This window comes from Paenibacillus pectinilyticus (genome assembly GCF_001700435.1).
GTDB classification, from domain to species: domain Bacteria; phylum Bacillota; class Bacilli; order Paenibacillales; family NBRC-103111; genus Paenibacillus_E; species Paenibacillus_E pectinilyticus.
Map to the genome: position 1 here is coordinate 288,358 of NZ_LYPC01000011.1, position 57,671 is coordinate 346,028.

Sequence of the window (57,671 nt, forward strand, 5' to 3'; positions counted from 1 at the left end):
GTTATTAATGAAATTCAGGATAAACACCGTAACCAATGTCGGCATCGTGAGCGGAATAATAATGCGCCCTAGAATACCGTAGGTGCTCAGTCCATCCATAACACCCGCCTCTTCCAACTCTAACGGGACGGATTTCAAGAAGGCACTTATGACGAACACCGACAGCGGAATACCGAATGCCGTATACGGAACAATCAAAGCTAGATGCGTGTTGTACAGCCCGAAATCCTGAATCATTTTGTACAGCGGGATGAGTAAGGAGGCCGGTGGAATGAGTAAGGATAAGAGCAGCAAGCCATACACAATTTTGTTCAAAATCTTAAATCTCATGCGTGTAACTGCATATGCAATCGCGGTTGACAGCAGAATCGTGCTGCAGGTCGCAACGACCCCGACGAACAAGCTGTTCGCGAAGTTCCGCCAGATGGCCGAGTTCGCCAGTACATTGGTGTAGTTCGAGAAATCCAGCCGATGCGGCAGACCCCACGGGTCATCGAACAACTCTGTGTTATTTTTCATGGAGGAGACAATAACGAACCATAGCGGATATAAGATCGCGATCACATAAGCTAGGAGCACGATATGAGGTAACACACGGCGTTTGGGCTTCGTTTCCATTAATAAGATTCCTCCTTCGTTCGACCATTAAAGAAGTGAAGGATTAACGATATCAATGCGGTAAATAACGTGATCACAATCGCAATGGCGTTCGCATATCCAAAGTCGCTCAGACTATACGCTTGCTTGTACATGTAGGTCGCCATCAGCTCTGTGCTGCCGAATGGACCACCTTTGGTCATAATGAGCACGATGTCCAGTGCCTTCATTGCACCTGTAACGGATAGCAATAACGTGACACCGATAACGGGCCTTATCAGCGGAATCGTTAAGAGACGCGCTTTCTTCCAGCCGACCGCGCCATCAATTTCACCGGCCTCAAGGATTTCCTTCGGTATGGCAAAAATGGCTGCGAGTACGAGCACAATGTAAAATCCGGTCCATTGCCAGCCATTGGTGACCAGCACGGCGAAGATCGCCAGTGTTTGATCTCCTAGCCAGATGTGGGTCCATGAATCAAGTCCTGCTGCACGCAAGACCTGATTCAGTAACCCTGCTTCTGGCGCGAAGATGAATTTCCATATAATCGCGACAGAAGCCGTAGAGAGAATACTTGGCATAAACACTGTTAACTTATAGAACCCTAGAAACCGCTTCACGCCGCTGACCATAATAGCTACGAAGATAATGAGCGGAACTTGAATAAAGATAGAGAAAGCTACGAAATAAATATTATTCTTGAAGGCTACCCAAAATTTATCGTCAGACAGCGCCTTCGTGAAATTGTCGAAACCCACATAAACAGGATCATTAATCCCATTCCAGCTCGTGAAGGAATAATGCAGCGAATTAAATAAGGGCGTTAGGTAAAAAGTCAGATACAACAGGAGCGCTGGGACGACGAAGATAAAATAGGCTGTGAAATTACGATAGATTTTTGTCATCTTACATCTCCTGCACCAAATTTATTGCTATTTTATTTCCCCGAAGCATTGGCGCTCTCCTGCGTTTTTTGCATACGCTGCGCTGCTGCTTCTGGCTGAATTTTCCCACCAAGTAATTCTTGTACGGTCGTTTCAAGTGCTACTTTGACACTCGGTTGTACGAAAGCGTCGAATGCTGGGTAAGCACCTTTCGCAGAGCCTTGTTGTTCGCCGATCGTTTTAATCAAATCACTAGCGCCCTGAACGTCTTTAACACCCTTCATCGCCGGGATCTGATTCGTTTCTACTAGCGTACGTTTTTGATTCTCTAATGTATAGAAATTTTTCACAAAAGCTTTAACCGCAGTTAATTCATTTGGCTTGAGAGCAGCAGAGAATCCGTAACCATTGGACCAGCCGCCATTGATGAAGCCATCCCCAGCACCGCCAACATCCGGCATTCTGAAGAATCCAGTGGAATCTTTCACAACCGATGTATCGCCAACAATCGCATTTACTGCCCAACTACCATCGAATAGCATGGCAGCTTTACCTGTGTAGAAGGTTGCTTGCCCTTCAGCAAATGCCTTACCAAGCACATTTGGATCTATGTATTTCTTTTTAGCCAAATCGTCAATGCGTTTGAAGGTTTCAATGACAGCCGGATCTGTCCACTTCGTCGCGCCAGTTGTAAAGCCTTCTTGTAACGCTGGACCGCCAAGACCAACCATAAGGCTATTCACGAGCATGTTCGCTACCCAGCCATCTCCGCCACCTGAACCCATCGCGATTGGCGTAATCCCTTTGGCTTTAAGCTGCTCCATGGCACTCATCAAGTCATTCCACGTTTTCGGAACTTGCACGCCTGCTTGTTCGAATAATTTCTTGTTATAGAAGAAGCCTTCGATATAACCAGATTCAGGAAGACCATAGATTTTACCATCAACGGTAAACTCACGAAGATCGAAGAAGGAATCTTTAATGCCGGCTTCTGCCATAATGTCGTTCAGCGCTAGCAAACGTCCTGCTTTGGAGTAATTCACCGTATCTGCGCCGCCAAACAAGTTGAAAATCGCTGGTTGCGTCCCATTGGCCATCTCGGCTTTCAGCTTCACGTTCCGGTTAACCGTATCTTCTACGCCATCCAACGTGAATTTCAAGCCTGGCACGTCAGTCTCTGTCTTTTTCACGACTTCTTCTAATAGCTTCAACGATGGCTTCGTCGTGTCCCGAATATGAATATGGCGTACGGTCATCGTGAACGGATCGACTTTGGCCGCTGCCGCCGTTGGTACTGCAGATGCTGCCGTGGATGCCGCTGGACTTGCTGTCCCGCTCTCTGTACCTTTCTCTCCACAACCAACTAATGTTACCAGTGATGCCATTGCTGTAATCGACAATAATGTAGCTTTTTTCATGACTTACAACTCCCCATTCGTCAATTTATAAACCTATCAGTGGACGACGCATCACTCCACTGTGTTCTCAGCGTTTCTTCTCGCCAATATAACACATTGTTTCCCCACACTTTCAAATATACATTTTATTGTATATTTGTTTTTAATGAAAGCCCGCCTGAGTGGGAGGCAAGCTTGGGGCGTTTTTGGTGGCAGTTCTTCGCTGGTGTGTTGAATATATGTTTTTTTGTATTTTGAACTTAGGTACATAGTATCATTGATTTCGCCACTTGTAAATCGGTGTTTTGAAAATAAATGGTTGCGCTTTCCTCTTAGGATGCGTGCCGCGATAACAACATGCGAAGAAACGGAACGTCATTCCACTAATGCCCTCGAAAGCTGTGATGTCGGATGGATACGGAACGTGGTTCCACTATGAGTCCGAAATCAGCCTAAAAACCTTCAAAAGCATACAAATAGCGTCCTGACGTTCCGTAAATTTCGGGAAATGCTCAAATGCAGCTAAATAAGGGAACCACGTTCCGCATCTCGCGCCCGCTGCCTTGCGACTGGCCCTGCACGTGCCCCCGGCCACTTACTTCTATGATAGCTTGACAGCGTTCAGCCCCTGAATGTGGCGTGCTCGACCTAGCATCTACCGATTCCGTTGAGCTTGGGCCTGCATCTCGTTCTTATACCATCGCACCGTATGCCTAATCGCTTCTTCATGTGGGGTCGTCGTTTGTGGTCCAAAAACAGCGACAAACTTACTATGATCGAGGACGAAAGGATGCTCGAACTCGTAGAGCATCTCTTTGAGCTCCCTCAGCATCGGATGAAAAAGACCGATCATCGTTACCATCCCACGGGAGGTGGTGCGGATTTTGCTCGCGGAGCCCAGCTCGTCGAAAATCAACCCTAGCATTTCGCGCGTGGTGAGCGTCTTCGCGCTCGGTATGTGCCAAGCTTCGCCTAAAGCGCGGTCCTCTTGACCGAGGGTCACGAGCCCTTTGGCGAAGTCATCAATGTACGTGTAGGTATGCGGGACGTCCAAGCTGCCTAATAGATCTACCGGCTTGCCCTGCAAGGCGAAGCCAAAGACACGCTCGCCCAAGGAGGACTCCTTCACGCCTGGGCCGTAGAAGTCCGAGGCACGGCCGATCGCCACGCGGACCTTCCCGGATTGGTGCGCATGCAGCAAGGCTTCCGCCATCTGGGCGCGTGTGAGTCCCTTTTTACCCGTCGCACGGTGAGGCAAGTTCTCGGTTAATGGCTGATCCACTTGGCCGTACATGTACAGGTTATCGCCGTAGACCAGCTTCGCACCCGCAGCAGCAGCGCCCTCCATAATCCCCTGCGTTAGTGCTGGGAATTGGGTCGGCCAGTTCGTATAGCCTGGATGGGCACAATGGTAGACCACCGAGGCATCTTGGCACAACGCTATCGCTTCATCAAGCTGCGAGGCGTCCCCTCTCGCTACTTCTACCGCTGCCTCTTCGGACAGCCTGCCGCTGCGATTCACCATGCGAATCCGCTCCACCCCGCGCCGCTTCAATTCCCGCATAACCGCCATTCCTAATGGCCCCGTTCCAAAAATCACATGCACCTGTTTACTCATTCTTCATGCCCCCTCGTCTTCGATACCTTAACGATATTGTCTACCGTAGTGAGAGAGTCAAGAGACATTTCGAAAATAAGCGGCGGCCTATTTGGATATGGGGACTTGCAGTTCCACGACCACATTGTTGTAATCATGAAGATGATTTTCTCTGCCGAACAAATGCAGTTCGCGAACTGGACCAATTTGTGAATAGCCATTCACCCCAAGCCATGTGAAAAGCGCCAAAATGCCCTCCCCCACGCCCATGAAAGGGCCCTTGTAGACAAGGCTGGCCACCATCGGCTCTGCTGGGATTTCATAGACAGTGACAGGTCCATTGGGGCGTAGATTGGCTGCAGCATGGAAGCTGAAAGCTGCCTCGATGTCGAAATTTTCCTCAATGAACTCCGTCATATGATACAAAACGTACTCCTGCTGTAGACTGCTGGCTATGTCACTGCCTCCTAGCTCCGCTTCGAGTTCATCGAACATACGGCAGCGATAGACAGGCATATCCTGCAGCCGTGGAACAATACGGCGAAGTCCAGCTACGTAGAGTGCCGGCACCTGCTTGATCCCCACCTCATAGACTGGCTTCTCGCCAAGCCGTTCCAGCTGATGCAATCTGGACTCGATACGCGCCATTTGCTGCGCAGCCTCATCCATTTGATTGGCCAGCTCCGCTTTCTTCTTGTGCATCATGTGATTCATTTCATCCACCGTGAGTGTTTGATCGATCATGGTCGCGATCTCGTCCAGCGAAAATCCCGTCTCCTTCAACACCACAATATGATGAATACGAGTGAGCTGGTCATACGTGTAGTAGCGATAGCTTGTCGTGGTGTCGATATAAGCCGGCTTCAGTAAGCCGCGCTCATCATAATGACGAAGGGTGCGAATGGTTACCTGTGCGATTCTGGAAAAGAGCCCGATTCTAATAAAATTCGTCATTCGCTGCACACTCCCATTTGCGTGTTCCTGATATTCCCATTATACGGATTTCATCAGCAAAATGGTGTGCAAGTTGCACCTTGCTTCGGCCTTCAGGAATTACCATTTTAAGCTAATTCTCAGTGCTCCCTCAGTTTCCCTTCAATTTGGCATGTCATAATCGCCAGTGAGCTTTCTAACATTTATCAATTCGAAGCTTGAGAGGAGGCACGATCATGTCGATATCCGGTATTTCATCCACATCCAGCAGCAGCACCTATTCATACTCCTCCAGCTCGACCGAAACAGCTGCTCTTGAGAAGCAAAAAGCCAAGCTGCAAACGGAGTTAACGAAAGAGCAACAAAGCAAAGACGATCAAAAAACCAAAGATCGGGCTGTGCAGCTCATTCAGCAGCAGATCCAGCAGATTGATCAGCAAATCGCGCAAGCGAGCTCCAAAGCCAGTAGCAGCGGCAGCCAAGGTCAGCCTGATTCAAGCCCTAGGAACCCAAACAATGCTAGCAATTTGAACAGCGCTAAGAGTAGTAAAGGGAACGATAATCCTAACGGAACGTTGGATATTCGGATTTAACTCGTTACTAAAGAAAAAACACCCTCGGCTTGAGGGTGTCTTCTTGTGTTTACTCGAATGCTTACTAAAGTATCTATTCACCGGATGCGAGGATCGCTTTCTTTGCGGATTCTAGCGCTCCGATGACTTTATCGCACCACACATCAAACTCTGGATCTTCCCGCTGAAGCTCAGGGTTAGCCAAAATGTTAGCGACGGCACGCTTCATCCCTTGGTCAAAGCGCGTTGTTGCCACGAACTCCGGAACAAGCCGCTTCAGCTTCGCGTTGTCAAACACAACGGAATTCGCCTTATCCCCGAGCAAACCGCCACGGTAGTCCTGCGTGCTCACTGCGTCCAAGAACTCGGACGCCACATGCACCGCATGCAGCTTCACGCCAAGCGCATCCGCGATCGCGCCGTAAATCTGATTCCACGTCAGCGTCTCGTCCGAGGTGATGTGAACGGACTCCCCGATCGCATGGAGATTGCCCATGAGCCCGATGAACCCTTTGGCGAAATCGCTGTTATGCGTCATCGTCCACAGGGACGTACCATCGCCATGTATGATCACCGGCTTGTTCTCCAGCATGCGCTTCGCTACTTGCCAGCTTCCTTTACTGCCGTGCACGCCGAGCGGGATCGATCGCTCATCATACGTATGGCTCGGCCGAATAATTGTGATCGGGAAGCCTTGCTCCCTATATTGTTTGATCAAGTACTCTTCGCACGCGATCTTATTTCTGGAATATGCCCATAGTGGGTTGGATAATGGCGTTCCTTCTGTGATCCGGTAATCAGACAACGGCGTTTGATACGCGGAAGCAGAGCTAATGAAGATAAATTGTTTCGTTTTACCCTGAAAAAGGCGATAATCCCGCTCCAACTGGGACGGCTCGAACGCGATGAAATCCGCAACAACATCGAAGGATAAATCTTCGATCAGCTTGGCCACATAGGCTTCATCGTTAATATCCGCTTGAAGGATGCGTGCACCCTCGGGTAAATCCGTATTGCGTGTGCCACGATTTAAGAGATACAGTTCGCAGCCAGCGGCTAGTAACTGCCGGGTAATTGCCGAGCTGATCGTGCCTGTTCCGCCTATAAATAACGCTTTCATTTCATCGCCTCCGACTTCTCTATGTAGATTGAGCAACGTTACTCCTGTTTCGACAGGTAATCTCCTGTTAGCTGCTTGTACTTCTCATACCACTCACTCCACAACTCTTTACGCGAGGCTATCGTTCTTCCATCCATCAAAGCTTCAATCACATCGAGACATACATGCCACCCTGCCAAATCCCTTGGCGTATGCGCGGTGATTCGCTGTAACTGTTCCGTGAACAGGAGTCTGCATCCGCCATCGGGCTCAGCCGCTAACTCAAAACGGACCCGATCCTCTGCCCATGTGAACGCTAGGACTTCATGCGTCGAAAGCTCGAGAATGTCCATCGGAATAACCTTGCCATCTGGCATGTTAAACTTTATGATGCCGCCTTCTCGGAGTTCCTCCACTTCAAGCTCAGGAAACCATTGTACCAGCTTATCATTCTCTGTTAACCACGACCATACCTCTTCTACCGTATGTTGCCAATGACGTTCGAATCGAGCTGCGTAGCCATCTTGCGCGGGTTGAAAGTCAGCTAACATGGACGTCCTCCTCGGTCTTTTCCTATGATAAAACACAAACATTGACACTAGTTTCATCTTACCTGTTGCTGCTTGTTCAATCAAGAAATACAAGGACGCGGCAAATGTCCCTCTAGTCCAAACAGAGCAAAAAAGCCAGGGTTAGGGCCCCGGCCTTTCTGTTCTTACATTTATACTTTTTTCGCGGACCATAGAGACTCAATTTCTTCAAGTGATCTGCCCTTGGTTTCAGGCACAACACGCATGGTGAAGACGAACGTCACGAGGGATAGAATGCCGAAAATCCAGAAGGTCATCGCGGGACCAGCAGAGCTAAGCATCGGCGGGAAGGTCTGTGACACCACATAATCCGCGATCCATAAGGCCATAGAAGCGATAGCGGTCGCTTTGCCGCGAATACGATTCGGGAATATTTCGGACATCACCACCCAAACGACGGGTCCTAAAGATACCGCAAAGGAGGCTACGTAAAGCAGGATAAAGACGAGTACGAGATTCCCCGATGTGTGACCTGTATGGAATGCAATGCCAATTACAGCTAAACAGATGGTCATCGAAGCGGATCCGACCAACAGCAGCACCTTGCGACCTACTTTATCGATCAGCCATATCGCAAGAATCGTGAAGAGGAAGTTAATCAGACCAACTAGAATCGTCTGCGTCAGCGCGGCATTGGTGCCTGTGCCTGTTTGTTTGAAAATTTCAGGCGCATAGTACATGACCGCATTAATTCCTGTAACCTGCTGGAGAATAGCCAAGCCCACCCCAACGATTAAAGCTAGTCGCAGCGCTGGGCTGAACAGTTGACGGATCGAACCGTCCTCTTGTTTAAAAGATTCCTTAATCTCCAGCACTTCTTTCTTGGCCAATTCTTCGCCATGAATACGAAGCAGGATCGGTAAGGATTCAGCGGCTCTGCCCTGTTTGATCAGCCATCTTGGGCTTTCGGGTACGAAGAACAACAGAACTAGGAAAATAAGGCCAGGAACAGCACCGAACCCGAACATCCAGCGCCAGCCAGAAGCAATGTTCCATGCCTCATCAGCATGATTCGCAATGCTGGTATTGATGAAATAAACAAGGAAAATCCCTGTTACTGTAGCAAATTGGTTCAGCGCCACGAGACGACCGCGATATTTCGCAGGCGCGATTTCCGCGTTATAAAGCGGGCATAAGGTCGACGTAATCCCGATACCGAGTCCGCCGATGATACGGGCAATGATGTAGCCTGAGAAGGTATCAGGAATCGCTGATCCAATAGATCCAATTACGAAGAGCAGCGCGGCGGCGATAAGGACTTTTTTCCGACCAAAACGATCACTCAGTACGCCGGATGCCGCAGCACCCACGATACAGCCGATAATTAAGCTGGAAACGGCCCAGCCCACCTCCACTTCACTTAAAGAGAAGCGCTCCTTCATGAAACCAACCGCACCGGAGACAACTGCTGTATCGAAACCGAATAGAAGTCCGCCTAAAGCAGCAACGATCGATACGAGCGTAACGAATTTCATGCTAACTTGGCCGCTTGGATTGTTTATATGTGTACTCACCGTGATGTTCCTTTCTGACGTCTGCAGCATGTTCATGCGAGTCTATAATCTTACATTTGGTGTGAAGCGAGACTCATTATAGCATGGGCTAGAAGTCGGCTGGTGACCCTTTCCCTGCACTTATTTGTGGTTTACCAGCATTAAACCAATCCGCTTGGAGTTCCCCTCCCATACGCGTCTGCGACTAGCACAATCTTGTCCGAAAATAACAAAATAGTCCTTGCCTCCCGGCATGGACTATTCTTCCTTAAAGCCCCGTTCGGTATTCCGACGGCGTGACGCCTGTTACCTTTTTGAACACACGGCTGAAATAATTCGGATCCCTGTACCCCACCAGATAGCAGACCTCCTTCAGACTCAGCTGACCTTCGCCGATAAGTTCTTTGGCCCTCTCAATGCGAAGCCGCGTCACATAGTCGATAAAGGTTTCTCCGGTTTGTTGTTTGAATACTTTGCTAAAATAGTGCGGGTTCAAATGCACATGCTCGGCGACATCTTCGAGCGAAATGTCCTCCTGGAGTTTCTCTTCGATGTAGGTCACCGCACGGTCCAGTACGGTCCATGTCTGCTGCTCGCGCTCCTCGCGGATTCGCCTGATGGCTAGCTCCACATAAGTCCGATCTGCGGTATTGTCCGCGACACGTGACTCAGCGGGGCTCCGCTGCCCTTCCGCGGAGAGTCCTTTCAGCTCGTCAAAGGAGCGGAGATGGCCCCATCTTTTATCATACGTCGCGGCAAAAACAGCCTCAAAATAAGAGGTGCGGATGCCCTCGATCTCCTTGCGAACAGAGCCAATGCCTATGTTGACGTCGATTTCGCGAGCCTGGCGTAGATGCTCCACGAGCTTCGCACCAAGTGAGGCAGCTTCGTTGCCTAGGGCCTCGGCTTTCTGCTGAGCCTCGCCCAACAGAAAAATCGCTATGTGCCAATGCACCATCGAGCTGACCACGCATCCGATTCGGCTTTTGAGGTGACCTTTGGTGAACGTTTTCACTGTCTCATAAATCTTCTTCTTAGCTGCGCCTAACTCCTTATCCGGCACATGTCCCAGCTCTGGCAATGCCAGTACGACCGCGCACCCTTGCTCGATGGATAACTCCAAAATATCGGCTAGATAATCAGCATCCGTTTCATTCACGGGATCAGACATGAAGACCAGGGCCATTTCCGTCTCGGCTAAAGGCAGCAGTTGGAAGAACTTATCCCGCATCGCCAACTCTTCCTCCCGTTTCCGCCCCTCGGTCTCGATCTCTGCTACTAATCGTTGCAAAAGTTCGACGATTTGGTCCCGCTTCGCTGGTTTGACCAGATATTCCTTGACCCCTAACGAAAGCGCCTCTTTGGCGTACTCGAATTGCTCATAGGCGGTTACTAACACCATTTTCGTCTGCGGATGTCCCCCTTTAATTTCTCGCAAGGCTTCCAAACCTTGAATACCCGGCATGCGGATATCCATTAGGATGATGTGCGGTCGGTGTTCATCGGCCTTCTGAATTGCGACGCGGCCATTCTCCGCATGCATCACCTCGAACGTATTCGGCATCATGCGGTTCACGATCCATTCGATCCCTTCCCGCTCTAAAGCCTCATCATCGGCGATGAGTAGTCGGTACATCTCTTTCCTCCTTTCCTTCGGCGGGAAGACGAAGATATACTGTCGTTCCCTGACCAGGATTACTCTGGATCTGGACGAGATCCTTTTTGCCATAAAATAAAGCTAATCGCTTGAACACATTCCTCGTCCCTAGGCCTGTGGATTGACCTTGGCTCGGCTCATGCTGAGGATCGGCATCGAAGTCGAGCAAGGAGGCTCGAACCTTCTCGCTCATCCCGACCCCATTATCGGAAATCGCGACAAGCGTCTCTCCTTTTCCACTTGTAATCTTCAGCTGGATGACCGCCCCGGCCTCCATGCCTTCGATGCCATGAACGAACACATTCTCCAATATGGGCTGCAAGGTGAGCATCGGCACCGAAACATCAAGCCCGCTCTCATCGATCTCTGTCACGAATTGAATGCGATTGCGAAATCTAGCCTGCTGAATCGTAAAATACTGCTTCGCATGCTCAACCTCATCCTTCAGTCTCACGGGTCGATCCAGCTTTCGCAGATTGTAGCGCAGCAGATTCGACATTGTGACCGTTAGGTCGCTCGTTTGCTCAGCACCCTCCAGCAGGGCGAGCTTCGACAACACATTCAAAGAATTGAAGAGGAAGTGCGGGTTCATTTGATTTTGCAACACTTCGAGCTCCATCTCTTTCAGCTGCTTGTCCTTCTCCAACCCTTCGGTTTCCTTCACAATGAGCGCTTTGAGATGTTCCTGCATCTGTACGAAAGCCCGCTCCAATACGCCAAACTCAGGGTATGCGCTCATTTGCGGCAGCGGTGCATCTAGGTTGCCATCCGACATTTGTTGAGCCACGTGGACTAACTGCCTGATTGGCCTGGAAATGCCCAGCGAAATACGGTACGCCAGTACGATGCTGATCAGGGTGTTGAGGATGAAAATAACGACGCCCCACCGATTCATCCCTTCCGTATGGATCAAAATCTGTCGATAAAGCGGCTGATAATAGCTTAACTCTAAATCGATCAGCTGGTAGCCTTCCTCCTGAATGAACGTCGCTGTGTGCTCCGCCTCTTCGTAGAAGGAGGTATAAGCTAGGGCGTCCGGGCTATTGGCGGCTTGGATGACACTTGCTTCCTGCGTGATAAAGGTGTCGATCATATGCGTGTAGCTCTGAAAAATGAGATCAGTAGCTGGTAGTGTGCTCTGAATCGCTAGTTTCTGCTGCAGCCCCTGTAAGTCTTCCCTCTGATGTAAGAACGCCAGACGGCTATCCTCACTCCGATCCACCAAGTAAACGTTCATCGCGCGGAGATTATCCTGGGTTTGCCCTGCCATTTGCTTGTACAAGAGTACCCGATCGAGCATCACATTGTAACTTTGCTGGACGGCTCTCCCGCTATGAAAGATGAAGAATGAAACCGCATTGTTCAAAATAAATAAAACCGGCAACACGATAAATAGCATTCTGCGTATGTTCATGGTGTTGGGGTGCTCGCTTGATCGGATAGGTTGGACATATCCAGTATGTAAGTGCCCGTATACTGCTGAGCTGGCAGCGTGTTCTGATGAAAGTAGGCATCCAGCATGTGAACAGATTGGGCTCCGATCTCCTGCGGCTGCTGAACGACCGAGGCCCTGATTGTGCCTTGTGCGATGCCTTGTCTTGTCGCTTCAATGTCATCAAAACCGAACACGGCGATGCCCTCACGGTGTACAGCTTTCACCCCTTCCACGATGCCTGCAGCGTCTAGGGAGCTGAAGCCCACCATGGTCTGAATGGCGGGGTATTGCTTCAACATCGCTTCGGTATGCTTAGCGGCCTGAATGCGTGAAATATTCGATGAGCGGATATCTATGATCTCAAAAAGCGGTGCCTTTGCGAGTGCTGACCGGAATCCCTCTAGGCGCTGCTGCTGATTCTCGGCAAGCTCACTCCCAATGATGACGCCGATTCGCCCCTTCTCACTCGCGGCTTCGAGGACGAGCTCCCCCATCCGTCTACCCGCTTCGCGGTTGTCGGTGCCCACATAGGTCAGCCTGCGGCTTGCCGGCTCATCCGCATCCAATGTGATCACCGGGATCCCCTGATCGATCGCTTTGCTGATGAGGAGGTCATACTGGGCCTCCTTGATCCCTTGCACGAGGAGCGCATCTGGCTTAGTCGTGATCGACTTCTCAAGGAGATTCGTTTGTTCGGCCGGATTGATACGAATCGGACCCCAGTAGTCAATCTTCATCCCAAGGCGTGCGGCCGCTTCGCTAGCGCCCTTCTCCACCGTTCGCCAGAACGGGTTGTCCAGCTCTTGGGCAATGAGGACGACGTGCTTATACGGCTTTTGCTGCACGCCGCTTTGCACCATTTGCTGGACGAGTTGATCAATCTTGAGCGTAGACGCAAGGAATTGGACCATCACACAGCAGATGATGAGAAATAAGCCGAGTAGACCTAGCGTCCAGCTTTTATTGCGCATGGTGGCACCTCCACATCAGGATGTCTCGCCCAAGGCGGCGAATGTTTTCTGATAGTATGAGCCTGGGGGGAGGTGGGCATGCAGGTTTTGGTGTGTGGGGGTGAGCGAGTCTTCCGAAAACAACCTGATTATTGAGAAAGACCGAGCAACGAGGTTCCCCCTCTACTCGGCCTTCTTATTAGGAAAAATATCTGTTTCATTTATTAAAGGATAGAACGTGTGATGACAACAACCGCGGATCGCGGATCCTTCTTCCCAAAACGGTGCTGCCATTGACTCGATGGGGTAGCCGTTCCCGCTCCTGAAGCTCCAGGATGATTAACTGCTACGAATACGGTAGCCTGATTATCAGTGAAGGAAAGCCCACCTAAAGCAGCTTCTATGGGCGCAGATGCGTATTGCTTCGTTTTCTCGGCGGCACCTTTAGGATGAATGAGATAAAGACCATTGTTCTTGAATTCCGACCACGCACCTGTATTCAACCGCTCAGGTGAAATATCTGAAGCAACCCAAAGATTACCAACGTTGTCGAAAGTCACACTTCCTGGGCAGCTGAATCCGCTTTGGCGTCCTCCCGCAATAAACGTCTCAAATGCAAAGGTGTCGCCCAGGCCCTCTTTTAAGCGAATAATGTGACCATGAAGGTTACCTCTACTTTCGTTCTGTGTGCAGGCGATGAACACGCTTTGGTTAGTAGGATGCACAGTTAGTTCCGCTGGACGGTCACAAGGTGTCGCCCCTACAATCCATGCAGCTTCACTAGCAGATGCAAGAACATCGCTTAGGGTCTGGAATTGTCCTAGCAGCGTTTCCTTGGATTTAAACATTTTTTCAGGAACCTGATAGGTAAGACTTTTGAGTTGTTTACGGACATTATCGATAGACAGCTCGATCCAACGACCCTGAATTAAGTCAGCGGCATAAAGGGATCCTTCGCTCAACAGATTCGAATTGGCCTTCCCATCTGCTTCTGTCCACTTACTTGCGCTCACAAATTTATAAAGGAAGCCATCAGGCGAATCTTCGCCCATGTAGACAACAACGCGGTCGTCAGCACGTATTGTCATGGCTGAGCTTCCATGATGAAAACGCCCAAGCGCAGTATGTTTGACAGGCTTGTTAGCTTTATCGAAAGGATCAACTTCGACCATCCATCCGTAGTGGGCAAGCGATAGTCCTGCATCGCGGCATGTGGATTCAAAACGATTTTCACCTGTAAGCTGGGTATTCCATAACGTTTTTCCGCCACCGCGGTTTGCTAACGTCCCTTGGACAAGGGTCGCTCCGTCAACTGCTTTGGCACCTCTGACAGGCCCAGTAAGCTCGATAGGTGACAATCCGGAGACACGTCGGGCAATGGTGGAATCGGAAACGAGCTTCCATTGACCGAAAGTATCCTTTTTCACATGTAAAATAGAACCGCCTTGTTCGTAAAGTAACTGCTTTTGTTGTTCCCAGGCCACAGCCTTTGAGCGGTCCAACATCCAAGCATATTGAGCAGATTCGTGATCAACCCATAGTAAGCCTTCCGAACTAGATCCAGGGTATGAGAAGAAAGACGTATAACTGCTGTTAAAACCTAATGTATCCCCTGCTTTATTAATACTATCGCCATAGGCTGCTATAACTTGATACGTGAATCCGTTCGCCAGAAGTAATTGATCTGCATCCGCTGCTGTATGTAGGGTAGGATTAAATGTTTCTGGTAATTGGTCATACGCATTAACTTCGGAGGCAGCGTTTGCCTTGGTGCTAAAGGCATTTAGACCGGAATACGCAGCTGCTAATGATGCCGCACCCGTTCCCAGATATTTCAAAAAATGTCGACGAGATAGCTTTTTCTCTGATTCCATTTCGTGTTTCCTCCGACTTTGTGGCATCTTGTAATAAACATACCACAAAATCTATAAATTTGAATGATTAATAGTGAAATATTTGCTAGAATAAGAGTATCTCAGAATAAAATAATTCGACAAATTTCTTCAAACTTCGCAGGGATGAACTTAACTCAAGATCGTCCCTCGTTTGCGTGTTGTTCAAAAAGAAGTCATACATACAATTAACTTGTTGGAGGGGAAAAGAATGGGTCAGCCTTTAGTAGGCGAGGTTCGCATGTTCGCAGGTAATTTTGCTCCTGCAGGATGGTTTTTTTGTGATGGACAGGTGTTGCCGATTAGTGAATATGAAACGTTATTTCAATTAATAGGTACGACTTATGGCGGGGATGGTCAAAGTACATTCGCTTTGCCGGATTTACGAAGTCGGGTTCCGTTGCATCAAGGAACACTTCAAGGGAACAGTTTTTTTGTGGGACAAACGGGTGGAGTAGAAGAAGTTACTCTGACCGTTCAGCAAATCCCGCAGCATAGCCATACGGCTCAAGTATCTTCCAAGTTCGGCAGTACCAACAGCCCTAAAGACACCGTGGTTGCCAGATCAACCCTGAATCAATTCACGGACAGTGTTGGGGCAAAAGCAACTCCAATGGGAAATGCCAGCACCGTCGGATCCTCTGGAGGAAGCCAGCCACATACCAACTTGCAGCCGTATTTAAGTATTAACTATATCATTAGTTTATTTGGGATCTTTCCTAGTCAAGGTGGGAACTCAGACGGAAGTGATCCTTTCTTATCTGAGATCCGCTGGGTGGCTTTTAACTTCCCTCCTAGTGGAACTGCCCTATGCAACGGTCAACTATTACCTATAAATCAAAATCAAGCATTGTTTTCGTTGTTGGGTACGACCTATGGTGGAGACGGTAGAGTCAATTTCGCCCTTCCAGATCTGAGAGGCAGGATACCGATTCACGTTGGAAACGGCCATACCTTGGGGGAGACAGGCGGAGAACAAACTCACACGTTAAGCTCACAGGAAATGGCAGGTCATAGTCATTCCGTTACCGCTAGTAACAATCCAGCAACCGTTAAAACTACACAGAACAATATCTTCGGTGTCACCTCAACAAGTTCGTACGCTTATATAGCAGATGGCGTGTCTGATACCGTGACAACGGCTGTCGGTGGTAGTCAGGCGCATCTTAATATGCAACCCTACTTGAGCTTAACAGCTACTATCGCTCTGCAAGGTGTTTTCCCAAGTCAAACTTAAGGAGTGTAACAATCGATGTCCTCAACACCATTCGTTGGAGAAATTTGCATTTTCCCGTTTAACTTCGTACCTAAAGGTTGGGCTGCTTGTAATGGGCAGCTTCTCCCTCTTTCTCAAAATACTGCGCTGTTCTCATTGCTAGGGACTACCTATGGTGGAGATGGAAGAACTACTTTCGCCCTTCCGAACCTGCAAGGTATGGTTCCCATGCAAGCTGGTCAAGGCCCCGGATTATCTCTTTACGATCTTGGCCAAACCAGCGGTACAGATACTGTTACCCTACTGCCATCCGAAATTCCTGCACATTCACACACTCTGCAATATGGAACTGGCGGAGGAACACAGGAATCTCCATCAGGGCAAATTTGGAAGGATACCGCCGGGCGTCGTAGCGGATTGGCTTATACAACCCCTGGTAATCCCGTCCAGATGTCGGGCAACTCGTTGATTCCAGTAGGCGGCAATCAACCTCATAATAATATGCAGCCTTATTTGACTCTTAATTTTTGCATTGCTTTACAAGGTATATACCCTCCACGTACATAGTGACAGGGAACAACGCCTAGGTGGTTTAGTCGGAGAGGAGTCTGGGGAATTGATTGATTGGCGGGAAAGTTCTAGATATTCTTTTAGGAATAGTAAGTGCGTTAGAATTGTCATAATAGGACTATTCTTGCTCATTGGCGCATGCTTGGGGCTTGCTACTTCAGCACATGCAGCGACTTTCACAGTAAATACAACTGTAGATTCGGTAGATAGTTCTCCCGGTAATGGGATTTGTGCAGATAGTAATGGTCAATGCTCCGTTCGTGCAGCATTAATGGAAGCAAATGCACTGGCGGGAGCAGACCTCATAAGTATTCCTCCTAATACATATACGCTGACTTTAGGACAACTGGAGATTAGGGATCAGGTAACTTTAACAGGAAGTTCAGGTAATCCAGTAAATACGATCATTCAAGCGGCTGCAAGCCGCAATGTGGCTGCTAATCGTGTACTTGAGATTAACCCGGCGCTAGACGCGACTGGATTCGATGTGACGATACAGGGACTAACCATTCGTAACGGTAAATCACCTGATACTAACGGATTCGGCGGCGGTGGAATCGGCGGCGATGTCGGAAATAAGACACTGCAGATCAGTAATTCCAATATTGAGAATAATATTGCTTCAGGAGAAGGGTTCGGCGGCGGACTTTATATCTCAGGGTCAGCAACCGGAAAGGTTAAAATGACGGATGTTGCTATTCGTAGTAACGCAGCAGGAGAATCTACCTCTCCTAGCTACAGCTCCCGAGGTGGCGGTGTTTACTTCGAAGGTGACATGAGCCTCGATTTATCCAATCTTACGGTAGATAGCAACGAATCATATGGACTTGGTGGGGGGGTAGCAATCGTATCCGCATCTCCTTCTTTACGGACTATTACATTAAATTCCAGTACGATAACTGGAAATAAAGCCTATAGTAAGGCTGGCGGCGTCGAAGGGCGCGCTGGCGGACTTTACCTTGGTTCACCAGCAGTTATTACGAGTACATCTCTGACTAACAACACTGCTCAAGGTGACGGAGGGGGATTGGTATTAGACTTTTTTGCCGGTTCCGTGTCTTTAACAGACGTAACTGTGACACTTAACACCGCTGCTGCACATGGAGGCGGGATGTTCATTAATGCAAATAAGGCGCCAATCCTATCGAATACTTCGATTATTTCAAATACTTTAATTCCCTCTAACACGGTAAACAACATAGCCGTTAATCTGGAAGGAACAGATATGCAGGTTACACTAGCACCTGCGGCTGGCCCGAGCGGTACATTTTCGCAAGGAAAAACTGGTGCACACTATACAGTGACGGTTCGGAATAGCGGTAACGTCCCTTCAAATGGGCTGGTTACTTCGCAGGTTACCTTACCAACTGGACTAACAGCAACCAATTTAACTGGAACCGGATGGGCTTGTACAGTTGGAACACTTACCTGTTCGCGTTCAGACGCTTTAGCTGGAGGTACTAGTTACCCTGCCATTGATGTGACAGTTACCGTGGCCGCAAATGCACCACATACAGTGACAAGCTCTGCTCAAGTATCTGGCGGTGATGAACTCGATGTAAATAACAATACGAGTTATCATACAACGACCGTGTTAAGTCAAGACGCAACATTAAGTGGACTTAGCTCAGCCAATGCAACGTTAAATGAGACATTTGCTTCAGGAACAACTGCTTATACAGCAAATGTTTTATATGCGGTCAGCTCCATTACGGTCACACCAACTGTCAATGAATCGCACGCGACTGTTAAAGTGAACAATCTAACAGTTAGCAGTGGTCAACCGAGCAGCGCGATAAGCCTAGCTGTAGGCAATACAAATATAACCAACGTGGTAGTGACCGCAGAAGATGGTATCACTACTAAGACATATCAAATAACGGTAACTCGTGCACCAAAATCTACGAATGCCTCCTTGAGTGACATTAAAATAGGTGCGACGAGTGTGACAGGATTTGCACCAGGTACATTAAGCTATACGATCAATGTGCCAAACACAACAACTTCTGTCGTGGTAACAGGAACGAAGGTAGATCCCGCGGCCACGGTTATTGTGACTGGTGGAAGTAATCTAGCCGTAGGTACGAACACAGTCACGGTCAAATCGACTGCTGAGGATGGAACGACGGTAATTACTTACACCTTGAATATCGTCAGAGCCCCTAGCAGTAATGCTGGCTTAAGCGACATCAAAGTGGACGGAACTAGTGTAGCAGGTTTTGCGTCTGGTACATTTGGATATACGATAAACGTTCCGAATTCCAAGACATCTGTCGTGGTAACCGCGACAAAAGCGGATTCGTCGGCCAATGTCGTCGTGACTGGTGGCAGTAATTTGACTGTGGGGAATAACACGGTCACGGTCGTTGTGACTGCTGAGGATGGAACAACAGTTCTTACTTACACCGTTACCGTCGTTCGAGCAGCAAGTAGCAATGCTACTTTAAGCGACCTCAAAGTAGATGGTGCGACAGTACCAGGTTTTGTGTCTGGTACGTTAGGCTACACGTTACATGTTCCAAATTCGAAGACTTCTGTCGTGGTGACAGCGACACAAGCTGATTCGACGGCCAGTGTCGTGGTAACTGGTGGCAGTAATCTTACCGTAGGGAATAACTCGGCTACAGTCGTTGTTACTGCTGAGAACGGAACAACAGTACTCACTTACACCGTTACCGTAGTCAGAGCGGCGAGCAGTAATGCTAGTTTGAGCGACCTCAAAGTAGATGGTACGACAGTAACAGGTTTTGCGTCTGGTACGTTAGGCTACACCGTGAATGTTCCGAATGCGACCACTTCGGTTGTAGTAGCAGGGGCGAAAGCAGATGCTACAGCTAGTGTCGTTGTAACGGGCGGTAGTGCCCTAACCGTAGGGAATAACACAGTGACTGTCGCGGTAACCGCCCAAGACGGTACAACGGTAGTTACCTACACAGTGACTATTATCAGAGCCAAGAGCAGTAACGCAAACTTAGATGACCTTAAGGTGGATAGTACGAGTGTCGCTGGCTTCGCGACTAGTACATTAAACTATACCGTGAATGTTCCAAATGCGACGACTTCGGTTGTAGTAACAGGGGCGAAAGCGGATGCTACAGCTAGTGTCGTTGTAACGGGCGGCAGTACCCTAACTGTAGGGAATAACACAGTGTCGGTCGCGGTAACCGCCCAGGACGGTACAACGGTAGTTACCTACACAGTGACTATTATCAGAGCCAAGAGCAGTAACGCAAACTTAACTGACCTTAAGGTGGATAGTACGAGTGTCGCTGGCTTCGCGACTAGTACATTAAACTATACCGTGAATGTTCCGAATGCGACGACTTCGGTTGTGGTAACAGGGGTGAAAGCGGATGCTACGGCTAGTGTCGTCGTCACGGGAGGCAGTACCCTAACCGTAGGGAATAACACTGTGACGGTTGTTGTAACCGCTCAGGACGGTACAACGGTAGTTACCTACACAGTGACTATTATTAGAGCGAAGAGCAGTAACGCAAACTTAACTGACCTTAAAGTCGATGGTACGAGTGTTGCTGGCTTCACGGCTGGTACATTAGGCTATACCGTGAATGTTCCGAATACGACGACTTCGGTTGTGGTAACAGGGGTGAAGGCGGATGCTACAGCTAGTGTCGTCGTAACGGGTGGCAGTACACTAACGGTAGGGAATAATACAGTGACGGTTGTTGTAACCGCTCAGGACGCTACAACGGTGGTTACCTACACCGTCACCGTCATCAAAGCGAAGAGCAGTAACGCAAACTTAACTGATCTTAAAGTCGATGGTACGAATGTTGCTGGCTTCACGGCTGGTACATTAGGCTATACCGTGAATGTGCCGAATACGACGACCTCAGTTGTCGTAACAGGAACGAAGGCGGATGCTACGGCATATGTCGTTGTGACTGGTGGCAGTAATCTAACTGTGGGGAATAACACGGTCACGGTCGTTGTTACTGCTGAGGACGGATCAACAGTACTTACTTACACCGTTACCGTCGTTAGAGCAGCAAGTAGCAATGCTACGTTAAGCGACCTCAAAGTAGATGGTACGGCAATATCAGGTTTTGCACCTGGTGATTTAAGCTATACCGTGGATGTGCCGAATACGACCACTTCGGTCGTGGTGACAGGAATTAAAGCGGATACGACAGCCAATGTTGTCGTAACAGGTGGCAGTAATCTTACCGTGGGGAATAACACAGTCACGGTCGTTGTTACTGCTGAGGACGGAACGACGGTACTTACTTATACCGTAACTGTCGTTAGAGCGGCGAGCAGTGATGCAAGCTTAAGTGACCTCAAAGTGGACGGAACGAGCGTACCTGGCTTCGCGGCTAATAAATTAAGCTATACAGTGGATGTGCCAAATACGACCACTTCGATCGTAGTGACAGGAATTAAAGCCGATTCGACAGCCAATGTTGTCGTAACTGGTGGCAGTAATTTGACTGTTGGGAATAACACGGTCACGGTCGTTGTTACTGCTGAGGATGGATCAACGGTACTTACTTACACCGTCACTGTAGTTAGAGCAGCAAGTAGCAATGCGACCTTAAGCGACCTCAAAGTCGACGGGACAAGCGTACAAGGCTTTGCACCTGCTACGTTAGGCTACACGGTCGATGTACCGAATGCCACAACATCCGTCGCTGTCACAGGGACGAAAGCGGATTCGACAGCCAATGTCGTCATAACGGGTGGCAATAATCTTACCGTAGGGAATAACACCGTCACGGTCGTTGTTACTGCCGAGGACGGATTAACGGTACTTACTTACACTGTAACCATAAACAGAGCGAAGAGCAGTAACGCAAACTTAAGTGATCTTAAAGTCGGTGGTACGACTGTCACAGACTTTGTATACAGTCAGCATAATTATACGGTCAGTGTTCCCAAAGCAACGACATCAGTCGTGATAACAGGAATACAAGCTCATTCCAACGCTACGGTAACCGTGACTGGTGGCGACAATCTAAATTACGGTAATAATACCGTTACAGTTAAGGTTACAGCCGAAGATGGGACAACTGTAGGCATCTACACGGTAACCGTGGAACGCCAAAGCTTGTCTACAAATGCTAATTTAAGCGGCCTGAAGGTAAACGGTACTACCGTAACAGATTTCGTATATGACAATTTAAACTACACAGTAAATGTTCCGAATGAAACGACATCCGTCCTAGTAATAGGGACACCGGAAGATTCAACAGCAAGTGTAAATGTAGTTGGCGGTCACAGTCTGATCGTGGGTACTAACCCAGTCATCGTCACAGTAACTGCTGAGAATACATCAGAGCAGAAAACTTATACAGTGAATGTTGTACGAGCTAGTAGCAGCAATAGCAGCTTAAGCGGCCTCTTATTAGATGGCAGAAGCGTAGAAGGCTTTACATCGGGCACCTTCCACTATGATGTAAATGTAACAAATGCCGTGTATAGTGTGACCGTTACTGGAATTGTCTATGACCCAGCATCGTCTCTTACTATTAACAATGTCAGCATACTGAGCGGTGATCCTGCGACAATTGTGCTACAAGATGGAGTTAATTCCGTTGATATTACGGTTACAGCCCAAAATCTTGAGAAAACCCAGTATTCGCTCCTTATTTCACGCAATGGGAATGCAGAGCTTACTGGGCTAACTGCAAGTGGTGTAACGCTATCACCACCGTTTAATTTAGGGTCATTGACTTATGCCGGAACTGTTCCTTACGGTGTCAGCACTACATCAGTGACTGCCTCGGTGTATGATTCTAATGCCACTATTACCATAAACCGCGTGGCCCTAATCTCAGACGTACCGAGCTCACCAATTAATTTGGTTGTGGGTGTGAATACCATACTAGTTGTCGTTTCTCCTACTTATGGTGATCCACAAACGTATACCATTAAGGTGACCCGTCAAGCGCAAGAACAACCCAACACACCATCGACTCCATCAATTCCATCTTCCCCTCAGATGAATATTAAAATTGGAGATGATGGAACTACGATTCCGATTGAGTTGCAGCGGCAGCATACACCGGATGGTAAAGTGATTGATCGTGTTGTCCTAACACCGGATATTATTAAATTAACGACAGATGGCCCATCAGGAAGCGAACAGCATACATGGAGATTGTATCTGCCGCAAATCCCTGAGGGAAGTGACGAATTTAACGTCAGTATTCCAAAGAATGCTCTGCAGATTTTAACAGAAAATGACTCTGCACTTCGTATTGAAACAGACGACTTCCAAATGACCCTTCCTAAAGAGGCAGTTGCAAAAGCGTTAAAATCTAACGAAGAGTTATATGTCCGTTTAGTTCCAATTAGAAGTGAAGCGGTGAAACAGGAAGCTGAAAAGCGTGTACTGACTGCCCAAATCGTAACCAAAGCGGCAGGAAATGGGAAGGTTGTCCTTCATGGATTGCCGATGACCATTGAAACGAACTTAAAGAATGAAGAGACGAAGCTATTCTTCTCGCTTAAAGACATTCAGGTTCCTTCCAATTCCAAGGAAAGAGACGAGTTCTTGTCCTCCCTTGGTGTGTATATCGAGCATAGCGATGGTGATAAAGAGCTAGTTAAAGGCACGATTAAGTTCGATATTAGCGGAAAGCCGCTAGGGATTGAAATCACCATTACTAAATTTAGTACCTTTAGTGTGATCGAGGTTCAGAAGAGTCCAACCGAAACAGCCACCTACAAGAAATGGATTGAGGGTTATCCGGATGGAACGTTTAGACCCAATCAGCCAATTACACGGTCAGAAGCAGCAAGCATGTTTGCTAAAGCCGTCGCTCTGCCGGAAGGCCAAAATGGTGTAGTGAAGTTTAATGATGTGTCTGATACTCATTGGGCAGCAGATGTGATTCATCAGGTACAAGCAGTTGGATTACTAAATGGATATCCAGATGGATCATTTAAACCGGATGCATCCATTACGAGGGCTGAGTTTGCAACCATTATCGCTAGAATCAATAAACTCACAGCACTTACTAATGACGCCGGCTTCCTAGATACACAAGGTCACTGGGCCGCAGGCTATATCCAAGCGGTTAAGGCAGCTGGATTAATGTCCGGTTATGAAGATGGCTCCTTCCACCCGGATCAACAACTGACACGTGCAGAAGCGGTAAAAGCAATCAATACGCTTCTGAAACGTCCAACGCCTAATCTGGGCAAGGATATCTGGACAGATGTTACCAGCCAAGACTGGTTCTGGTTAGATGTTCAGTCTGCATCAGAATCTTTCAACGCCAAGCCTTAAAACAATAAAAAGAGGTTGTCCAACGTAGATCAATTCTACGCGGGCAGCCTCTTTTTTGCTTCACGAACGCCCCCCAAACCCCAACGAAAGACTTTCGTAAGATTTAAGAAAGAGTCCTGCATGATGTGTCCAGTAAGATAAGCGTATGAAACTTATTGGAGGTCATCACATGAACATTCAACCCGTAGTCGAGGTACGCAATCTGACGAAGCGGATTCGAAATAGGAACATTGTGGATCAGATTCATTTTGATCTATTTCCTGGTGAAGTATTTGGCTTCCTCGGGCCAAATGGGGCCGGCAAAACGACCACCATCCGCATGATGGTCGGCCTGATTAGCATGAGCGACGGCGATGTCGCCATTAACGGCCACAGCATCCGCGGCAGCTTCCAGGAGGCGATTCGCCACGTCGGGGCGATCATCGAGAATCCCGAGCTGTACAGACATCTCACCGGGATGCAAAATCTGAAACAATTCGCCCGCATGGCGAATGGTATCCCGCAGAGCCGCATCGACCAAATCGTGCAGCTAGTTGGGCTTTCCGCCCGGATTCACGACAAAGTGAAGACGTACTCGCTCGGCATGCGTCAGCGGCTAGGCATCGCACAGGCGCTGCTGCACGCCCCCGCTGTGCTCATTCTCGATGAGCCGACTAACGGTCTCGATCCCGCCGGCATTCGCGAAATGCGCCAGCTCGTTCGCAAGCTTGCTGCCGAAGAAGGCATTGCCGTGATGGTGTCATCCCATCTACTCGCCGAAATGGAGCAAATGTGCGACCGCTTCGGTGTCGTCATCGATGGCCGGCTGCGCACGACTTTTGCCCTAGCCGACTTACAGAATCAGTCAGAAACACAGACGCTCGAAGAGAAGTACATCCAACTCACGGAGGTCGTTTCCTATGCCTAATCTAGCCAAACTCATGCAAAATGAGTTCATTAAGATCTTCACCAAAATCGGCAGCTGGGTGATGATTGCCTTTGTTCCGATTCTTACGATCGCGGCAGGCCTACTCTGCCAGTATGTGAATCAAGCGGAGTTACAGGTGAATAATGTATGGGAATTCATGGACTTGGGCCTTTCTGCTAGACCCAACTTGATGGATATCGTCACCTTATTCACGATCATCGTAGCCGCGGGCATTGTGGCCTCTGAATTCTCAGGCGGTACGATTAAGCTGCTATTGATTCGTCCTTTTAACCGCTCCACGATCCTGCTTTCCAAATACTTGACTGTTCTGTTGTATGGTCTGGGTCTCACGATATTGCTCTTGCTCACAGCGTACCTCACTGGAGGTATCCTCTTCGGTTTCGACGGAGCTTCTGCCCTTCATGCTGGTTCATCTTTCTCCAATGCTTCCTACGTATGGAAAGCTGTCGGTTACAGCGGCATCCAATTGATCATCATGGTTACGCTCGCGTTTATGTTCTCATCCGTGTTACGCACAAGTTCCATCGCGATCGGAATTTCCTTGTTTTTATTACTAACGGGGGGACAGCTCGCTTACATCCTCAAAAAGTTTGAATGGTCCAAATTTCTGATTTTCGCCAATACGAATTTGCTTACTTATATCGATGGCCAGCCCCTTATGGATGGGATGTCGCTGTCTTTTTCACTAATCATGTTGGCATGCTATGAACTTCTATTCCTAGGTCTTGCGTGGCTCGTGTTCGCTAAGCGTGACGTTTCTATTTAAGACCCTTATGCGTTTCAATATACGCTGCTAAAGCGGTATACTGGAAGCACGTTGAAGTGAAGGTGGTAAAGATATGACGAATCACATTTTGCTCGTTGAAGACGACTTAGCTATAGCTGAAATGGTGGAACACCATTTAAATAAAGAGGGCCTCACCGTTCGACATGCCCCTGATGGGGAGGCGGCGCTGCGGCTCTTTGCCGAGGAAGCCTTTGACCTGATCCTGCTTGATCTGATGCTGCCTGGCGTGGACGGCATGGAAGTGCTGCGAAGCGTGCGAGGCGGAAGTACTGTGCCTGTACTCATCCTTTCTGCGAAGGATAGTGATGTGGAGAAAGCATTGGGTCTCGGTTTCGGGGCTGACGATTATTTGGCCAAGCCGTTCTCGCTAATCGAATTATCCGCACGGGTGAAAGCGATTCTGCGGCGGGCTTCGCAATATGCCAGTCCTCCTGTGAGCATGGAGCCCACCGTCCTGCGCGTCCATGAGTTAACCCTTCATCCAGAGGAACATCTCGTATCTAAAAACGGGAGCCCCCTCAACCTCACTGCGAAGGAACTGCTCATCTTAAAGCTGTTGATGTCTCATCCGAAACGTGCCTTCTCCAAAGAGCAAATTTATCGCTCTGTCTGGAATGATGCGTATTACGATGATGTGAATGCGATTCAGGTCCATATTTCCCGGCTCCGGGAGAAAATTGAGGACGATCCTGCGAACCCGCGATACATCAAGACGGTATGGGGGATTGGCTACAAAATGGGGGATTTCTAACATGCCACTCCTTTGGGTTAGCCTTTGTATTCTCCTAAGCATATTAACCACCGTTCAATTAAGACGCAGAATCACGCAATCCCGTGAGCTGCGCTATTTACAGGCGAAGCTCACGGACATTCTCGACCAAGAATCCTCGGAGAAGATACGGCTTCATACTAATTCCGCGGAACTTCAAAACTTACTAATCGCTACTAACCGACTCTTGGACGCGAACCGCAAATTTGAAGCTGATTACACCCGTAAAGAGAATGCCATCAAGAAAATGGTCGCGAACATGTCCCATGACCTAAAAACGCCCTTAACCGTTGTCCTTGGCTTAACGGAAACGATCGTACATGACGTCACCGTCCATGAAGAAGAACGCAAACGCCTTTCCCTCAAGGTTCATGAGAAAACGCTCGAGATTCTGAATCTGACGAACCAATTTTTCGATCTAGCGCGGCTGGAATCGGGTGATCGCCCTGTTCCTCTCACGAAGATTAATCTCAGTGAGGCCTGCCGGAATGGCATTCTTTTTTACTATGAGATGATTGAGTCTCAAGGTCTGCAAGTCGAGGTGGCGATTCCAGAGGAGCCGATCTACGCCTACGGCAATACAGAAGCTCTCGGGCGCGTGCTGCAAAATCTGCTCTCTAATGCCATACGTTATGGATACGAAGGTGGTATTGTTGGTATCACGCTGCAACAAGATGAGGATGGCATCTCTATCGAAATCTGGGATCAAGGCAAAGGTATCGGCGGGAGCGACCACGTGAATGTATTCGAGCGTCTATATACGCTGGAAGACTCAAGAAATCAGACCTACCAAGGCAGCGGCCTTGGTTTAACCATTACGAAGCGGCTAGTCGAGCTCATGGAGGGCATCATTACGCTGCACAGTATTCCCTATGTGAAGACTGTCTTTACCGTCCGTTTTCCGACACCCCGTTTTTGAAAGGACACCTATCCTATGAGCTTCATACTTCAAACAAAACAATTATCGAAAACATATAAAAAAACGGAAGTCGTCTCCCATGTCAATATGCGGATTCGCCGTGGCGAGATTTATGGGTTTCTTGGTCCGAATGGGGCAGGTAAAACCACTGTCATGCGCATGATCACGAATTTAATCCCCCCAACGAGCGGAGAAATTGAATTGTTTGGCGCCCCTCTGACTCCACACTCCTACGAAGCCATGAAGCGGATGGGCAGCATTATCGAGTACCCCATCTTCTATGACCATTTGTCTGGACAGGCTAACCTAGAGCTGCACTGCGAATACATGGGCTATTACGATAAAAAATCAATACGTGAAACGCTTGATCTGCTCGGTCTGGCGAGCATCGGCAATAAGCCGGTGAAAGACTTTTCACTCGGTATGAAGCAGCGGCTTGGTATCGCCAGAGCGATCTGTACGAAACCAGAGTTGCTCATTCTAGACGAGCCCGTCAATGGGATGGACCCGTCGGGGATTCGCGAGATTCGCGATCTTTTTCGGGTGCTGAGCAAGGAATATGGGATGACGGTGCTCATTTCGAGCCATATTTTACAGGAAATTGAGCAGCTAGCGGATACGATCGGTGTTATCAATCATGGACGATTGTTAGAAGAAGTATCGATGGAGCAAGTTCGCGGACGCCACAACGAATATATCGAGATTGTCGTGACCGACGCTCGGCGAGCCGCGATTGTGCTTGAAGATAAACTGGCTATCACCAATTATAAAATCATGGATCACAGCGCTATTCGCATCTATGATCCGAAGCTGCCTCCGGCCCAGCTGAATCGCCTGTTGGTCCAGCATGAGATTGATGTCGAAGCGTTGAATAAAAAGACGCGCTCTCTCGAAGATTATTTCCTCGGATTAATCGAAGGAGGCACCCCTGATGCTATGGAAATTAATTAAGCTGGAAATCAAGAAAACGAAGTGGCGCGGGATGCTGCTTAGCGCTGTGATGCTTAACGTAATGCTCGTGCTGTGGGTCGTGTTCAATGATATACCTAACAATGACATTCAGAGCTATGATCGCTCTTTTCTAAGTACGATGAATTATGCCGGAATCGCGTATATTATTTTCTCTTCCGTGCTTATGAGCAGGATGATCATTGACGAGTATCGGAACAAAACCATCACGCTCCTCTTCGCTTACCCCGTTCCGCGTAATCTGATATTCCTAGCTAAACTCATTATTATTGCCGTTTGGACCTTTCTCACTGTGTTGATCGCCAATAGCATGGTCGATGCAGCTATCCTACTTGCGAATTCGCATTACCACTATATTACAGAAACCCTAACCAAGGACCGGCTCTATGAAGAGGCTGTTCACATGATTATTTTTGCACTTGCGGCGGCTGGCACTTCGCTTGTGCCCCTGTTCTTCGGTATGCTTCGTAAAACAATGCCTGCCTTGATTGTAAGTGCCTTTATTTTATCTAACTGCACAATGATAATCGTCAATAATGATGTCATTCACACCAACTTCAATACGTACATCGTTGCAGCAGGAATTTGTCTGTTCATCGGCTCTCTCATGGCCTATGCAGGCGTTCGGAGGAGTCAGTTGTAAGTTTGGCTTTCTACAGCAAGAAGAAGGCAGCACAAACCCCATGGGTCTTAGGCTGCCTTCTCTTATTCATAGGACCTTTAAAACCAACTCGCATACCCCAATTTACGCAGGTTCTGCGCCGACGTTTGCAAACAGTCAAAAGGGTCGCGTCCATACACATCATCCTGCTCAACCAGGAAGTACTGCGAACCACTCTCGAGACCGGCTTCCATGATGCCAGCGATATCTAAATTACCTTCGCCGACCTCGGCAAACTCCACTACATTCGTGAAAGCCTGCATGAATTTACTCATATCGCCTGATGCTAAAGCGTTCATATCTAGCTGCCCAATGCGGTAATCCTTTAAGTGAATCAGAGCAATCCGCCCAGCGTATTGCTTAATAAACGAGACCGGATTCTCACCGCCACGGTGGATCCAGTGAACATCCATTTCAAAGCCGATATGCTTCGTGTTATTTTTGATAATATCGAGCAAATACTCCCCTTCATACTTCTGAAACTCAATATGATGGTTATGGTAGTACAGCTTAATGCCGTGCTCGGCAAGCTTCTCCGCGACAGCGTCAGCTTTTTGCACAAACGCCATCGTCTTCTCCTTACTCCCGATCATGTGAAGAGGCAGCATGCCGATACGCAGGAACGAACAGTTCAAAGTCTTGCAATCCGCCACGATTTTATCGAAATTCGCTGATAACGTCTCCCCTGGCATGCCTGGCATCATCGGCTCCAGTGAAGCAGACAGGGACGCAATTTCGAATTCGAAATCCTCGCAGGCTCTCTTCAACTCTGCCACGTTACTCTCAGTCATCGGTATCTGCGAGACTTCTACACAGCTGTAGCCTAGCTCCTTCACCCTTCTCATCGTCTCATAGACACCCAACTCATCTACCTTGCCTTTGAGCATCATCATTTGAACGCCGATTTTTCCTTTAGCCATCCGATGTTCCTCCTCTACCGCGATTTATTGTCGAATTGGGAATTTATTTTCCACTTCAATCTTCTTGTTCAATTCCGCTAAGAACAACTCCTCATCGAAGCGCAGCTCTACTTCTTTCCCTAACCAGCTGGACAAATGCATCGCATTGGCAAGTCGAACGCCATGAATGCCATCGCTGCCTGGTGCCAGCAGAGGCGTACCTTCCACGATATTTGCTGCAAAATTCTCAAGAACCGCTATATGCTGCCCACCCCATACACTGGCGAATTCCAGCACTTCTTCGGTGAAAATTTCAGCTTGCCCTTGACCCATGAACAGCTTCATCACATCTTGCATATTCATCGTCGCGCTCATGTCCGACTCCGGTTTATGCAGGCGTTTGATCGTGATGCGCTTGCTGTCGTCGACAACAATTTTCCCCTTATCACCCAGAATCTCGAAGCGGTCTGTCCCCATCACATCATGCGTACAAGTAATGAACACGCCTGTAGCTCCGTTCCCATAATCGAGCATAGCCGTTACTTCATCTTCGACGACAATGTTCCGTTGGTAGCCGAACTTCAGGTTAGCATACACCTTCTTCGGCATGCCGCAAATCCACTGCAATAGATCCAGCTGATGCGGCGCCTGATTGACCAGCACACCGCCGCCTTCGCCGCCCCATGTTGCTCTCCAAGCCCCTTGATCGTAGTACCCTTGCGGTCTCCACCATGTCGTAATCATCCAATTCGTGCGGCGGATGTTGCCGATTTCACCATTGTCGATGATCTCTTTCACTTTCTGGTATAGCGGGTTCGTGCGCTGATTAAAAAAGATTGCAAAGGTCAATTCCGGCTTCGTAGCCGCAAATTCGTTTAATTCTTTGACTTGTTTCGTATAGACACCAGCTGGTTTTTCAACCAAGGCATGGAGATTTCGCTTCAAGGTTTCAATCCCGATCTCCGGGTGCAAATAATGCGGCACACACGTTACAACCGCGTCCACGTCACCGCTCTCCAGCATCTCGATATAATCGTTATAAAAAGGCATATTCGGATACTTCTCGGCAGCTAGCACTTTCTTAGCAGGATCCGTGTCACAGATCGCTCCGATGACTATGTTCTTCACTTTGCCTTCGGCTATAAAGCCTGCGTACATCCCGCCTTGCGCACCTAGTCCAATAATGCCTAATCTCACATTTGTCATCGGTCTTATTCCTCTCCATGGGTCAATTTGAGCTTCTTGCATGTTGGTAGCGTTTACATGTTTAGAATTTTAAATGAAACCCTCTAGAATTGATCGTACGATTTCAACTAAATTAGCACATAAATTGCATGTACAGAATTTTGATGCTAAAAAAGCCGTCGGCACGCCCAGCTCAAACTGGGAGAAACGACGGCTTTTCGACCTTACAGCGATATTAAATCGCGTGATAATGTATTCAAACGCTCACAGCCATTTTCCGTGATCAGTACCATATCTTCAATCATAATCGCGCCGATGCCATAGCCGTAATACGGTGTTTCCAAACAAACGACCATGCCTGGGCGGAAAAGGGTCCCTTCCGACGGGCCGATGAACGGCGCCTCCTCGGCCGCAAGGCTAAGCCCTGCACTGTGGCCCAAGTGGCCACGATTGTAGTTCGGCAAGCCTGAGCTGCGAATGACGCTCATGGCCTCGTGAAAGGCTTGCTGCATCGGCATATCAGGCCCGATCCGCTCTAGCAAATTATCATGGCCCGCCCGCAGGGCTCCGTAGATGCGCTTCACTTCATCCGACGGAGCGCCAAGGACGAACGTCCGGGCAATATCCGAACCGTATCCGTTCACGTCGATACCGACATCAAACTTGATAACGTCCCCCTGCACCGCAGGGCGTGTATCGAAAATATGTGCAGGCGCAAACTCCGCCCCGACCGAAATCATATGAAAGCGCGGGACGGATCCCATGACCTGCCCCATCAGACCAAGCCGAAAGGCATGCACGATGTCTTCGGCCGTGCTGCCTTCGCGAATCCCCTGAATCGCGTGGGTAATACCCGCTTCTGCATATGCGCATGCTTTGCGCAGTTGATCAATTTCCCAGGGGGTTTTGATCACGCGCAGCGCGTTAAAGATCCCATTCGCCTCGAGTAGTTCCGCGTGCTGGAGCACTTGACGAAGTGCCTGCACCGCCGCAAATCGCATCGCATCGATCTCCAGGCCGATCCGACCCTTCTCTACCCCAAATTCCGCTAGTGTGGCCTGCAACACACCGAACATTTCCACCGCCTGATGTGCCATCGGCCGCTTTCCTTCATACTTCCCGCCTCTGAGGCCGAGCGGATCATCCACATCTACCCACGTTGGATAGGTGCGCAGCTCACAATGCGTCAACTCGCTGGACACGCCAGCTGCCTCAAAGTCATTCATAATAATTACGGTCTTGCGGCTCGGATCGCGGAACATAACAGCCAATGCAACTTCACTCATCCGCAAGGTGTACATAAAGGTACTCGGATGACCAGAAAGATAGTAAAAGTTCTCACACGTCGAAGCTACAATGGCATCGAGGTTCTCTTGCTCCATGATCGCACGGGCTCTCGTTGCTATCGTATTAAAATGCTGTTCATGCTGTTGCCGTTGCGACATCGCCTACGTCACCTCTTCTTCGTATTAAACAGGCTGATGGTCAATTTGCCGTAAAAACTTACGCGCACGCTCCGTCTGCGGCTGCGCAAAAAACACATCCGGCGTATTCTCTTCCTGAATAATGCCATCGCTCATGAAAATCACTCGATTCGCCACTTCTCTGGCGAATTTCATCTCATGCGTGACAACGATCATCGTCATGCCTTCTTCGGCAAGCTGCTTCATCACCGTCAACACTTCGCCGGTTAACTCTGGATCTAGCGCCGAGGTTGGCTCATCGAAGAGCATGACTTGCGGCTTCATTGCCAATGAGCGCGCAATTGCTACGCGCTGCTGTTGGCCGCCTGAAAGCCTGGACGGGTACTCATGCTTCTTCTCGAGTAAGCCTACCTTAGCGAGCAGCGACTCCGCTAGCTCTATGGCCTGCTTCTCGGACTGATTTTTGACGAGCATCGGTCCCATCGTTATATTTTCCATCACCGTCATATGGGGAAATAAATTAAAAGATTGAAAAACCATCCCAGTCAACAATCGCATGTCGCGGATGGCTTGCTTTTTGGCGGAAGCTTGCAGGGTCGCATCCCATTTCACATCGCCAATCTGGATCGTCCCCCGATCCGGCTCTTCCAAGCCGTTGAGGCAGCGAAGCAGCGTACTCTTCCCTGAACCGCTGGGCCCGATCAGAACAACGATTTCTTTCGAACGCATCTGAAAGTTGATATCTTTTAACACTTCAAGGTCATTGAAGCTTTTGGAAAGCTTACTCACTTCAATCATTTTGCGGCCACACACCTTTAATAAGCCTTAGATAATTTCTTTTCAACACGGTTAAGAATACTTGTAAACAGCAGGCTCATCACCCAATACATGATAGCAATCGCAAGATAAAACGGCATAGCAACATAATATTGCGCAATCAATAGCTGAGCCGAACGGAGCAACTCGGTAACCGTCACGATCGAGACGAGCGAGGTTTCCTTCAGCATCCCGATAAATGTATTGCCCATCGGCGGAATCGCGACTCTCGCGGCCTGCGGCAGAACAACCTTGCGCATCGTCTGCCAAGGCGTCAAACCGATGGACAGCGCGGCTTCCGTCTGTCCCTTGCTTACAGAAAGAATCGCTCCGCGGAACGTTTCTGATAAATAAGCACCGATGTTAATACTCAGCGAAATATAGGCCGCGGTAAACGGCCCTAAGATTAGCCCGTAATCCGGTAATCCATAGTACACGATGAAAAGCTGCACCAAAATCGGGGTTCCACGAATAATCGACACATACCCTTGAGCAAGTAAGCGGATCACTCGGTTCCCCTTCAACCTAGCGATCGCTACCAGCAGTGCAATGAAAAAGCCGAAGAACATCGAAACTAACGTAATTAACAGCGTATAGTAGGCACCCTTCAACAGATAGTCGAGGTTATGTAAAACAAGCTCCATTCGCGCACCCTCCCACAAGCTGACGATTAGATATTCGGATCGACCTTAAACCATTTTTGGAATATTTCTTTGAACGTACCATCGGTTTTCATGTCGGCTAACGCTTTATTAATCGCTTCTATGAGTTGAGGATTGTTTTTGCGAACGGCAATGCCGGCATAATCGTCCTTAATCGCGGGGCCAACCGTTTTGATCTTAAAATTGTTTTTCTCAACCAGCGGTTGAATTGCAAATACATTATTAATCGTCGCATCGATACGTCCCACGTTCAAATCCGTCAGAGATGTAATCACATCGTTGTAGGTAGCAATATTAAAGTTCCCTACTTTCGGCAGGACCACTTCTCTTAGGTAGGTTTCATCGTTCGTGCCTAGACCAACGCCAACTTTTTTACCTTTAAAATCTTCAATCGCCTTAATCGTGGTGTTATCATTTTTAACGATGACATTCACGCTGTTCTTGATATATGGTGTGGAAAAATCCATCGTTTTCTTACGATCATCGGTAATCGTCACTTGGCTGACTAACGCGTCGTATTTCCCCGCCTGTAAGCCCTCAATTAAGCCCGAAAATTCCCCTGTGATGAAGTCAACTTGAACGCCAAGGCGCTGGGCCACTTGTTTCGCCACATCAGCATCGAAGCCGTCCACTTCGTGTTTGTCATTAAGGAAGTTATAGGGTGCGTAAGTACCCATTAATCCGATTTTGATTTTGCCTGCTTTCGTAATGCTGGCTAATAAATCGCCTGACGCGCTGGCACTCGCCGTAGGCGTTGCACTGGAGCTAGTCGCAGGAGTTGGCGTGGCGCTGGTTTGAGATTCGTTTGATTTCCCGCTGCAGCCTGCAAGTGCAACCAGTGAAACGCTGAGCAACGCTAGGCTTTTGAAACTGCTTTTAAATGAGATCGACATGAAATTTCCTCCTGATGGTGTCTTAGTTGTATGCTTGTAAATCACTTATAAACTTCTTGTGTATCCCCCGTGAATGACTTGTGCATTGTTATGCACCCAGTAAACCGTGGATTTCGAACTTTGCCGTCTCCTCTGCCATTTCGATCGGGCTAAAGGTAGATTGGTAGTCCACATCGTGCATGGGTCCGAACAACCATTTCGAAAGAACGCCGGTAATTAAGCACACGAGGATGTTGGCGCGCAGCGTCACGTTGATCATCTGAGGCAGCATTCCGAGCTCAATCGCACGCTCCACATTGCTTTTAAAAGCATTCTCAAACTCGATCCACGTCTGCGACACAGCCTCTCGTACAGGTTGATCTGCACCCTGCCCCTTAATTAGAAGTAAAGCCATCAAATTCCGGTTCTGATCTGCGAATTCGAACAGATGCGTTAGCAGCCGCGCCGACGAAGTCACCATATCTGCAACGGATCCGGCATGTTGACGGTAACCTTCCTCAATCACTTTGGTCAGCTTGTCTTTGCCCGTTTCAATTAATTCAACAGCCAGCTGTTCTTTGCTTTGAAAATACCAATAGAATGTGCCTTGCGAGACGCCGGCGGATTTAACCACATCGGAAACCTTGGTATTGTGATACCCGTGACGGGCAAACCATTCTAGCGCAACTTGCATCAATTGCTGACGACGATCTTGATCTGGTGGAATAGGCAGTTGCATACGCCTCCCTTTTATTGACTGACTAGTCAGTAGATATTAATTCCGACTAAAAAACTATACTTTAAAAGGTTATCGTTGTCAATTCCCATTTCCCTACGACCACTCTTGATTTCTTTACGATTACGTTACCCCAATTCCTCGCATTATACCCACTAAATATTGTCTGAATGTTGGACGGCACCCTATCACAAACTACCATAACCACAAATTTACTCTTTTATTTGTTTGACATCACTTTGACAGCACTCCTATAATAGTTCGTATGCGAATTATTCGTATGCGAAATCATGGCGACGGGAATGAACACTTATGGACGATCAGGAACAACAGCGCACGCTCCAAATCATTCAATCCACGCGAGAAGTGAAGAAGGCTTTCTACCAAGTCATGGCGAAAGCGTCGCAACACTTAGGCGTTACGCCTATTCAGTCTTTTGTTCTACGCAAGCTACTCGAAGAACCAGGTATCACGTTATCCGAGCTGGCCGAATGCATCCATTTAGGCAAAAGCACGACGAGCGGGATTATTGATCGCATGGTTGCGGCGGAACTTGTCTCACGAGAACGATCCGACTCGGACCGGAGGTCAGTTACTTTAAAGCTGCTGGAAAAGGGTGAAATCCTTTTACAACGCATGAAAGAAAGCCAAGTGGAACGGTTATCTCCGCTTCTGCAATTGTCCGATGAGGAACTTGACAGTATGATTCGGATTCACAAAAAAATCGTGCACATCCTGCACCAACAACTGGAGGAAGATCCTACGTATGAGTAATTCTGTTACGAACACCCTGCGCAGAGGCCCGATTGTTGCATCCTTGCTAATCGCGGCTTTTGTAGCTTTACTTGCTCAAACCTTATTAAACGTCGCCTTGCCGAGCATGATGACCGATTTGAACGTCAATGAAAACACCATTCAATGGCTCATTAACGGTTATATGCTTGTGAACGGCGTGCTCGTCCCTGTCAGCGCGTTCCTTATTTCCCGGTTCACTACTCGGAAATTATTCCTAACAGCAGCTGGCTTTTTCGCTCTCGGCACCATCATTTGTGCTTTCGCCCCTGGCTTCAGCGTCCTATTGACAGGACGTCTTGTTCAAGCCGTTGGCGCTGGTATTCTGATGCCGCTGATGACCATCGTGTTCCTAACCATCTTCCCTGTTGCGGAACGTGGTAAAGCGATGGGTCTCATGGGTGTCGCTATGATCTGTGCTCCTGCGATCGGGCCGACATTGTCGGGTTGGATTGTTGAGCACCATTCTTGGCGCGTATTGTTCTACATTGTTCTGCCATTGTCCTTATTTGCCTTCATTTATGGCGCATTCTCCATGAAAAATGTGATCAAAACATCGAAGCCGAAATTCGACATCCTTGGCGTCATCTTCTCGACACTTGGTTTTGGTGGTTTGCTATACGGGTTTAGTGACGCAGGAGCCGACGGCTGGAACAGCAGCACCGTTGTCACTTGCTTAATCATCGGAGCTGTCGCCTTAATCCTCTTCGTGTGGCGAGAATTCACGGCAGAGAAGCCGCTTCTGGAGCTGCGTGTTTTCAAATACAACATGTTCTCTCTCACGATGGTCATCAATATCATCATCACCATGTCCATGTACGCAGGTATGGTGCTGCTGCCAATCTTCTTGCAAAATATCCGCGGGTTCACACCATTGGATTCCGGTCTATTGCTCCTTCCAGGTGCCATTCTGATGGGTATCATGTCGCCTGTGACGGGTATTATTTTCGACAAAATCGGGGCTCGTTGGTTAGCGGTTATTGGATTAACGATTACCGCGATCACAACCTTTGAATTCAGCAGACTTACCGTCGACTCCACGTATAACCATCTCATGCTGGTCTACACGCTTCGGATGTTCGGGATGTCCATGCTTATGATGCCAATTCAAACAGCGGGCTTAAATCAGCTGCCACGGCGTTTGAACGCGCACGGTTCAGCGATGTCCCAAACGCTTCGTAACGTCGCGGGAGCACTCGGTACAGCGCTTCTCGTTACGGTAATGACGAACACCGCCACTTCACGTGCGAAGGATCTTGTCATCGCAGGCAAAATCAATCCGAAGGATGCAACCGCTATGGCCGATGTTACTCATCATGCTATGGTGTTCGGGATTAACTACTCCTTCGAAATTGCTACATGGATGACAGTTGCCGCGCTCGTGCTTGCCTTCTTCATTAGGAAGACTTCGCCAGCGGAAGAGCCGACTGTTGAGAAAGCAGCTTAAGGGAGTCGGTTATTCTAAGGAACTTGAACTATATAAACGCGATTTATAGAAACGACGAAAAAGGTCATCTTCGCAGATGACCTTTTTCTGTATGCGTATATTCGCTTAGTTGATGAATTGCGCGTATTGCAGTAGTCGCTTCAGCATAACAACCGCTTGTGCGCGGCTTGCATTTGCGGTTGGAACGAACGTGCTGTCCGTCATACCGGAGATAATCCCAGCTTTAACGGATTGCGCAACGGACACCTTAGCCCAGTCACTAATTTGCGAATTATCGTTAAATTTGCTCAAAAGTGCTGCTTGGCCTTCAACTGTTTTACCCGCGGCGCCCAATGCTTTGGCTACCATAACAGCCATTTGTTCGCGCGTTATCGGTGCGTTAGGTTGGAAGGATCCGTCCTCAAAGCCACTGACAAGCTTCGCCTGTACGGCAGCTCCAATGGAGCCAGCGAACCAATCACTTGATTTCACATCTATGAAGGTTGCGGAAGCTGTATCCGGAATTAATCCTAAAGCACGCACCAACAAAGCTGTAAATTCAGCGCGGGTAATGTTACTTTCTGGAGCAAACTTAGAATCAGTAACACCGTTGACGATTAATTTATTAGCCATTAGCTCAATATCCGATTTTGCCCAATGCTCGCTTACATCATCGAACGTTTTAGTTGAGGAAAGTACGGTATAAATACTGTTCCCATTACGCTTGAAGGTTACTTTTGTGGAGCCGTCAGATTGTTTTCCAAATAATGCAGGCACAAAAGAAAATTGACCTGTAACTGGATCGTAAAGGACTACTGTCGCATGTGTTCCATCAACCGGAGTAGTCAACACAATAGTCCTTGCTACATAAGTTGAACCAAAGCTGTTCAATTCAACTGTCTTTCCGTTTCCTACCGCTTTAACTGAAAAATCAAATGCACTCCCTAGCTGGGAAGATGAAATCCCTTGAGCGTTAGCTCTGATCTTAGTGTTGATATCTGCATGTACTGGTGAAATATAAACTTGAATGCTAATATTCTCACTCGAAGTGCCAAGATTTTTTACTAGCATTGCATAATCAATGATACTAAGCGGTAAAGAATATTCTCCATCATTGGTTTGTAACGAGATGATTGCACTAGGTGCAGTAATTGCAGCTTCAGCCAATACCGAAGCAGAAATATTAAACATGACGGCTTCGCCAGATGGGTTATCGAAAGTGATATAAACAATCGGCGCATCCCCATGATTATCTTGGCTGGCTGCTTTCTTAAGTGCGCTAGTTAAGGCTGCGCCATCTTGCGTAACGCTATTTGTTACGTGTCCCTCTGCATCTTTACTTGATTTAACTACATTCTTGCTTGTATCCACTTCTACTGGATTAGCTTTTGAATCTATAGGAGTTACTTGGTTACTTTTTTTGGGCGGGAGTATAATTACACTTCCGCCACCACCACCTCCACCGTTGCTAGGAGGTGAGGCAACAGTAGCAGTAAGGATCACATTGGTAATGTTAGCGCCTGCCTGAAAAGCAATTGCAATTGAAGAGGTAGCACTTCCACCATTGACTTTAAATGTGACAGGGTGATTATTGTTCTCAGAATAGGAGCCTCTGACCAATAGTTGAGGCACTAATCCAGAACCGCCAAAAGTCCCATTAGAATTTATGTTAACTGTTCCGACAGTCTTGCCATCTAGAATAGCCTCGATGGATCCTGAGGCAGGCGCACCAGTTGTAGAGATGACTGATCCGGAAACTGACATTGGCAAGCTGGGGGGAGTACTTTCATCAGCATATACTGACATACCTGAGAACAAAAACGTGATACATATAAGGAAGACTGTTGAAAATTTAAAAGTCCATTTTTTCAAGTGATTTCCGCCTTTCATATACAATAGCGATAATAAGAATACAGATGAAATAAAAAAAGGGGTACAGCAGATTGTACCCCCGTTCTTAAAAATTAATAGTTGATTTGCCAAGTGTTAATATCATAATTACTAGCATCATTAACCGTTCCAGTAGAGATTTGTCCAATCAAATTGGCATCTGACTTCGCGTATACCCAATAACCTAATGTATTAACTACTTCTCCGTTATTATTGTTTTTATTATAAACAAATCCTTGACCATTGGGACTAATCAGCATTGGAATCACGTCGGAAGAATTCCCTGTTAAGAAATCTCTTGGCGAACTCCAGATGTTCAATAAAGATGGGCCTACTAGATTCCATCCAGTAGTGAGGTGTAAAACAGATGGAGGATTAACACCCTCCGTTGCAACAAATGTCGCAACTACATCATTACTAGATGCTTTAATATTAACAAACAATGCTGTCTGAGGTTGTGACAAATAAGTACCCTGATTTTCAGGTGTTAGCCCTACCCATTGACCAGATTTATTATCATAAGCATAGGCTTTATCCAAGGAAGCATATTGATTACCGAGAATAGCTTGTAATGTAGCAGTTTTCAAAGCGAAAGGAACAGATAGTGTATTCCATCCTGTATATAGATGACGAGTCATCCACTTTTGAACAGTAACTGCATTCGAGATATCACCATATGCACAAGCATTAAATGGGGATGCTTGAGCAGCTGTATATACGCCAGCAGGAACTTGGTCAAAGGTTAGTGTACCATTTGCATCAGCTGTTCCAGAGTTACTATAATTAACAGAGTTATTATAAATATTGATATTAGCATTTGGTAAAGCTCCTGTAATAACTACACCTGTTCCAGTTGAAGATAAGGCAAGAGTAGGCGCATGAGGCTCTACACTAAAGCTATTCGATCTGTCTCCTCCATTGCTATCCATTTCAACAACTCTGTAGCGAGATACAATGGTTGCAGCTGCAGGGAATGTAAAGGTTCCACTAGATGGGACGATGGCAGACAAATATACATCAGATGTAACTGTACTATTATCTGTAGTATTAATTGATACATGATATAATCGCAACTCTGCATTAGGAACAGCATTACTTACAGCTACATCGCCTTGGGCATTAGTTTCAATCTGCATCGAAGGAAGGTTGTTTTTGGAGAGAAACTTTCTTGAATTTGAATTCGCAGTAAGTTGAGTGTTGTTCAAAGCAGTAAATTCCTGTTTTACAATATACCAAGTCCCATTTGGAACACCAACAAATTCAGCTTTACCATTACTGTCTGCGATTGATGTAGGTAGAAGCAACGCATTAGTGTAATAGTCTAGCAAAGAAACTACTGCTCCAGGTGTAAGATTAGTAACGTGAACTGTCCCAAGTGTTGTAGCGTCCCAGTTAAAAGTTGATTCCGGGTGTTTAAGACCTAAAGTAATTTGCGAACTAGCTGCACTTTTTACTGTTCCTGAGAATTCAGCAACTGTATAAAGGCCAGGAGTTAGATTTTTAAATTCAACTTCCAGTAAGTTCTGCCCCGTAGTTATCTGATTATTAACGACAGGATTTGAATTAACTGCAGAGCCTGATTCAACACCATTTGCATTATATAAAACTACCTTTGATGTATCCGAGTCTATGTTATAAACGTGAATGCTTCCTGCATTAGAATCTGGGTAAACTCCAAAAGAAGGTGCATAACCATCAACCCGAGTGGATCCACTCGTTGCTGATGCCATAGGCGCTACTGCACCGAATATGACTAATGCTGCTAGAATTGATGAGACAATTACTTTTTTTAATTTTAAAATCATAGTTTCTTTTTCCTCCTAAAAATCTATTCGTATAACTCACCTTAAAAACTAACATCATAAAACTACTCTTACAGAGTGTATTCAACCCTCTTTTCTATCAGTTTTTTCGTAAATCTAGTTCTACTAGTAAGTATAGACTTTGGACCCAGATCTGAAGTGTAACTAAAGTTATACTTTTGAAAAAAATGTCGAAAAACCCATACATTGAAGATGCATGGGTTCACGTTTTGTCTATATTTGACAATATTATTAGTACAACCTTAGGGCAAAAGTCGCAACTCGCGGATGCGAGCAACGGCTTGTACTCGCCTTTTGATACCGAGCTTGCCATATAAGCGATTGATGTGCCCTTTGACCGTGCCCTCTGTTAAGCCAAAGAGATCGGCGATCTCTTTATTCGATAACCCATCGACAATGGCTCGTACAATATCCATTTCTCGCTTGGTCAGCGGATCAATCAAGGGTGTAGAGCTTGTCACCACAGCCACGCCAGACTCCAAGTCAACCCGTGCTCGCTCTACGGTTTTATTCAATCGTTCTTGTACCACAGGCTTCACGATGTAATCGAACGCGTAGACATCGAAGGCAAACAGAGCGTATTCCTTATGGGAGGTAATGAAGACGATTTTCGTTTCACTCCCGCTCGCTCGCAAACGTTCCGCGAACTCCATACCATTCTCCCGGGGCATGCTGATATCAACGAAAATTAAATCCACCTCATGTGTGACTACAAAGGAATAGGCCTGAGATGTCTCTACGAAGCTGCCAACGACTTCAATACCTGGTATCTTCGCCAACATCCGCTTCATAATGAAATGCATTGCCTTCTCGTCATCGATCAAGATTACCTTCAACGCTCTCACACTCCTATACCTGCCTCGGCTAACTTGAATGATACTTTCGTAGGGGGCAGAGGGATTGAGAAAAAGAAGGTACTACCTTGTGAAGGTGTACTTTCGAACCAAATGTCCCCGCCATTTAAGTGTACGAATTCCTTACATAAGGTAAGCCCCAAGCCAACGCCGCGCTCCCCAGCCGTTCCCATAGATGAAATTGGATAAGTCTCCTGCAGCAACGTACTCGCTAGTTCTGAAGGTATACCCTCACCCGTATCGGTAACCGATACGAGCATGTCACCTTCTCTACGTGCTGCCCTTACCGTAATGCTGCCTCCTGGGGAGGTAAATTTAATCGCGTTAGACACGAGGTTTCGGATAATAAGATCCAGCATTTCTTTATCTGCATAGACGAACGTATCTTGCGGAATTTCCGTAAGGAGTTGAATCTGCTTATTTTCACTTCGAACGTGCATGAATCGTAGAGCGGACCCAACAACATTCGTCAGATCTCTTTCAACGGGATTGAACATCATCCCCCCCGTTTGACTCCTGAACCAATCTAGCAAGCTTTCTACCAAGGAAAAGGTGTTCTGAATCTGTTGACTCATCTCACGGACAATTTCCTCGTGATCTCCGTCACAATCCCCCATTTCATCTTCCATAATCTCCATTAAATTAATAAGTACAGCCAATGGATCACGAATATCGTGAGCAACGACGTTAAACATTTTATCCTTGAACGTGTTCAGTTCACTCAACTGCTTCGCGTTTTCGCGCAATATTTCCTCCGAACGCACCATTTCTGTGACATTGCTTAATAGAAGCATTTTACCGGCGGGCTTCTGTGCGTGATCACTAATAAATGACAGATGGACATTATAAAATTGCGCATCCGTTGGTCCTGTTAGTTGAACCTTGCTTCCAACAGAGGGACCTTTCATAATGATCTCCAGCAGCACGGGATACTGGCCGAAAAGCTGCACTGCAGGCTGTCCAATCCACGTATGATCGATGCCAAGCACAACTCGTTTGGCAGACTGGTTGAAGCTGGTTAGCGTATTGTCTAAATCAAATACCATGACCGCATCCTGCATGGAGGCGAATACCTTCTGCAAGGCCAAGGGAGCTATTCGGAGCATATTGAACTGGTAAATCCCCCATAAGAAGAAGATACCTGAGAAAATAAATCCAAAAGGGGATATATCAATTGGCATATAGATGATACCGCTCAGATACACGAGCGTAAAACCATAAGGGCCCCATGAGCCAATAATCATAAAGGCGATTTGCTTTCTCATTCGCGGTGTAGCTTTAAAAAACATTTGGATCAACATACCCATACCGACGACAAAAAAAGAATACGAGTACAACACATGCAGCTTATAGAGGGGGCCTTTTTCTAAGGTGACAAGAGGGAAGCCTTCGGAGTCATTCAACGTCATGCTTTTATAAAATAAATGATGCCACTCATTGGTATTGTGCGAGATGAAAGTAATCATAGGAACGATCATTAGCAGCGCTACCGTCCATTTGCGAACGAACCGTTGCCGCCCTGTATACTGCAGGACGAGAATAAACCACAGGATCGTGCCAAAAGGAATCCCTATGTATTCAACGCGCAGCCAGAAACGTATCTGATCTAGTGTCGTACTCACCACTTCAAAGGCATAGCCGAAGGAGTAAAACCCGCCCGTTAGCACGCCCAATCCATAACTGATGGCTATGGGAAGCTCTCTTCTTTTCCAACTGAGGTAAGCAATGATTAACGAACAGCACGTAGCCGCCATTAGTAGAACCGATAAGTACAAATTATAACTCATATACACTTGCCCCCATACAGCAATCATCTATCATTCTGTTCCTCTATGTTATCAAACTTGACGCGAAATTTGTTGGTTTTTGTTGAAAAAAATGGCATGCACTTCTGCCTTCGCCTTTCATTTTTATTATTCCTCTTTTTTTATGCAGGGTAATCTCTTTTTTTGTCGAATAGAAATAGAAGATTTGAAATGGAAATCGGTGTAGCTATTTCTCACAAACTGGATTAATATTGCCCTAATATTTACGAACCATAGAATCGAGCTTACAAACTTAGCTCAAACATAGCTTAGTGTGATTTCCTACAGTTAAAATGAGGGGCGGTGGCTAACCTGGTACAGCTGAAGCATGAACAGGACTATATCGTTGAATCGAAACGAAAATGTGTAGAAGCAGGCATGGATCCCAATGAAATTAGAAAACCTAAACACTCCATGTCGGACTTGCAGCTATTAGAAAAAAGACATACCTATCAAGAAATTCTATCTGTCGTTGATTTTTTCTCCAAAAAAATCTTAGACTCGTTAAGCGGCACGCCGGTACTTATTGTAATATCTGATGAAAATGGCTATCTCTTGCATATGGTCGGAGATGAAACCATCCGAATGACGATCAATCAATTAGGTATTGAAGTAGGCGCACAATTCACGCAAGAGGATATGGGGACTAACGTTGTGAGCTTATCCCTCCAACAAAACCATCCGATTCAGCTTATCGGCTCAAACCATTACCACACGATCCTTCACGGTACCGCGTGCTATGGGGTTGCTTTTCGCTACACAGATATCAACAATTTACTTGGCAGTATCTGCATCATGACGGCAACGGAATTGCATAATCCCTTCTTCTTAACTATGCTATCTACCGTTGTTGACTCCATTGAGAGAGAGCTCCTGTTGCGGAAACAGAACAGAAAGCTCAACATGTTGAATCAGATCATGGTCAATAAAAATAGAAATGGCATTATCATCACAAACGCAGATGGCGTCATCAATTCAGTGAATGATTTTGTCATGGACAAATTTAATATTCAAAGAGATTCCAATATTGTAGACAGAGCTCATCAGGACCCTGAATGCCTAGTAAGTAGTTATATGAAAAAAGTGATTCAAAAAAAGAAGAGTTATGACAATGTGCAAATGATTCTGAGAACAGTCGATAATCAAAAGCTTGTTTGCTTATTTGATGCACAGCCCATCTATGATGAGACTCATAACTTTATTGGCTCTTACTCCCAGCTTCGAGATATTACCGAGCGTTATCTAAATGAAGAGCGGCACAATTATTTGGCTTACCACGATGAATTAACATCCCTGCCTAATCGACGGTCACTCCAAGAAACATTGAACTATCATATTTCCTCCTCGCTCACTTCGGGGAAAACGATCGATTTGGTTCTCATGTTCTTGGATTTAGATCATTTCAAAACGATTAATGATGCCTTTGGACATTCCAATGGCGATATTCTGCTCAAGCAAGTCTCTAGCCGGTTAATCCTGTGTTTGGGAGACAACGGGAAAGTTTTCCGCATGGGCGGGGACGAGTTCATCTTTCTATTCCATGACATCAATGGGCAAAAGGACGTGATTCAAAAAGGCAGGCAGATCATAGACTTATTTGACACGCCATTCACCATTAATGGATCTAAGTTCCACGTCACTGCGAGTATCGGTATCGCCATTTACCCTAATGATGGGACAGATGCAGAGACGTTCATGGTTTATGCGGATAATGCGATGTATAAATCGAAATCAAAGGGGAGAAATAATTACACGCTATTCGATGCCAATATGAAAACCCATTCGAAAGAAAAGGATAAATTATCCTTAGAGGTTTCATTGCGAAGAGCTTTAGAAAACAAAGAATTTGTCGTGTATTATCAACCTCAAGTGGACTTGGTAAACAAGAAGATTATTGGTGTGGAAGCGCTCTTAAGATGGGACAGCCCCGAATATGGCATCGTATCTCCCGTATCATTCATTCCAATTCTAGAGGAAAATGGCCTCATTTCTCAAGTTGGTGAATGGGTGTTAAGTGAAGTGTGTAACCAAAGCAAGCGGTGGATTGAACAGGGCTTTCCGAAGCTCCGAATGGCAGTTAATCTATCTTCACAGCAATTTCTCAAAGATAATCTAGTCGAAGTGATCGCGAATACACTCATTGAAACGGGCATGGATCCTAACTATTTGGAACTAGAAATTACAGAAACCATGACCATGGATGTGGAGCGTGCGATTACGGTTTTGGGACAATTGAATGCCTTAGGCGTGAGGATTAGTATTGATGATTTCGGAACAGGATACAGCTCTTTGAACTATCTGAAGAAATTCCCTATCCATACTTTGAAAATAGATAAATCCTTCGTGAGAGATATCATGATCGATGTCAATGATTCCAACATTGTGAGTACGATTATTTCCATGGCACACAATTTGAATTTAGATGTCGTCGCAGAGGGCGTAGAAACCAAAGATCAACTCGACTTTTTGCAATTGAAAAAATGTGATGCTGTTCAAGGATACTATTACAGTAAACCTCTTTCTGTCGTTGATTTTGAAAAGTCGTTTTATAACTTGAATAACGAGATAAAGATGAATTCCACAAATGAAATGGACGGTTTAACATGAAACGAATTTCCGAGATCTTAGCAATCCATTTTAAAAAGTGGGGGATCGATCACGTATTTGGCATTCCAGGCAAAGCCGTAACTGCACTCATCCTGGATATAGCTAATCACGATATTCATTTTGTACTAGCGAAGCATGAATCAGGAGCTGGATTTGAGGCAGCGGGGTACGCCCTAATGAATAATAGCTTGGCCGTAGCCATTGGTACATCAGGACCTGGGGGGACCAATCTATTAACGTCTGCTGGTCAGGCGAAGGCCTCTCATCTTCCTGTATTATTCATTACCGGTCACCCCTCTATCCATGATTCAGGTAAGGCATTAGGCCAGGACTCTACGATGTTCGGAACGGATATTGTCAAAATGTTTGAGCCAGTGACGAAGTTTAGCGCGCGCGTGGAAAGAGCCGATACGTTTCAATCGTATTTTCAACATGCCCTAGAGAAAGCCTACTCCGGCGTCAAAGGCCCCGTTCATCTTTCCATAGCGGCGGATGTATTGGCTGAGCGTATAGAGGAATTTGAAATTGACTTACCTGAGATTGCGTACCCTGTCGCTTCAAACTTAGATAAGTGCATAGATGCCATCAACCGCCCCGGGAGAAAGGTTATTTTCCTTGGCAAAGGGGTCCATTCGAGCAGGGCCTATCGGGAAGTGAAAATGCTAGCTGAGATCTTCGATATTCCTGTTATGACCACGCCTGGGGGTAAAGGAGCATTCGAAAGCAATCACCATTTATCCCTGGGGGCATTCGGGTTAGGCGGGACCGTGCAAGCCAGTGCTTACGTGGAATGCGGTCTAGATTTCATGATCGTCATTGGAACGAAGCTGTCTGATATGACACTTGCAGGGCTAAGTCCTTCCCTTTTCCCGAAAAAGGTCATTCATTTCGATATGGACCGCACGTTCATTGGTAAATCCATTCCCGTCGACACCTTACCGATTCTAGGTGATATTAAAACCAATTTATCGGCCTTATTTGAGAAGTTGAATTACAAGGAAATCGTAAAAGTGCCTTTTGAGATTCGGGATTACATCACGGAAGAACCTCGCTTAGAAAGCAAATCCCCACTCCTGGCAGCGGAAGCTGTCCAAGTCATGAATACTTCCTTAGACCCGAATTCGATCATTTTTGGCGATGATGGCAGTCATACCTTCTATGGGATCAAATATTACGATATTAAGAAGCCAGGCACGTTCTACTTCGACGATGTATTCGGTACTATGGGCCACGCAATTGGGTATGCTGTTGGGGCTAAACTTGCGAATCCGGATGCCAAAATCGTTTGCCTAACCGGTGATGGGTGCACATTCATGCACGGTTCTGAGATTTCGACAGCTGTTAACTATGGCGCCAATGTCATTTTCATCGTTTTCAACAACGGGAAGATCGATATGGTTGATACAGGCATGACTTTAAATTTGGGAAAAGCCATCGGAACGGTTTATAAGACCATCCTCGATGTTCAAAAGTATGCCGAGTCCATGGGCGCTCTTGCCTTCAAATGCTTTACTGCGGAAGAACTGAAAGCTGCTATAGAGCAAGCACAGCAAGCACAGACAACAGTTGTTATTGAAGTGATGGTTGATCCATTCGAAATTCCACCAACGACGAAAAGAGGATAACATGAGTAGAAATCCAGAGAAATATAACAAGGGAATTGATGTTCTCAATGAAATGGTTGGCGCGCCTGGCTTGCAAGCGATTGACGTCTTCCAGAAATTTTATCCTGATTTTGCAGACTTCCTAGTCTCTTTTGGATTTGGAGAGATTTACTCGAGAGAAGCCTTAGATTATAAACAAAGAGAGACGATTACACTTACGTCATTGATCTCACAGGGTGCTTTTGATCAACTTGGATTTCATCTTAATGCTGCACTGAATGTAGGCATGAGTCCAAAAGAAATCGTTGAACTTGTCATTCATTGTGCAGCTTACGTAGGCTTTCCAAAAGCATGCAGCGCAATGGCTCAGGTCATGGCTGTATTTGAACAACGAGGAATTACAGAAATTTAATATCTATTTGCAAAAAAGGCACCCCACGGGGTGCCTTCTCCATCTGCTCGCTGCTATTGCTTCCTTGCTGGCCGCATTCCGCCACCGCCGCCTCCGCCAGGGCCGCCCATCATGCCGCTTCTGGCTTCGGTTACGCCTGTTTCAGACAACCAGGTGATCATGGTTGCGGTTTTGAAATCAACGACCTTCGTACCGCCTTGGTAAGTGCCGCCGTCATAGAGGCCCTTGACGCTCGTGGCTGTCGAAGTGCCTCCAGCACTTAGCGTGTACGAAGCATCCTGCTTCAACTTCGGTGAGCTGATGAACACCGATTGGTAATTCTTCGAAGGCGCAAAGGTAATGATTTCGTTACCTTCGCTATCTGCCAGATGCACGATCGCGCCAGCTTGCTGCGTCTTGGTATACGTCATCAACACGCCAGCCTGTGTCGATGAATCAGACGTGGCCTGCACCATGCCAGAGCTGCCCGCGGCAACCAGGGTGCCGCCTGTCATCTCGAACGTGCCGTCGTAGTCCAAGGCTCCGTTGTTGTTCTCCGTCGGGCCACTAACCACGACGGTGCCGCCGCTCATCACGATAGAGCCGTTCGAGTCCAATCCGTCGCCCTTCGCGTCGACGGATAAGAATCCTCCGGTAATCGTCAGCTTGAGGTTGGAATTAGCGCTGGATGCCCCAGGCGCTCCGCCACCAAAGCCACCGGGGCCACCTGCTCCTCGCTGCCCAGCAGCACCGGCCGTGCCACCTTGCCCGGCTGTACCAGCACCTGCATCGCCGCTTGGAAAGCCACCGCCACCGCCTGGACCTCCGCCGCCCGCTTCATTCTCGGCTTTGCCTGATCCGTCCGAGACATTCACGCCATCATCACTAGATACCACGCTGGTTGTACCGCCTGCGATCACGATGTTGGGAGCTTCAATCCCTTCATTGCTTTGCGCAATGTCAATTGTTCCTCCTGCAATCGCGATTGAAACATCCGCGTGAATGCCATCGTCGCCAGCATTGATGTGAACATCCCCACCGCTTACATCCAGTCCGCCGCTGCTGTGCAGCGCATCTTCGCCTGACGTGATGTTGAATGAACCGCCGGCAAGGCTGATGTAGCCTTCGGAGCCCTCTTTGTCATTCGTCGTTTTGATGCCGTGCCCTTCCGCTTTCACAGTAATATTGCCTGCTTGGACAGCGACCAAATCACGCCCCATAATGCCATCGTCAGCGGCAGTCACTTCCAGTGTACCTCCTGTGATTTTCAGCTTATCCTTGCTCGTGATCCCGTTGTTGTAATTGCCTTGAACAGTAAGTTTCCCGCTGCCATTGATCGTGAGATCATCCTTGCTGAAGATCGCTGCGTTCGGTTCGTCTGTGGAAGCGTCCGGATACACATACTTGGTTCCGTCCGAAATCAAGTTCTCAGCCCCCTCTGGCAAGCTGATGATCGTCTTGCCCGCCTCTTCCACATAAATCGCCGATGTTGTGCTGTTGTGAATCTCTGCGCCGTTCAGAACTAAGCGAACCACGCCTTTATCGGCCACGTTCACCACAATTTGACCATCGTTCAATTTACCGCTGATGGCATAAGTTCCCGCTGCCGTGATGGTAATCTTCCCATCCTTCGCCTCGGCTCCTTTGCCCGCAATCGTTGCCCCGGCACCATTCAACGTAATCGTCGTTGGATTCGCCGAAGCCCAGTCGGTGTACGCATCATCCGCGGCATATTCAACCTTTTGGATGACATCCGTCGTCACTTTCGTCGAAGCCGTTGTCGCGGTTGACGTCTTTGACGTCGTGGAAGCCGTCGCTGTCGCGGCAGCCTGCTCACTGGAAGTTGTCTTAGCATCGTTATTGCATGCGGACAATACAACCGCACATACTAGTAGGGCACCTACACCTTTAACGTTCAGTGGTTTTCTCATGATTGATAACTTCCTCTCTGATTTGCGGATTTTAATATTCAGTCGTCGTTGGATTCATCGTTAACGTAATATCTAAGTTACCGTTTCGGCATCTAACAGCGTCTAAGAATTCCTTTTGACTCGTCAGATGGTCGATGGTCACGATATAGACAAGCTCATACAGACTGCCCAGCTCGGTTGTGCGAACTTTTTTCAACTCATACGGAATGTCAAACATCTTGAAAACCTCATCGAAGGCTTCCTCGTACCCTAAATTCTCAGGAATCGTTACTTTCAGCAGCTTTTGTGTCGCTTTTTTGGCGCCGAAATTCGTCACTTTCAGGACAAACATCAAGATACAAAGGATTAGCGTAAACAGTACCGCATAGCCAAACGACCCAACGCCGCAGGCAAGACCGGCCGCCATCGTGAACAAGACGAACGAGATGTCCTTCGGATCTCCTGGCGCACTTCGGAACCGAATGATCGAGAAGGCACCGGCAAGACTGAATGCTCTGGCGATATTGCTGCCAATCAATAGGATGATAATCGCCACAATCACGGGCAGCACGATCATGGTTAAAGTGAAGCTTTGCGTGTACGCTGTTTGTGTCTTCATGTAAGTGAAACTGATCATCGCGCCAAGCACGATGGCAATAATGATAGTTAACAGGGCATTCGCAAGCGTTAATTCCGTGCCGGCTGTGACCTGGGCAAAAATAGAATCGATCATAATTGGATCCTCTCCCCCGCGATTTGCTGCGTCGCATTCATTCGCATTTTCTTGTATTCATTGCCATACTTCGAGAAGCTTGTACGGTACATCTGATGCTCCGAGAGCATGCGGGACAGCCAGAGCGGGATCGTTTTCTCCGCCTTCACTTCCATCAACCATTGTCCGCGGCTGAGTAACTGCTCCCCGTGGTCCCCGCTCTCCAGCTTAAGATCAACGCGTCTGGACCGAATGTTCGTATCGAACGTAATCCGCAAATCCCGGTTTTCCTTATAGAACATTGCAATCCGGTCGTACGCCAGATACACTTTCGGCACCAAGTCATACCGTCCGAGGAAATACTTAATTTCTTGGATGACTTGCTTGTTCATATAGTCTTGGTATTCTGGCTCCACGCCTGTTCGTACGAAATCATACGACTCCTTCAGTTTCAGCGCTGTTCTCCGCTTGTTCACAAGGCCAAATACCTTCTTCTTCAGCTCCAGATACACCTTAGCGTCCTCTTCGGGTACACCGTAGGCTCTAATCCGCAGTTTTTCTCGATATTTCGGTTTAGCTAGACTATTTCGGATTAAAGAATCATGCTCGGTATCAAAGTAAATGTTGCTGATGCTATAGAATTTATCATTTTTGTTATAGGCGTCTAGCTCCATATAGGTCAGTAGTTGATTGTATAAGGTGTAAAAAGCTTTGGTATCCATCAGATACTTGCTTTCATATCGGTTAAACACTTCAATCGCCATCAGGTCTGCCTCCTTTTCGTTTGCGTTGCTGCCGTTGCCATGACTGTATCTTAGCCTTCGAACCTTTAGTGAAACTTAAATTATGTTGTTTTCGTAAATGTGCAGGTAAGTGCTACTATTAAGGTTGATTAAAGGTTCCGTGCCTATAATGAAGCCATCCAATCGAAAACGCGATTCTGATCACCAAAGGGGGAAACGGCATGCGAATATTAATCGTAGAAGATGAGGTTCATTTAGCCGAAGCTTTAACTCAAATTCTCAAAAAACACAACTACTCCGTCGACGCTGTCCATGATGGCCAGTCTGGGCTGGATAACGCGCTAAGCGGTATATATGATTTACTGTTGCTCGACATTATGTTGCCAGAGATGGATGGAATCACGATCCTGAAGACACTGCGCAGCCAAGGGGTCTCTACACCGGTCATTTTACTAACGGCTAAGGGGGAGATTTCAGATAAAATTACGGGACTGGATTACGGCGCCGACGACTATGTGGCCAAACCGTTCTCGACGGAAGAGCTGTTGGCTCGCATTCGCGCGGCGTTAAGACGCAAAGGGGACGTCATGCCAGAGGATGGACTACGGTACGGAGACATCGAATTGCATACAGGTAATCTAAAGCTGACGTGCAAGGGCAAGGAATTGAAGTTGATTTTAAAAGAAAGTGAATTACTCGAGCTGCTCATGACCAGGAAAAATGCAGTCACTTCGAAGGAACAGATCATCGAGAAGCTCTGGGGCTTCGATTCGGAGGTGGAGCATAACAACGTAGAGGTTTATATCTCATTTTTACGAAAAAAGCTCACATTCCTACAAGCATCGGTCCGAATTAACACGCTTAGAGGTATCGGTTATGTCCTGGAGGTGACTTCGTAATGTTCCGGAAGCTTCGCAATCGGTTTCTGATCGTGAATCTCGTTATCATCACTTGCATGATGCTCGTATCCTTTGCTTCTATCTACTTCATCACTTATCAAAATGTGCATAACGGCATCGATATGGAGATCCATCGCGTGTCCGAGTTCTACTTCAAGCCTGACGGCGGCAAAATGGGCAATCCACAGGCTGGACCCGGCGGTGGCAATCATCCGCAACAGAATGGTAAAGGCGATATGAGCCCACCGGCAGAGCGTTCCGTTTCTTTCTTGCTGCAAGCGGATGCACAATGGAAACTGACGGCTACGAACTCCCGTTTTGATATGGACGCCGACTTCTATGACCTAGCCCTGCAGAAAGCCTCCTACGGGGCAAAGGATAACGGCCAGTTTACACTTGAGGGCACCCGTTGGGCTTATATGGTACAAAAGAATGGCACAGGCTATTCCGTTATATACCTCGACGTCACGGCCCAGCAGACCATTATCACGAATCTCGTGTATACGTTCATTCTGGTTGGATTCTTTATGCTCATCCTTATTTTCTTTACGAGCCGATACTTCGCTAACCGATCTATTGCTCCTGTCAAAGAGGCGTTCCATCGACAAAAGCAATTCATTGCTGATGCTTCTCACGAGTTGAAAACGCCTCTGGCCGTGATCAACACCAATGCCGATGTGCTTTTATCGAACAGTGAAGATACCATAGAGAGTCAGTCCAAATGGCTGCATCGCATCAAATCCGAAACCGAGCGTATGAAGACGCTCACGAACGACCTCCTCTATCTCACCGAAATGGATGATGCCAGGGCTAGCATGATTTATACCCCGTTCAATGTGAGCGAGTCTGTTGAAAGCGTCCTTCTCACGATGGAAGCCGTTGTGTTCGAGAAGGACATTTCACTCACGTATGAGATTGAACCGGGCTTAACCCTGCACGGCAATAGTGAGCAAATGAAGCAGGTCGTCATGATTCTATTAGATAACGCCATCAAATATACGAACCCGAAAGGGGCGATCTCGCTCACTTTTAAGAAGCACCATCATGATCGTCTGCTTACGGTGACGAATACCGGGGCGGGTATTGCGCCGGAGCATTTGGAGCGGATCTTCGACCGCTTCTACCGTGCTGACGCGTCTCGCTCGAGGAAGAATGGCGGTTACGGTCTGGGACTCGCAATCGCGAAATCGATTGTCGAGCAGCATAAGGGGAAGATTTCTGCGAAAAGTGTGCCCGGAGAGACGACTTCGTTTATGGTGCAGTTGCCGTAGCGTGTGTTAGGCATGAGAAAAAGGGATGCTTCAAAGTCAAATTGACTTTGAGGACATCCCTTTCTTCTATGCGTAGATCATCGCTCAACGCTTGCTGAGATGATGTTGTTTTTCTCCCTCGAGGCGTCTAGAATTAAGCATAACGAATAGCCCATTTCTGGCTTATAGAAGGAGGAGTCTTTCTACGATGAGTATAAATACGCAGCGATCCACAGTGCCACCCTCAGCTTCCATCGCACCTTGGCTTTCCGTGAACAACGTCGCAGCTGCTGCTGATTTTTACAAGATCGCCTTCGGAGCAAGCGAGTTGGAACGGCTTGAAGATGATAACGGAAATTTGATTATCACGAACTTATCGATTCTCGGAGCCGATTTCTGGCTGCAGGAAGATCCTGATTTCAGCACGGCTTATGTCAAACAGGGTTCATTTCGCCTGATTGTTACCGTACAAGATCCGGACACCCTGTTCGGACAAGCCCTTGCCGCTGGAGCAACCGAAATTGCGCCCATGAATGACAGCCACGGCTGGCGAATCGGCCGCCTGATGGATCCATTTGGCTACCATTGGGAGATTGGTGTCCGATGAGCTCAAGTATGGATGGCCTGCAAATGATGGAATACGAAATCGCGGTTTTCATCCGCCGCGCCGAAGCCGCTCGCATTGCTTATTTAAACTATAAGGACTTCGACCGCTCTATTTATCTTCTTCTTTTCCACCTCCATGAGCATGGGCCGCAAGGGATCAAAACGCTCGCTGAGTCGTATCAACTTGATATTTCTACTGCCAGCAGGCAAACTACCTCACTGGAGTCCAAGGGCTATGTCGTACGCACGACGGATCCCAAGGATGCAAGAGTAAGTCTGTTGCAGATCACTCCGTTAGGACTAGATCAGCTTCTCCAGATGCGGCAAGCTCGGCAGGATTTTTACCAACATTTATTAACAGATTGGTCGGAAGAAGAGCGTTTGATGTTCGGCGAACTGCTGCACAAATTCAATCGAACAGCGGAGCAATATCGCAGCGGGAACTGATCGGACAGGAGCCTCCAGGCATCATAAAGAATTGACAAATATATGTAAAAGCATGCGGTTCTATGATATCATCTTTACGTAACTTTATACGGAAAAGGTGGACGAATGATGAATTATTTGGAAACACTGCACCGCCGTAACAAACTGCTTGTGAATATCATTTGGGGAATGTTGGTGCTTGGTTTAGCCGTTGACCTCCTGACTGCATCGGGCATGGATTCGATCATTGTCTTGCTCGTAGTTGGGACTTTAACCTGCGGTATGGCCACCCTCCTTACTTACAAACGCTGGCTTACTACTTACATCATGTACATCATATCTGCCATTATCACGTTATTGACGTGGTTATTAATTCTGACTGGACCGATTTTCACAACCTATCTCCTTGTTTATGTGAATCTAGCCATTATGACTTTGTATTGCAGCTCACGCGCTATAGCGTTCTCCAGCCTCTTGGGCGTCATTCTGACGGCCTACTTCTTCCTAAGCCCCTACAAAACAGACATCTTTGGCGACAACGACATGGTCAATATGTATATGTATCTAGCTTTAATCGCTGTACCACTGTTCGTATCTACGAAATTCAGTGAGAAACTGCAACATGCTATCATTTCCGAACGGGAGCAAGCCGTCTCTGAGAAAAACAAATCCGTCGATTTGGTTAATCTCGTTTCCTCCTCTCTCGTCCTGCTGACTGAATTCAGCTCGAATCTGAAACAGAACGCGACAGCGACAGGTACAATTTCCAAAGAGGTCACCCTGGCCTTCGGAGAAATTACTGCCAGTACGGAAACACAGACGTCCAGCATTACGGACATCAGCGAGTCGATTCGGCAGATCGAACAATCCGTTACTTCACTTGCTGCCCGCTCCACGGAAATGAGAGATTTATCTGTTAACTCTGCTCAGTTGACGAAGGTTGGCAGTGAAGAGGCCGAATCCCTCGATATACAAATGCAGAGCGCTCACGAGACCATCGACTCGTCCGTTCAGCTCATGAATGAGCTGGACAGCCAGAACTCCCATATTAGTAATATCGTAGCAACGATTAAGCATATTTCAACGCAGACGAACCTGCTGGCGCTGAATGCAGCCATTGAGGCAGCTCGCGCTGGTGAGCATGGAAGAGGATTCGCCGTCGTTTCCAACGAAATCCGCAAGCTGGCTGAAACGTCGCAGCAATCGACTGAGCAGATCGAACGCATTCTCGGCGACATCCGCTCCAAAACGACACAGGCCGCTGAACAAGTCTTGCACGGTCAGCAATCTGTGGCGAACGGCAGCGTGGCGGCTCAGAAAGTCGTGCAGGTGATGCGCTCCTTGGCTTCCGACGCCAACAATCTGGAGAATCAATCCACGCATGTTGAGCAATCCGCTGATAAGCTTCACCATCAATACACGAGAATCACGGATCAGATCGTCACGATTGCCGGTATTACCGAAGAAAACATGGCATCCATTCAGGAAATGTCCGCCAGCATGACTACACAAGACAGCCGAATCAGCGACATTCTGGAAAGTTTCTTGCAACTAGATACCTTAACTTCCGATCTTAATAAGATGACGAAGCGGTAGGTTACCGAATTAGAAAAAGACGAGCCCCAAGTTAGGTTGGGAAGCTCGTCTTTTTTTTGTTCTTTTTATTTAGGGATATGTTCATACGTGATAGAACACGTATTCTGAGATGTTATTTCCCACCCTTATTGCTGCTTTGATCTTGTGTGCGTGTAGTTGTGTTCTTTCTTGATTGTCCTTGCTGTTTGTGACCTTCAGACATAGTGTTCACTCCTTCAGATGCAAGTTTTGGATGTAGCCTGATTATTATAAACATCTGGCTAGAATTGATACGATCCATTAAACGTTAGCATCCGACACTTGCGTTCCCTCATCCGACACGTCACGGCGTCCTGGCCAGAACACCCATCGACCTAGCAATAACGTAATTGCAGGCACAACAAACGGCCGCACAACGAATGTGTCGAGCAATAACCCGAGCGCAGTGATCACGCCAACCTGCACCAGGATTTGGATCGGCATCGATGCGAGTACAGCGAAGGTGCCTGCCAGAATCAGTCCCGCAGAACTAATGACCGAGCTTGTCTCACCCACGCCTTCTCGGATGGCCTGTTTGAGCGGCAGTGATTTACT

At 47.5% G+C, this 57,671-nt stretch carries 46 protein-coding genes and 1 pseudogene (2 of these 47 only partly in view); 20 read left to right on the forward strand and 27 right to left on the reverse strand.

Annotated features, from left to right (window positions below):
- The 5 genes from A8709_RS05080 to A8709_RS05100 form a co-directional block, all read right to left on the reverse strand.
- Positions 1-618 carry the 5' portion of a carbohydrate ABC transporter permease gene (locus A8709_RS05080; protein ID WP_065851086.1) on the reverse strand. It extends 213 nt beyond the left edge of the window, so the window shows 618 of its 831 coding nt (coding positions 1-618); its start codon is at positions 616-618; its stop codon lies off the left edge, out of view.
- On the reverse strand, positions 618-1,502 hold the full coding sequence (locus tag A8709_RS05085) for a carbohydrate ABC transporter permease (RefSeq protein WP_065851087.1): 885 nt from the start codon (positions 1,500-1,502) through the stop codon (positions 618-620). Before A8709_RS05085 ends, A8709_RS05080 begins: the two co-directional genes overlap by 1 nt.
- A gap of 32 nt (positions 1,503-1,534) precedes the next feature.
- On the reverse strand, positions 1,535-2,899 hold the full coding sequence (locus tag A8709_RS05090; protein WP_065851088.1) for an extracellular solute-binding protein: 1,365 nt from the start codon (positions 2,897-2,899) through the stop codon (positions 1,535-1,537).
- A gap of 634 nt (positions 2,900-3,533) precedes the next feature.
- On the reverse strand, positions 3,534-4,496 hold the full coding sequence (locus A8709_RS05095; RefSeq protein WP_065851089.1) for an SDR family oxidoreductase: 963 nt from the start codon (positions 4,494-4,496) through the stop codon (positions 3,534-3,536).
- Between the two features lie 87 nt (positions 4,497-4,583).
- Positions 4,584-5,429, reverse strand: coding sequence for a MerR family transcriptional regulator (locus tag A8709_RS05100; protein ID WP_065851090.1), 846 nt, complete (start codon positions 5,427-5,429; stop codon positions 4,584-4,586).
- A 215-nt stretch (positions 5,430-5,644) separates the two neighbouring features.
- On the opposite strand from A8709_RS05100, the gene A8709_RS05105 reads away from it, so the two are divergent.
- Complete coding sequence (locus A8709_RS05105) at positions 5,645-6,001, forward strand: FlxA-like family protein (protein ID WP_065851091.1); 357 nt, start codon at positions 5,645-5,647, stop codon at positions 5,999-6,001.
- Between the two features lie 73 nt (positions 6,002-6,074).
- Here A8709_RS05105 and A8709_RS05110 read toward each other — a convergent pair whose 3' ends face one another.
- The 7 genes from A8709_RS05110 to A8709_RS05140 all read right to left on the reverse strand — a co-directional run bounded on the left by A8709_RS05110 (position 6,075) and on the right by A8709_RS05140 (position 15,078).
- A complete protein-coding gene (locus A8709_RS05110; protein WP_065851092.1) occupies positions 6,075-7,100 on the reverse strand; it encodes an SDR family oxidoreductase in 1,026 nt (341 codons plus the stop codon).
- A gap of 38 nt (positions 7,101-7,138) precedes the next feature.
- Positions 7,139-7,630, reverse strand: coding sequence for an SRPBCC family protein (locus A8709_RS05115; RefSeq protein WP_065851093.1), 492 nt, complete (start codon positions 7,628-7,630; stop codon positions 7,139-7,141).
- 170 nt (positions 7,631-7,800) lie between these two features.
- Entirely contained in the window at positions 7,801-9,144 is a 1,344-nt protein-coding gene (locus A8709_RS05120; protein WP_244163107.1) for a sugar porter family MFS transporter, read from the reverse strand.
- 286 nt (positions 9,145-9,430) lie between these two features.
- The gene (locus A8709_RS05125; RefSeq protein ID WP_065851095.1) at positions 9,431-10,798 is read right to left on the reverse strand and encodes an AraC family transcriptional regulator; all 1,368 of its coding nucleotides are present in this window, start codon (positions 10,796-10,798) and stop codon (positions 9,431-9,433) included.
- On the reverse strand, positions 10,773-12,233 hold the full coding sequence (locus A8709_RS05130) for a sensor histidine kinase (RefSeq protein WP_065851096.1): 1,461 nt from the start codon (positions 12,231-12,233) through the stop codon (positions 10,773-10,775). Before A8709_RS05130 ends, A8709_RS05125 begins: the two co-directional genes overlap by 26 nt.
- Complete coding sequence (locus tag A8709_RS05135; RefSeq protein ID WP_065851097.1) at positions 12,230-13,225, reverse strand: substrate-binding domain-containing protein; 996 nt, start codon at positions 13,223-13,225, stop codon at positions 12,230-12,232. The genes A8709_RS05130 and A8709_RS05135 overlap by 4 nt, the downstream gene beginning before the upstream one ends.
- Before the next feature lie 203 nt (positions 13,226-13,428).
- The gene (locus A8709_RS05140; RefSeq protein WP_065851098.1) at positions 13,429-15,078 is read right to left on the reverse strand and encodes a PhoX family protein; all 1,650 of its coding nucleotides are present in this window, start codon (positions 15,076-15,078) and stop codon (positions 13,429-13,431) included.
- 229 nt (positions 15,079-15,307) lie between these two features.
- On the opposite strand from A8709_RS05140, the gene A8709_RS35580 reads away from it, so the two are divergent.
- From A8709_RS35580 to A8709_RS05185, 9 genes and pseudogenes are all read left to right on the forward strand, one after another.
- The gene (locus tag A8709_RS35580; protein WP_341833414.1) at positions 15,308-16,333 is read left to right on the forward strand and encodes a phage tail protein; all 1,026 of its coding nucleotides are present in this window, start codon (positions 15,308-15,310) and stop codon (positions 16,331-16,333) included.
- 15 nt (positions 16,334-16,348) lie between these two features.
- Complete coding sequence (locus A8709_RS05150; RefSeq protein ID WP_065851099.1) at positions 16,349-16,879, forward strand: phage tail protein; 531 nt, start codon at positions 16,349-16,351, stop codon at positions 16,877-16,879.
- 127 nt (positions 16,880-17,006) lie between these two features.
- Positions 17,007-24,137: a cadherin-like beta sandwich domain-containing protein gene (locus tag A8709_RS05155; protein WP_141692432.1), complete on the forward strand. Its 7,131-nt coding sequence runs from the start codon at positions 17,007-17,009 to the stop codon at positions 24,135-24,137.
- Between the two features lie 169 nt (positions 24,138-24,306).
- Positions 24,307-24,945: pseudogene (locus A8709_RS05160) on the forward strand (ABC transporter ATP-binding protein); the annotation flags it as partial.
- Between the two features lie 91 nt (positions 24,946-25,036).
- Complete coding sequence (locus A8709_RS05165; RefSeq protein ID WP_065851102.1) at positions 25,037-25,831, forward strand: ABC transporter permease; 795 nt, start codon at positions 25,037-25,039, stop codon at positions 25,829-25,831.
- A gap of 73 nt (positions 25,832-25,904) precedes the next feature.
- Positions 25,905-26,603 carry a response regulator transcription factor gene (locus A8709_RS05170; protein ID WP_065851103.1) on the forward strand — a complete coding sequence of 233 codons (699 nt, stop codon included), beginning with the start codon at positions 25,905-25,907 and terminating at the stop codon, positions 26,601-26,603.
- Between the two features lies 1 nt (position 26,604).
- A complete protein-coding gene (locus A8709_RS05175) occupies positions 26,605-27,540 on the forward strand; it encodes a sensor histidine kinase (protein ID WP_065851104.1) in 936 nt (311 codons plus the stop codon).
- Positions 27,541-27,555: 15 nt separating this feature from the next.
- A complete protein-coding gene (locus tag A8709_RS05180) occupies positions 27,556-28,491 on the forward strand; it encodes an ABC transporter ATP-binding protein (RefSeq protein ID WP_065851105.1) in 936 nt (311 codons plus the stop codon).
- Positions 28,472-29,152, forward strand: coding sequence for an ABC transporter permease (locus A8709_RS05185; protein WP_065851106.1), 681 nt, complete (start codon positions 28,472-28,474; stop codon positions 29,150-29,152). The genes A8709_RS05180 and A8709_RS05185 overlap by 20 nt, the downstream gene beginning before the upstream one ends.
- A gap of 77 nt (positions 29,153-29,229) precedes the next feature.
- On the opposite strand, the gene A8709_RS05190 is transcribed toward A8709_RS05185, so the two are convergent.
- From A8709_RS05190 to A8709_RS05220, 7 genes are all read right to left on the reverse strand, one after another.
- Positions 29,230-30,090, reverse strand: a complete 861-nt coding sequence (locus A8709_RS05190) for a sugar phosphate isomerase/epimerase family protein (RefSeq protein ID WP_065851107.1) — start codon at positions 30,088-30,090, stop codon at positions 29,230-29,232.
- A 24-nt stretch (positions 30,091-30,114) separates the two neighbouring features.
- Positions 30,115-31,275, reverse strand: a complete 1,161-nt coding sequence (locus A8709_RS05195) for a Gfo/Idh/MocA family protein (protein WP_065851108.1) — start codon at positions 31,273-31,275, stop codon at positions 30,115-30,117.
- A gap of 203 nt (positions 31,276-31,478) precedes the next feature.
- The gene (locus tag A8709_RS05200; RefSeq protein ID WP_065851109.1) at positions 31,479-32,699 is read right to left on the reverse strand and encodes a M24 family metallopeptidase; all 1,221 of its coding nucleotides are present in this window, start codon (positions 32,697-32,699) and stop codon (positions 31,479-31,481) included.
- Between the two features lie 24 nt (positions 32,700-32,723).
- Complete coding sequence (locus A8709_RS05205) at positions 32,724-33,476, reverse strand: amino acid ABC transporter ATP-binding protein (protein WP_065851110.1); 753 nt, start codon at positions 33,474-33,476, stop codon at positions 32,724-32,726.
- A 17-nt stretch (positions 33,477-33,493) separates the two neighbouring features.
- Entirely contained in the window at positions 33,494-34,138 is a 645-nt protein-coding gene (locus A8709_RS05210; protein ID WP_065851111.1) for an amino acid ABC transporter permease, read from the reverse strand.
- A gap of 26 nt (positions 34,139-34,164) precedes the next feature.
- Entirely contained in the window at positions 34,165-35,049 is an 885-nt protein-coding gene (locus A8709_RS05215) for a transporter substrate-binding domain-containing protein (RefSeq protein WP_065851112.1), read from the reverse strand.
- Positions 35,050-35,137: 88 nt separating this feature from the next.
- Positions 35,138-35,722, reverse strand: a complete 585-nt coding sequence (locus tag A8709_RS05220) for a TetR/AcrR family transcriptional regulator (RefSeq protein ID WP_084224702.1) — start codon at positions 35,720-35,722, stop codon at positions 35,138-35,140.
- Positions 35,723-36,076: 354 nt separating this feature from the next.
- Here A8709_RS05220 and A8709_RS05225 point away from each other — a divergent pair, with 354 nt between their 5' ends.
- Complete coding sequence (locus A8709_RS05225; RefSeq protein ID WP_065851114.1) at positions 36,077-36,538, forward strand: MarR family winged helix-turn-helix transcriptional regulator; 462 nt, start codon at positions 36,077-36,079, stop codon at positions 36,536-36,538.
- Positions 36,531-38,003 carry a DHA2 family efflux MFS transporter permease subunit gene (locus A8709_RS05230; RefSeq protein ID WP_065851115.1) on the forward strand — a complete coding sequence of 491 codons (1,473 nt, stop codon included), beginning with the start codon at positions 36,531-36,533 and terminating at the stop codon, positions 38,001-38,003. Before A8709_RS05225 ends, A8709_RS05230 begins: the two co-directional genes overlap by 8 nt.
- A 105-nt stretch (positions 38,004-38,108) precedes the next feature.
- On the opposite strand, the gene A8709_RS05235 is transcribed toward A8709_RS05230, so the two are convergent.
- The 4 genes from A8709_RS05235 to A8709_RS05250 form a co-directional block, all read right to left on the reverse strand.
- On the reverse strand, positions 38,109-39,854 hold the full coding sequence (locus A8709_RS05235; RefSeq protein WP_167357005.1) for an S-layer homology domain-containing protein: 1,746 nt from the start codon (positions 39,852-39,854) through the stop codon (positions 38,109-38,111).
- A 92-nt stretch (positions 39,855-39,946) separates the two neighbouring features.
- Entirely contained in the window at positions 39,947-41,677 is a 1,731-nt protein-coding gene (locus A8709_RS05240; protein ID WP_065851117.1) for a collagen binding domain-containing protein, read from the reverse strand.
- 260 nt (positions 41,678-41,937) lie between these two features.
- Positions 41,938-42,531, reverse strand: coding sequence for a response regulator transcription factor (locus tag A8709_RS05245; protein WP_065851118.1), 594 nt, complete (start codon positions 42,529-42,531; stop codon positions 41,938-41,940).
- Positions 42,532-42,536: 5 nt separating this feature from the next.
- Positions 42,537-44,336: a sensor histidine kinase gene (locus tag A8709_RS05250; RefSeq protein WP_065851119.1), complete on the reverse strand. Its 1,800-nt coding sequence runs from the start codon at positions 44,334-44,336 to the stop codon at positions 42,537-42,539.
- Positions 44,337-44,657: 321 nt separating this feature from the next.
- On the opposite strand from A8709_RS05250, the gene A8709_RS05255 reads away from it, so the two are divergent.
- Genes A8709_RS05255 through A8709_RS05265 form a run of 3 tightly spaced genes read left to right on the forward strand, consistent with a single transcriptional unit; the run spans position 44,658 to position 48,977 of the window.
- Complete coding sequence (locus A8709_RS05255) at positions 44,658-46,961, forward strand: EAL domain-containing protein (protein ID WP_341833415.1); 2,304 nt, start codon at positions 44,658-44,660, stop codon at positions 46,959-46,961.
- Complete coding sequence (locus A8709_RS05260; protein WP_065851120.1) at positions 46,958-48,586, forward strand: thiamine pyrophosphate-binding protein; 1,629 nt, start codon at positions 46,958-46,960, stop codon at positions 48,584-48,586. Before A8709_RS05255 ends, A8709_RS05260 begins: the two co-directional genes overlap by 4 nt.
- Position 48,587: 1 nt before the next feature.
- A complete protein-coding gene (locus tag A8709_RS05265) occupies positions 48,588-48,977 on the forward strand; it encodes a carboxymuconolactone decarboxylase family protein (protein WP_065851121.1) in 390 nt (129 codons plus the stop codon).
- A 53-nt stretch (positions 48,978-49,030) separates the two neighbouring features.
- Here the strand turns inward: A8709_RS05265 and A8709_RS05270 are convergent, their stop codons facing one another.
- The 3 genes from A8709_RS05270 to A8709_RS05280 are packed head-to-tail and all read right to left on the reverse strand — an operon-like array spanning position 49,031 to position 52,342.
- The gene (locus A8709_RS05270; protein WP_065851122.1) at positions 49,031-50,887 is read right to left on the reverse strand and encodes a carbohydrate-binding domain-containing protein; all 1,857 of its coding nucleotides are present in this window, start codon (positions 50,885-50,887) and stop codon (positions 49,031-49,033) included.
- 31 nt (positions 50,888-50,918) lie between these two features.
- The gene (locus tag A8709_RS05275; protein WP_065851123.1) at positions 50,919-51,599 is read right to left on the reverse strand and encodes a DUF4956 domain-containing protein; all 681 of its coding nucleotides are present in this window, start codon (positions 51,597-51,599) and stop codon (positions 50,919-50,921) included.
- Entirely contained in the window at positions 51,596-52,342 is a 747-nt protein-coding gene (locus tag A8709_RS05280; protein WP_065851124.1) for a polyphosphate polymerase domain-containing protein, read from the reverse strand. Before A8709_RS05280 ends, A8709_RS05275 begins: the two co-directional genes overlap by 4 nt.
- Before the next feature lie 200 nt (positions 52,343-52,542).
- On the opposite strand from A8709_RS05280, the gene A8709_RS05285 reads away from it, so the two are divergent.
- The 5 genes from A8709_RS05285 to A8709_RS05305 all read left to right on the forward strand — a co-directional run bounded on the left by A8709_RS05285 (position 52,543) and on the right by A8709_RS05305 (position 57,098).
- Entirely contained in the window at positions 52,543-53,220 is a 678-nt protein-coding gene (locus A8709_RS05285; RefSeq protein ID WP_065851125.1) for a response regulator transcription factor, read from the forward strand.
- Positions 53,220-54,491, forward strand: coding sequence for a sensor histidine kinase (locus A8709_RS05290; protein ID WP_065851126.1), 1,272 nt, complete (start codon positions 53,220-53,222; stop codon positions 54,489-54,491). Before A8709_RS05285 ends, A8709_RS05290 begins: the two co-directional genes overlap by 1 nt.
- Positions 54,492-54,678: 187 nt before the next feature.
- The gene (locus A8709_RS05295; protein ID WP_065851127.1) at positions 54,679-55,077 is read left to right on the forward strand and encodes a VOC family protein; all 399 of its coding nucleotides are present in this window, start codon (positions 54,679-54,681) and stop codon (positions 55,075-55,077) included.
- Positions 55,074-55,523 (forward strand): MarR family winged helix-turn-helix transcriptional regulator, encoded by a 450-nt coding sequence (locus A8709_RS05300; protein WP_065851128.1) that lies wholly within the window; start codon positions 55,074-55,076, stop codon positions 55,521-55,523. Before A8709_RS05295 ends, A8709_RS05300 begins: the two co-directional genes overlap by 4 nt.
- A 108-nt stretch (positions 55,524-55,631) precedes the next feature.
- Entirely contained in the window at positions 55,632-57,098 is a 1,467-nt protein-coding gene (locus tag A8709_RS05305) for a methyl-accepting chemotaxis protein (protein ID WP_065851129.1), read from the forward strand.
- A 279-nt stretch (positions 57,099-57,377) separates the two neighbouring features.
- On the opposite strand, the gene A8709_RS05310 is transcribed toward A8709_RS05305, so the two are convergent.
- Positions 57,378-57,671 carry the 3' end of an MMPL family transporter gene (locus A8709_RS05310; RefSeq protein WP_065851130.1) on the reverse strand. It continues 1,935 nt past the right edge of the window, so the window shows 294 of its 2,229 coding nt (coding positions 1,936-2,229); the start codon falls outside the window, past its right edge; its stop codon occupies positions 57,378-57,380.

What these genes read in the sequence shown, in the direction of transcription:
- A8709_RS05120 (WP_244163107.1), bottom strand. Translation starts at nt 9,144, where the DNA reads ATGAAATTCGTTACGCTCGTATCGATCGTTGCTGCTTTAGGCGGACTT.
- A8709_RS05220 (WP_084224702.1), bottom strand. Translation starts at nt 35,722, where the DNA reads ATGCAAGTTGCGCTAGAATGGTTTGCCCGTCACGGGTATCACAATACC.
- A8709_RS05110 (WP_065851092.1), bottom strand. Translation starts at nt 7,100, where the DNA reads ATGAAAGCGTTATTTATAGGCGGAACAGGCACGATCAGCTCGGCAATT.
- A8709_RS05125 (WP_065851095.1), bottom strand. Translation starts at nt 10,798, where the DNA reads ATGTACCGACTACTCATCGCCGATGATGAGGCTTTAGAGCGGGAAGGG.
- A8709_RS05260 (WP_065851120.1), top strand. Translation starts at nt 46,958, where the DNA reads ATGAAACGAATTTCCGAGATCTTAGCAATCCATTTTAAAAAGTGGGGG.
- A8709_RS05275 (WP_065851123.1), bottom strand. Translation starts at nt 51,599, where the DNA reads ATGATCGATTCTATTTTTGCCCAGGTCACAGCCGGCACGGAATTAACG.
- A8709_RS05285 (WP_065851125.1), top strand. Translation starts at nt 52,543, where the DNA reads ATGCGAATATTAATCGTAGAAGATGAGGTTCATTTAGCCGAAGCTTTA.
- A8709_RS05280 (WP_065851124.1), bottom strand. Translation starts at nt 52,342, where the DNA reads ATGGCGATTGAAGTGTTTAACCGATATGAAAGCAAGTATCTGATGGAT.
- A8709_RS05270 (WP_065851122.1), bottom strand. Translation starts at nt 50,887, where the DNA reads ATGAGAAAACCACTGAACGTTAAAGGTGTAGGTGCCCTACTAGTATGT.
- A8709_RS05130 (WP_065851096.1), bottom strand. Translation starts at nt 12,233, where the DNA reads ATGAACATACGCAGAATGCTATTTATCGTGTTGCCGGTTTTATTTATT.
- A8709_RS05170 (WP_065851103.1), top strand. Translation starts at nt 25,905, where the DNA reads ATGACGAATCACATTTTGCTCGTTGAAGACGACTTAGCTATAGCTGAA.
- A8709_RS05105 (WP_065851091.1), top strand. Translation starts at nt 5,645, where the DNA reads ATGTCGATATCCGGTATTTCATCCACATCCAGCAGCAGCACCTATTCA.
- A8709_RS05175 (WP_065851104.1), top strand. Translation starts at nt 26,605, where the DNA reads ATGCCACTCCTTTGGGTTAGCCTTTGTATTCTCCTAAGCATATTAACC.
- A8709_RS05165 (WP_065851102.1), top strand. Translation starts at nt 25,037, where the DNA reads ATGCCTAATCTAGCCAAACTCATGCAAAATGAGTTCATTAAGATCTTC.
- A8709_RS05250 (WP_065851119.1), bottom strand. Translation starts at nt 44,336, where the DNA reads ATGAGTTATAATTTGTACTTATCGGTTCTACTAATGGCGGCTACGTGC.
- A8709_RS05135 (WP_065851097.1), bottom strand. Translation starts at nt 13,225, where the DNA reads ATGCGCAATAAAAGCTGGACGCTAGGTCTACTCGGCTTATTTCTCATC.
- A8709_RS05290 (WP_065851126.1), top strand. Translation starts at nt 53,220, where the DNA reads ATGTTCCGGAAGCTTCGCAATCGGTTTCTGATCGTGAATCTCGTTATC.
- A8709_RS05265 (WP_065851121.1), top strand. Translation starts at nt 48,588, where the DNA reads ATGAGTAGAAATCCAGAGAAATATAACAAGGGAATTGATGTTCTCAAT.
- A8709_RS35580 (WP_341833414.1), top strand. Translation starts at nt 15,308, where the DNA reads ATGGGTCAGCCTTTAGTAGGCGAGGTTCGCATGTTCGCAGGTAATTTT.
- A8709_RS05195 (WP_065851108.1), bottom strand. Translation starts at nt 31,275, where the DNA reads ATGACAAATGTGAGATTAGGCATTATTGGACTAGGTGCGCAAGGCGGG.
- A8709_RS05215 (WP_065851112.1), bottom strand. Translation starts at nt 35,049, where the DNA reads ATGTCGATCTCATTTAAAAGCAGTTTCAAAAGCCTAGCGTTGCTCAGC.
- A8709_RS05225 (WP_065851114.1), top strand. Translation starts at nt 36,077, where the DNA reads ATGGACGATCAGGAACAACAGCGCACGCTCCAAATCATTCAATCCACG.
- A8709_RS05100 (WP_065851090.1), bottom strand. Translation starts at nt 5,429, where the DNA reads ATGACGAATTTTATTAGAATCGGGCTCTTTTCCAGAATCGCACAGGTA.
- A8709_RS05180 (WP_065851105.1), top strand. Translation starts at nt 27,556, where the DNA reads ATGAGCTTCATACTTCAAACAAAACAATTATCGAAAACATATAAAAAA.
- A8709_RS05190 (WP_065851107.1), bottom strand. Translation starts at nt 30,090, where the DNA reads ATGGCTAAAGGAAAAATCGGCGTTCAAATGATGATGCTCAAAGGCAAG.
- A8709_RS05085 (WP_065851087.1), bottom strand. Translation starts at nt 1,502, where the DNA reads ATGACAAAAATCTATCGTAATTTCACAGCCTATTTTATCTTCGTCGTC.
- A8709_RS05140 (WP_065851098.1), bottom strand. Translation starts at nt 15,078, where the DNA reads ATGGAATCAGAGAAAAAGCTATCTCGTCGACATTTTTTGAAATATCTG.
- A8709_RS05150 (WP_065851099.1), top strand. Translation starts at nt 16,349, where the DNA reads ATGTCCTCAACACCATTCGTTGGAGAAATTTGCATTTTCCCGTTTAAC.
- A8709_RS05200 (WP_065851109.1), bottom strand. Translation starts at nt 32,699, where the DNA reads ATGTCGCAACGGCAACAGCATGAACAGCATTTTAATACGATAGCAACG.
- A8709_RS05185 (WP_065851106.1), top strand. Translation starts at nt 28,472, where the DNA reads ATGCTATGGAAATTAATTAAGCTGGAAATCAAGAAAACGAAGTGGCGC.
- A8709_RS05115 (WP_065851093.1), bottom strand. Translation starts at nt 7,630, where the DNA reads ATGTTAGCTGACTTTCAACCCGCGCAAGATGGCTACGCAGCTCGATTC.
- A8709_RS05210 (WP_065851111.1), bottom strand. Translation starts at nt 34,138, where the DNA reads ATGGAGCTTGTTTTACATAACCTCGACTATCTGTTGAAGGGTGCCTAC.
- A8709_RS05090 (WP_065851088.1), bottom strand. Translation starts at nt 2,899, where the DNA reads ATGAAAAAAGCTACATTATTGTCGATTACAGCAATGGCATCACTGGTA.
- A8709_RS05240 (WP_065851117.1), bottom strand. Translation starts at nt 41,677, where the DNA reads ATGATTTTAAAATTAAAAAAAGTAATTGTCTCATCAATTCTAGCAGCA.
- A8709_RS05300 (WP_065851128.1), top strand. Translation starts at nt 55,074, where the DNA reads ATGAGCTCAAGTATGGATGGCCTGCAAATGATGGAATACGAAATCGCG.
- A8709_RS05095 (WP_065851089.1), bottom strand. Translation starts at nt 4,496, where the DNA reads ATGAGTAAACAGGTGCATGTGATTTTTGGAACGGGGCCATTAGGAATG.
- A8709_RS05205 (WP_065851110.1), bottom strand. Translation starts at nt 33,476, where the DNA reads ATGATTGAAGTGAGTAAGCTTTCCAAAAGCTTCAATGACCTTGAAGTG.
- A8709_RS05295 (WP_065851127.1), top strand. Translation starts at nt 54,679, where the DNA reads ATGAGTATAAATACGCAGCGATCCACAGTGCCACCCTCAGCTTCCATC.
- A8709_RS05305 (WP_065851129.1), top strand. Translation starts at nt 55,632, where the DNA reads ATGAATTATTTGGAAACACTGCACCGCCGTAACAAACTGCTTGTGAAT.
- A8709_RS05230 (WP_065851115.1), top strand. Translation starts at nt 36,531, where the DNA reads ATGAGTAATTCTGTTACGAACACCCTGCGCAGAGGCCCGATTGTTGCA.